This is a genomic window from Streptomyces viridochromogenes, assembly GCF_001270495.1.
In the GTDB taxonomy this organism is placed as follows: domain Bacteria; phylum Actinomycetota; class Actinomycetes; order Streptomycetales; family Streptomycetaceae; genus Streptomyces; species Streptomyces viridochromogenes_A.
In genome coordinates, this window is record NZ_LGUR01000215.1 from 1 (window position 1) to 56,423 (window position 56,423).

The following is a 56,423-nucleotide window of genomic DNA, read 5'->3' on the forward strand; positions in this document are numbered from 1 at the left end:
CCACTGCCCCGCGGTCTGGCCGGCCGGACCCTCCGCCCAGCGGCAGTCGCCGAGCGGCGGTCTCGTCAACCCGCTGCCCGAACTACTGGGCACGGGGACCTACCGGTGACCGCGTGACGCGCCCTCCTCGGGCCGGGTCCTGAACGACGGGGCGCGGTCCCGGCCGGTGCCGGTCGGGACCGCGCATCACCTTCGTCGTACGGGAACCGGGAGCGGGCGGGCGCCGCGAGGCCGTCGACGGCCCGGCGCCGCCGAGCGCAGGAGGCGGAGCAGGCGGATGTGGCGCGGAACGCGGTGCCGGACGGTCTTCTCGACCGCCTCGCACTGCGACCACGCGGCGTCGGCGGCCGCGCTGTCAGGTGTGCGGCCCGCGTACTCGACCTCGTTGACCAGGGTGGCCAGGGCCGGCAGGCGCCCGCCCACGGGGCCGCCCACGTGCTGCGCGCCGAAGGCGGCGATCTCCTGTGCCGTGTGCGCTCCCGTGGCGGGCAGGCCGATCTCCGTGAGGCGTTCGACGATCTGCTGCCAGGCCCCGAGGACCCTGCGCCGCACGTCCGGGTCGTTGCGGCGTCTGCCGCGCCGGTGGTGCGGCAGCCACAGCGCGTACAGCACATAGGCCGTGGCGAGCAGGAGCAGCGCGAGCGGAACGGTGAGCCACGGGGGTGGCAGCACGGAGCCGGTCGCGCCCCCGGCGGCGGGGGCCGTCTCGTCCGGCGTACGCGGCGGCGTCGGCGGCCGCGCCGGTTCGGCGGACTCCCCCTGCGCCCGCTGACGTTCCCCGGGCCTCTCCACGGCCACGGCGGAGGAGCCGCCCGGCTCGGCCTCGCCGGGTGTCGGGTGGAACGGCACCCAGCCGACATCGGTGAACCTCACCTCCGGCCAGGCCAGCACGTCCCGTCCCCGTACCTGCCAGGTGCCGGGGCCGGTCCGCGTGCCCGGGCGGAACCCGACGGCCACCCGGGTGGGCAGGCCCAGGGTGCGCGCCAGTACCGCGAACGAGGCGGCGAACTGCTCGGACGTGCCGCGTCCGCCGTCCGCCAGGAAGAACTCCAGACTCCGGTAGGTGTGTCCGGGCAGCGCCCCGGCGTCGAGCCGGTAGGTCGCGCGCAGCCAGTCCGCCAGCCGCACGGCCCGCTGGTACGGGTGGGTGGCGCCCCGGGTCACCCGTTCGGCGATCTTCGCGAAGGACCGTACGGAGGCAATCGGCTGCCCGGCCGCGTCGAGGTCCGGGAGGTCCACCCGTGCGGGGTCGTGGGCGGCGGTCGCGAACCGCAGCCGCTCGGCGTCGTACACGGGGAGGTGGGAGGTCGCGGTGTAGGTGAAGCCGCGGGGGACCGCTTCTCCGGTGGAGAGCACCCCGCTGTCCGGGTCGACCGAGAGGGAGGTGCCTTCGGGCGCGCTCACAGCCGAGGGGCGGTCGGCGGCGGGCAGCCAGATGCCGGGCAACGACCTTACGGTGAACCGCTGTTCGAGCCTCTTGGTGCCGTCCGGGGCGGCGTCCTTCTCCGCCGGGACGCGGCCACCGGTGCGGGTCAGCCCGGCGCCGCTGGTCCAGGTCGTCCCGTCGTACCGGTCGAGGACCGCGAGCCGGTAGTTCCTGGGGGCCGCGCCCGAGGTCCGTACGGTGAAGACCTCCTCGTCGCCGTTGCGCATCCAGGCCGCGACCTGGTCCAGCGGGCTCGTCGACTCCGGCCGTACGGTCGGCGGGGTGACCGTCTTCCGCAGGTCGTAGGGGGTGCCCAGACCGGGAAGGTGCGGGCCGAGCAACGCCGCGACGAGGCCGAGCGCGACCACGGCCGGCAGCCGAAGCGCCATGGCGCGCAACGGAAGCCGGGCCCGGGAACGGACCAGCGCCAACAGCGCGGCGGCCCCGGCCAGCGCGCCCGCGGCCGGGTACGAGGATCCCGGGCCGTCCACGCCGAGCACCAGCGGGAAGCCGAAGGCGAGGACCGCGGGGAGGGCCGGGAGCAGCGGGGCGCGGGTGCGCAGGGCGAGTTCGGCGCAGACGGCGGTGGTCGTCCAGACCACGGCGTGCGGCAGCACCAGCAGCTCGGGCTCGCCGGGCGCGGGCGGGATGGTGGACAGCAGCGCGTGCGGGGCGTCGAGCAGCGCGGACCACGCGGCGCGCAGCGCGGGCCCGCCGGGCAGCCCGTCGCTCACCTCGTGGAAGAGCGTCGCGCTGACGACGACGGCCCAGGCGACGGCGGTCAGCAGCGCGGACGGCCACAGTGGCAGGGTGGGGTGGCCCTCGCGGCCCTGCCGGGCGGGGTGGCGGCCGAGCAGCCCCGACAGCACCGCGGACAGGACGACCGGGGTGAGGAGGGCCACCGCCAGCACCGGAAGCAGGTCGGACGGACGGAAGACCGGGGCGAATCCGTACCCGACGGCGGCGGACAGCGCGGCCACCGGCAGCAGCGACCACAGCCGTCGGGCCCGGTCCGGATCCGGTACGTGGCCTTGGCCGGACGGAGAGGCAGCGGGGGCGGTGCGGACGGGGGCGGTGACGCTCAACGCACGGCCTCCCAGCGCCAGCCGGCGAGCAGTTCGTCCAGCGACGCGACGCGCGTCTGCGGTACGTCGGCACCGGGGCCGGACATCTCGTGCGCGGCTGCTGCTTGGGCTGCGGCCGTGCCCGTGGCCCGGGCGCCGACGCGCAGCATGGTCACGCGGTCGAAGTGGCGCCGTACCCGGTCGACGGCGCTCAGCCCCCGGGTGTCGCCGGTGCCGGTGACGACGACCAGCGTCCCGCCCCCGCGGTGGGCCTCCAGGCCGTCGAAGGCGGCGGCCACGGACGCCAGGTCCGAGCGGCGCACGACGGCCAAGGCGTCCAGCAGCGCCTCGCCGTCGCCGCCCGAGCCGTCGGTGTGCAGGAGCGGTCCCGCCTCGCCGGCCAGGTGCACGGGGAAGTGGGAGCGGGCGGCCGCGTACGCGACGGAGGCCGCGCAGTCCACGGCCAGCTCGAAGTCGTCCTCCGAGGCGTAGGCACGCCGCCGGGTGTCGAGCACGAGCGTGGTGTGCGGGAGCGACACATCGACCATCTGGCGGACCATCAGCGTGCCGGTGCGGGCCGTCGACCGCCAATGGACCCGTCGCAGGTCGTCGCCGAGCACGTACTCGCGCAGCGCGTGGAAGGTCAGCGAACCGTCGTCCGCGGCGTCGGAGGCCGGCCCCTCAACATGGTGCGCCTGCCCGGACGGCAGCACGGGCAGCGGACAGATCCGGGGCCGTACGAGCAGCGTGTCCGAAGCGCCGTACGGGCGCATGCGCCGGGCGAGCCCGAGCGGATCGGTGCGTTCCAGCCGCAGTGGTCCCACCGGCACGCGGCCGCGGTGTGCGGTGGGCAGCGCGTACCGCAGTTCGTGCGCGTCGCCCGGCCGCAACGCCGGTACGTCGACGGGGATGTCCCGGTCGCCGCACCGGTCCACGGCACGCAGGCCCCGCCGGGTGCGTCCCCCGGTGTTGGTCAGGGTGACCACGCCCTCGGCGGGATCACCCCGGCTCACCCTGCTCGGCGCGATCCGCCGCTGGGCGCCCAGTACGGGGGCGGGCAGCGCCCACAGGACGGCGACCGCGACGGCGAGCAGACAGGTCACGCCGAGCGCCGCCGCCTCGCCGTAGCCGAGCGTGTAGCCGACGGTGGTCAGTGCGGCGCCCCCGGCCAGCGTGCCCCACCCGGTGGCCGACAACATCAGAGGCGTGCCCCGTTGTTCAGCTCCACCGTGGCCAGCACTTCGTCGATCACGTCCGTGCCCGTACGGCCGCTCAGCTCGGCCTCCGGGGTGAGGATCAGCCGGTGCGCGAGCACGGGCCCGGCCAGCGCCTTGACGTCCTCGGGGAACGCGTACGGCCGGGACTGCGAGGCCGCCCGCACCCGGACCGCGCGCAGCAGGGCGACGGAGCCGCGCGGCGAGGCACCGAGGCGTACGTCGGGAAGCGCACGGGTCGCCGCCACCACCCGCACCAGGTAGTCGTACAACGCGTCGGCCACCTGCACCTCGGCGGCGGCCTTCACGAACTCGGCGATCTCCCGGGCGGTGGCGACGGGGGTCAGCGACTCGGGGGTGGTGTCGGTGCCCGACCCGGCTCCGGTGAGGACCGCGACCTCGGAGGCGTGATCGGGGTAGCCGACGGTGATGCGCATCAGGAAACGGTCGAGCTGCGCCTCGGGCAGCGGGTAAGTGCCGCCCATGTCCACCGAGTTCTGGGTGGCGAGCACCATGAACGGGCGGGGCACCGGGTGAGTGGTGCCGTCGGCGGTGACCCGGCGCTCCTCCATCACCTCCAGCAGCGCGGACTGCGTCTTGGGCGAGGCACGGTTGATCTCGTCGCCGAGCACGATGTTGGCGAAGACCGGGCCGGGGAGGAACTCGAAGGCGCCGGTGTTCTGCCGGTAGACGGTGACGCCGGTGATGTCGGAGGGCAGCAGGTCCGGGGTGAACTGCACCCGCGCGAAGTCGGCCTCGATGGAGGAGGCCAGACAGCGCGCGAGGGTGGTCTTGCCGGTGCCGGGCACGTCCTCGATGAGTAGATGGCCTTCGGCGAACAGGCAGGTCAGGGCCAGTTCGATGGTGTCGCGCTTGCCTTTGACGATGCGCTCGACGTTGTCGGCGAGGGCGTGGAAGCACTGGGCCAGGCGCGCCGTGCCGTCGGTGGGGGGTGAGGTCATTCGCAGTCCCAGACGTCGAGGTTGGAGCGGGAGTTCACGAAGAGGTCGGAGGTGTATCCGGTGATGTCCCTGTCGATGTCAGGGTGATGGAAGGTGTGGTAGGCCCAGATATCGGTCTTCTCACCGGTGGGCTCGTACGTCTTTTCCTGGCCCTTCACCTTGCAGTGGACGGTGGTGACCTGGGTGAGATGACCGCCTGGGTTACCGGGGATCTCGCCTGGCCGGCCGCCCACATCGGTGGTGGGTAGCGCCCGGATACCGACGGGGGTGTCGTTGGCGGTGTTGTTCACGATCTTCATCTGCTGGGAGGGCGGGGTCAGGTCCATCTGCCCGGACGCCGACGCGCCCGATCCTGCGGCGTTGCTCGCCATCACCGCCACCGCGTACTTGAAGCTGTTCCGCAGACGCGTGTACGTGTGACTGGGCTCGGTGGTCTCCGCCGTTCCGCCGGGCCCGTTGATCGTGTACTTCACCGAGCCGCTCACACCCTGCGGCGGCTGCCATTTCACCGTGCCGCCGTGGCCGCCCGGGGTCGGGGTGAAGGTGAGATCCCGCGGTGCCCCCGGCGCGACGCAAGGGCGTGCGAACGCCGACGGCGCCGACTCCTTGTCCGGCTTCCCCCCGCCGTACTCCGCGACCACGGTGAAGCTGTACTGCTCCTCGCACGAGCCGCCCTCGACCTCGAAGGCGAACGGGCCGTCAGGCCCGATCCCGCCCGGGGTGACGGTCTGGTCCGGCGCCGCGCCCTTGAGGACATAGCGCTTCGGGGTCGCCCCCAACGCCTTGGCGAAGGTGATGCGGATGGCGCCCGACCGCGACTCCGCCTGCGGTGATCCAGGGGCCCCGGGCTCGGGCTCGGGTTTCGGATCCGGTTTGGGATCCGGGTCCGGCTGCGTCGACGGGGGCCCGGCCGTCTCTCGGGGAGCACCCCCGGAGGGGACGCCCGGGGCGGGGGAGCCCGGTACCGGAACCGTCCCGCCCGTCGGGACGCCGTCCTCGACCGGCTCGTCCCCCGGCTTCCGCGCGGACGGCGCGTCCGTGCCGTACTTACCGATGTGCCTGACCTCGCCGTCGGCGTCGATCACCGCCGCGGCGGCGCCGTCCGGGTCGTTCACCCACAACAGCCCGTCGCGTACGAAGAGTTCGAGCTCGCCCGCCCCGTCGGTGACCCGCACCGGTGGGGTGAACGCGGAGAGGGAGGTGTCGTAAGCCAGCAGCCTGCCGGTGGACTCGTCGGGTATGTAGACCCGCTTGCCGAGCAGTTGGGGTGCGGCCGGCTTGTGCCCTGCCGTCGGCACCCGGACGCGCAGGGTGTGACCGCTGCGGACGTTCACCACCACCAGATCCCCGCTGCCGGTGGCCAGCACCGGCACCGCGGAGCCGTCGGTGCCCGCCGGCACCAGGACGCCGGCCGGGTCCGCCCCGGCGATCGCGTCACCGAGGTCGAACGTGCTCTGCACGCCCGTGGCCGTCAGCACCTTCATCGCGGCGCCGGTCCGGTCGGTCACCACGGGGCGGCCGGCGGCCACGGTCAGCGTCAGATCGTGGCCCGCCTCGGCCACCTTGACCGCCGTACCCCTCCGGCCCGCGACGAACGGCACCACGGTGCCGCTGCCGGGCAGCGGCACCCACAGCGTGCCGTCCCCGTCCACCACGGCGGCCCCCGGCTGTCCGCCCAGTTCCACGGGCGGGCTCTTGGGCGTCGTCAGCGCGGGGTCGATCCGCTGGACGGTGCCCCTCGCGGGGTCGACGACATACGCGTACGCGCCGCCGGAGACCAGTTGCAGCCCGGCCGCGCCGTAGTCCGCGGACTGTGCGGCGGTCAGCTGGGCGGCGTCGATCCGGACGACCCGGCCGGTCCGCTCGTCCAGCACGAGAGTGGTGTCGCCGTCCTGCGCGACCGAGACCGGGTGGCCCGCCGTCCCGCCCGGCAGTACGGCCCTGCCGTCCACGGCACCGGTGAGGCCGTGCGCGTGCACGACCTCGCCCTTCTCTCCGGCGGCCAGCCAGGCGCCGATGTCGGCGAGCCGGGGCCGGGCGGCGGACGCGCCGGCTCCGACGGCGAGCGAGGTACCGACGAGTGCGCCGGCCGCGCAGACCGCGACGTACGCGGTGACGCGGTTGCCGGTCGGCCGCAGTGTCGTCCTGGCAGCCGTGAGCAGTGCCGCCGCGTAACGCCGTCGGAAGTCCGACATCACTCGCCCCCCTTGAGACGCACAACTGCTCCGAGGTTCAGGTTAGTTGGCGACCACAAGGGTGTCAGCGAGGAGGCGGGGCCGACCAGGCGGCTCGCCGGAGCGCCTGCTGCCTGAGCTGCCACACTCCCTCCAGCCGCGACAGCGTCGTTTCGGGCTGCTGCCGCAGGAAGGCCGCCCGCCTCGCCGCGAGCGTGGCGCGCAGCCCGCTCTCGCCGTCGCAGCGCCGGTCCGCCGTGGCGGCCGCGCGCTGCTCGCGGTCGAGGGAGGCGGCGTCCGTTCCCCGGTCGGCCTGGTGCTGGAGCGACTGGATCAGGGCCGTAGGGCTCTGCGCCCGGTGCCCCTGCCCGGCCATGCAGCGCTGCCATCGGCCGAGCGCCGCCTTGTAGTGCCGGTCGTGGGCCAGGTAGCCGGCGAAGAGCAGGTTCACGTCCTGTGGCACGAGGATGTCCTCGAACGCGGCGCGCACACTGCCGTAGAGCCGTTCCTGTGTCCGGGCCGAGCAGCCGCCGGTGGCGTGGGCCCCTTTGTCGCCACTGGGCAGCGTCAGGGCGGCCTGTTGATCGGGCCGTCCGCTGAGGGCGGTGACGTAGCGGGCCCGTTCGGCGGGGGGAAGGGACTGCACGTACCGGTCCTGCGCGGGTGCGTCCTGTGGTCCCTCGCCCGCCGTCGGGAGCACCCCGTAGCCCGCTGGTGATCCGGTTCCGAGCACGTCGGCCGTGGTGATCCCGGCCGACGGCTCAGGGCCGGCGCGCGTGATCAGGTAGCGCAGGCCCAGCTTGCGCATGCACCGCTGGTCCAGCGCCTGTTGGGCGTTGAAGAGCCGCCAACGCCGGCGCAGCGCGGTGGCATCGCTGGTGAGGACGGCCGCCGCGCGCTGAAGTGTCCGCGCCGAGGGCGCCGGGGGTGCCGAGGGCACCGCGGGGCCCGGCGGGGAAGCCGGGCCCGCGGCGCATCCGGCGACGCAGATCAGGACTGCGGCCCACGCGAACACGGAGAGAGCAATTGCCGTCCTACGGGCGGTCATCGGTCGCGAAGGGTGGTTCATGATCAGCCTGCCAGTCGTCCGATCGCCGGGTGGGGAGGGTCAGGTGCAGGCCATCCACTTGTTGCTGCTGACCTTGTCGTTGATGTTCGTCGAGGTGCCGTCCCAGTACACGCGGGTGAAGGTGCTGCCCTTCCAGCCCTTCGGGAGGCACTTCGAACCGCCCTTGTGGTTCACGTCCTCGTAGACGCGGACGCCCAGGCCGCTCGTGCCGTTGTTGTAGCCCGAGGAGGCGCAGTCGCTCCAGTTGCCCGTCTTCGTGCACTTGGGCTGGGAGTAGGGCGTCCAACTGTTGTTGCTGTGCTCGAACGTGCCCATGGGGCCGCCGTAGTCCGCGTCGACCCAGACGCAGAGGTGGGCGCCCGGGCAGTCGTTCACGCCCATCGGCGACACAGCGGCCGAGTCGCCCTGGGCGGCGGCCCGCGGCGCGGAGTACCACTCGGGGTTCGCCTGCGCGGTGCCGGTCAGGCCGGTCAGGCTCAGGGCTGTGAGCCCCACGGTCGCCAGCGCGGTGGCGATCTTGCTCCTCATGAATGTTTCCCCTTGGTCGTGTTGACGTGCTGGTCGTGGCTGCGGGCGGTGGCGAGGGAGGCCCACGGCTGTCTGCCTGGAGCCCCTGGCCCGTTGCCCGAGCCAGGCCGACGCTGGCAGCGCGCTCCGGCGCCTGGCAACGCATCGCGGCCCGGTGGGATGCTGGGACGCCGAAGCGCGTGGTGACCTCGCATTTCGGTGGGCCCGCTGGGACACCGATGGGACAGAGGGACGGCGCGGTACGACGGTGGGCGCCGACAGGGAAGGCCGCATGGGATCGCAGCCCGTGGAGTTCGAGGAGTTCGCGGCCTGTCTGCGGGCGCTCAAGGAACGGGCGGACCTCAGTTACGGGGCGCTGGCCCGGAAGACCCGGATCAGCAGCTCCAGCCTGCACCGGTACTGCTCCGGCTCGTACGTCCCCCAGGACTACGGATCGGCACACCGCTTCGCCACGGCCTGCGGGGCGTCGCCGGAGGAACTGCGCCGATTACACCGGCTCTGGGCGTTGGCGGACGCGGCCCGGGAGCCCGAGCGGAGCGGGGATGACGCGGGCTCGGGGGAGGACCCAGCTCCGGGTAAGGACCCGGCTCCGGGGGAGGACCAGGCCCAGGGAGAGGCCCCGGCCCCGGACCCGGAGGCTGGACCCGACCCCCGTCCGCCATGGCACCGCAGGGGGAAGTCCACGGCTCTCGTCGTGATCGCGCTCGTACTGGCGCTGGCGGCCACGGCATGGGGAATCGCGGCAGTGACCGGGACCGGAACCGGAACCGGCACAGGCGGCGACGAAGAGGGCCTGCTGTTCTCGGCGGAGTGTGACGAGCCGGTGAGTCTGGGGCAGCGCGGCGCGTGCGTACGGGAGGTGCAGCGGCTCCTGGCCCGGACCGGGGCCGAGCTGGACGTCGACGGCGATTTCGGCCCGCAGACGCTGCGCCGGGTGACCGCCTTCCAGGTGCTGTCGCGCATCGACGCCGACGGAGTGGTCGGCGAGGAGACGAAGAAGGCGCTCTACGCGACGAGGATCCAGCTGGACACCTGGTCGCCCGGGAAGGTGCGGGAACGGGTCCGCGAGGTGTTCCGCGAAGTGCCCGACCGCGCGGTCGCCTTCGCCGACTGCCAGTCGTTCCTCGATCCGTTCCACATCGTGCCGAACCCCGACGGCACACGGAAGTGGGGCGTTTTCCAGATCTCCGACGCCACGCTGCGCGAACTCGGCGGCACACCCCGCGACGCGATGGACCCGGAGTGGAACATTCAGGCCGCCCACCGCTTGTGGAGCCGCACGAAGAACTTCGACGCCTGGCCGCGCTGCGACCGCTCGTCCTCCCCCGACGCCGTCGACCCGGCCCTGGTGGAGCCGGTCGACGACCGGCCGGCGAAACCGGCACAGGACGCCCCCACGTCCCCGCCGTCCGCGACCACCGTCTGCCCGGCGCCGGGACAGCGGTTCAAGACGCCCTACGACGACCGCGTGTACCTGGTCGGCCCCGGCAGCCGTCTCTACTACGTCCCCGACGCGACCATCTACTTCAACCTCTGGGACGACTGGACCGGCGTCGCCGTCGTCAGCGGCAGCGTCTTCGCGGACTGCGCCTGGGACGAGGCCCGCGAGCTGGCCAACGCCTTCCTGGCCAGGACGAGCGACAGCTCGCGGGCCTACCTCTGGGACGCCTGGTACGGCTACCGCCCGATCACGAACCGGGCCGTCTTCGACAAGTACGGCTTCTCCGAGACGAAGATCCAGACCCGGCCCTCCCTGTCCCCCGTCAGCGACGGCACACGGTGGCAGTGAGGGAAGCCCCGGTTCCTGCCGCGCTCAGCCGGGAATGTTGGGCTCGTACTCGTTCCGCCCCCACTCGGACGAGCCCAGCGGATACTCGTACGTGGGCCGTCCCACGTTCCCGCTGGTCCGGAAGGGCTGGCCGCGGTCGTCGAGGCGTACGGTGCCGTGCTGGTCACCGCTGGACCACTCCAGCTCCAGGTACCAGCTCACGTTGTGCGCCCGCGCGTCCGCGAAGACGTAGAAGACCTCGGGATCGGACTCGCTCACCTTGTACGGGAAGTCGCGCTGACCGGCCTTGGGGGAGAGCGCGGGTCGCCCGGCGTCGAGGTCCACCTTGAATGCCGTGGTGTCCACGCCGCCACCGCATCCGACGCCCATCGCGAAGTCGTTCCAGGCGAGCGGAGCGCTCTTCTCCACGACCCGCACATGCAGTTCCTCCAGGACGACCGTGGCCTTCCCGGTGCCCTGCACGGTCAGCGCGAGCATCTGCTGCCCGGCGGCGACCCCGCCGAGCGCGGTGGCCCATCCGCGCGCGTCCTGCTCACTCGGCGGCGGAGGCATCCGCTCGGGATCCCGGTTGACCAGGTAGTGCTGGCTGCACGGGCCTTCCCACTTGTACGGGTTCACGGCGACGTTGGGCGCACTGGCCCCGTTCTGGGATCCGCCGCCCTGGGCCGCCCCGGCCCCACTGCTCCGGGAGGCGGAGGCGGGAGCCGTGGGAGTGCCGCTGCGTGAGGCGGACGGCGAGGCCGACTTGCCCTTCGCGTCGGGCGACTTGGAGGAGCCGGGGCTCGCGTCGGCGGAGCCGGCGGACCGGGAGGCAGCCCCCACGGACTCCTTCCCGCCCTGGTCGTCGTCCCCCTCGCCGGGCGCGAGATTCACCACGAGCGCGGCCGACACGAGGACGGCGGCCACCGCGGCCCCGGCGAGAACGGCGGTACGCCGCCGAGCCCAGGGAACCCCCGCCAAGGTCCGCCGCCCACTGTCGGAACCGGCCTGGCCCGCTGTTCCCTCGCCCGCTGCTGTTTCGTTCCCCGCCGCCTCGGCCGCCACCTCATCCGCCGCCGCGGCCCCGCCCGCCTTCTGCCTGCGCCGGTCATCCGCGAGCACCCACCGCCGGTGCAGTTCCACCAGTTCCTCGGGCGTCGCCTTGCACACCCGGGCGAACCGTTCCACGGGCGCGTAGTCCGTCGGTACGGCGTCCCCGTTGACGTACCGGTGAAGCGTGGACGCACTCGTGTGCAGCCGCTTCCCGAGCACCCCGTAACTGAGCCCGGACCGCTCCTTCAACTGCCCCAGCAGCTCCGCGAACTCGTCCCCCGCCACCGTTCCTCCCTCTCCCCGCGTCCCGGACCCCCGTTCCAGGGGTAACGCATTCCCCCAGGTCAGAGCTATCGCAGGCGTTCCAGCGTCCCGGATGCCCCGGCAGTCGTGGCGGTCGGGACGGAGCACCGCACAAGCTTGAGCCATCCAAGCACGCCGCTCCCGGCACGCCGCTTCCGGCACCCGGTCGAGCGGCCCATGCCAACACCCGTACCGCACAAGGGGGATCACATGTCCGCTCACACCCACCGCACCCGCATGCTCTTCGCTACCGCCCTCACGGCCGCCACGCTGATGTTGACGGCATGCAACAACGGAGAGGGCGTCAAGGACGAGGGGGCAGCGGCGGGATCGGAGTCCACGGCCTCCACCTCGCCCTCGCCCAGGGCGAGTGGAGGAACCTCCACCGGGAAGGGCGGAACCGACTCGGCGGGCTCGGGCGCCGCAGGCTCGACCGGCGGCACGGCAGGTTCGGACGGCGCAACGGCATCGACGGGCGGGTCGGGTTCCACGGGATCGTCGGGTTCCACGGGCTCCCAGGACCCGGGGCCCACCAGGACCCCTTGCTCCCCCGCCTCCACCAGGACGACCGCCACGGAGGTCTCCCGGCCCCTGAACCACCTTCTCCTCACCGTCACCAACACCGGCTCGAAGAACTGCAACCTCGTCGGCTATCCGGCGGTCCGGTTCGGCGAGGCCCAGTCCGTCCCGCCGGCCTTCGAGGACTCCAAGCCGCAGGCGGTCGTCACGCTGGCCCCCGGTGAGTCGGGCTATGCGAGCGTCCTTCTCTCGGCCGCCGACGGCAGCGGCTCCAACGGCTACACGGCCAAGTCCCTTGAGGTCTACCTCGACCAGAGTGCGAGCGCCGCCGCCCGCCCGTCCCTCCCCGCGAAGGGCGTGTACGTCGACGACTCGATCCAGGTCTCCTACTGGCAGTCGACCATGGCCGACGCCCTGGCCTGGTGAGCCGGTAGGCGGTAAGACACCGGCAGCATCCTGCCGACAGCAAGCAGGCCCAGGTCTCCGACCTGGGCCTTCCTGCGAACTCCCGCGAACGCCGGCGATCTTCCGCGCTCAGCGCAGCGCGCTCTTCTGCTGCCACTCGGTCCACGACAGGTTCCACGCGCCGAAGCCGTTCCCGGGTGCGACCACGCCCTTGGTGTCCTTGCCGGTGATCTCGAACGGGTCGCCCGGCCGTACCTGCCCGTAGAACCAGGCCGCGTTCGCGTCGCTCATCCCTATGCATCCGGAACTGTGGTTGGCGTTGCCGAAGTAGCGGGCGTTCCACGGGGCGGCGTGCGCGTACATGCCCGACCAGGTCAGCCGCATCGAGTAGTCGACCATCTTGTCGTAGGCGTCGCCGAGGCCCACCGTCTCGGAGTTCATGTTGATCGTGCCCTCCTTGGCCATGAGGACGGCCGTTCCGCGCCAGGAGCGCTTGTCACCGCCGGGCGTGCCGCCGGAGACCGGTATGCGCCGGACGGTCTCGCCGTCGCGTACGAGGGTGAGTTGGTGGCGGTCGAGGTCGACCTTGGCGATCTGCCGGGCGCCGATGGTGAAGGTGGTCTTGTAGTCGCGTACGAACCAGCCGCCGTCCGCGCCCGAGTCGGTGCCGTTCAGTTCGGCGTTCAGCGTGACCTTGGTTCCGGGCTTCCAGTACGCCTTGGGCCGCCAGTCCACCCGGTCGCGGCCGGACCAGTCGCGTAGCCAGCCCCAGGAGCCCTCGGTGTCGTTCGAGGTGGTGATCTTGAGCTGCTTCTCGACCTCGGCCCGGTTCCTGACCGGATGGTCGAAGACCAGGGAGATCGGCTGGGCGACGCCGACGGTGGCGCCGGCGCCCGGTCGCCAGTCGACCTTGTTGACCTTGTCCGCCTCGGCTGTGGTGAAGGCGGCCTCGGTGCTCTTGGCGGTGCCGCCCTCGGACCGGGTCGCCGCCGTCACCTTGTACGCCGCGCCGGGTACGGCCTTGCGGTCGGAGAGCCACGACCGGCCGTCGGCGGCGACCTCGCCGGCGAGCCGCCGGCCCTCGCTGTCGGTGACGGTCACCGAGGTGAGCCTGCCGCCCGAGGCCGTGACCTTCACGGGCTCGCCCGCCGGGGCCTTCTCTCCGCTGGGCGTGACGGTGACCGTGACCGGGCGGTCGGCGGCGCCCGAAGTGACTTCGCCGTCCGGGGTGTTCGGGGAGCCGTTCGACGAACAGGCGGCGAGCGGTGCCAGCAGGGCGGCCACAACAGCGGCCCGGGCATGGGTGAGAACACGTATGCGTGACAACGGGGCCTCCGCAAGGGGCGTAAAGGTGGTGGATGTCGTGACTGTAGAGCCGGAAAACCCGAGGTCAGCCGCTATAGGGCAAGGTGACGGCGTCTGGTGCGGAACGGTCATGGTCCGGTCACATTCGCCGGACGGAGCGGTCATGGGCCGCTGTGAACCTCCTTTGTGTCCCCGCGACAGGCCCGGGGAGAAGGAGAGGTCCAGACTGTGTCAGCGCTGCTCGTGCCGCCCAGCCGTGTGCCCCGGGCACGGAACGGGGACGTGGTCCTGCGAACCATCCCCGCGGAGACCTACCGCGCCTTCCTCGCGTCCCACGCCGGCGCGGCGCTCGGCGCCGGTTTTCTGCAACTCCCCTCCTGGGCCGACGTCAAGGAGGGCTGGCGCGCTCAACTGCTCGGCTGGGGAGCGGATCCGGAGGCAGGCGAACTGACGGGCGTGGCCCTGGTGCTGCTGCGGCAGTTCCCCGGCACCCGCAGGTACTTCGCCTACCTTCCCGAAGGGCCCGTCGCCGACTGGAGCGACCCGGACGTCGACGGCTGGCTCGGTCCCCTCCTGGAACACCTGCGCCGCGCGGGCGCCTTCGCCGTGCGCATCGGCCCGTCGCCCGCCTACCGGCGCTGGGACGCCGCCCTGCTCAAGCCGCTCACCGGTCCGGGCCGCCGCCTGGGTGACGTCCTCGCCAGCGAGGTCGACCCGCTCGGCGCCGCCGTCGCCGAGCGGCTGCGGGCCCGGGGCTGGCGCCGCTGCGGAGGTGACGGCACCGGCGAGGACGGGGACGCCCAGCCCCGGCACGTCTTCCATGTGCCGCTCGCCGGACGCACCACCGAGGACCTGTGGTCCGGGCTCAACCAGGAGTGGCGGCGCAATGTCCGCCGGGCCCAGAAGGAGGGCGTGGAAGTGGTGGTGGGCAGTGCGGCCGAACTCCCGGATTTCTACCGGCTGTTGGGCATCACCGAGCGCCGTGACGGGTTCCGGCTCGGCCGCTCGCTCGCCTACTACGAGCGTCAGTACGCGGCGCTCAACGCCGAGGATCCGGGCCGGATGAAGCTCTACCTCGCCCGGCACCGAGGAGAGATACTCGCCGCCCACACCATGATCACCGTGGGCCGCCGGGCCTGGTACCAGACCGGCGCCTCGGCCGACCACCGCCGCGAGGTCCGCCCCTCCAACGCCCTCCAGTGGCGGATGCTCCAGGACGCCCACGCCCTCGGCGCCGACGTCTACGACATGCGCGGGGTACCCTCCACTCTCGATCCTGGGGAACGTGCGTACGGACTGCTGCGGTGGAAGCTCGGCACCGGAGGGCAGGTCGTCGAGACGTTGGGGGAATGGGAGAGACCCTTGGGCGGCAGCGCCAACCACACGCTTTACCGCGCCTTCCAGGCGTACCTGAACCGCCGATGAAGCAGACGCAGAAGCAGACGCAGACGACCAAGGCGGCCTCTCCGGCCTCCTCCGCGGCACGCGGCAGCGCCGTCATGGCCGCCGGATCCGTCGTCTCCCGGGCCACCGGTTTCGCCCGCTCCGCCGTGGTCGCGGCGGCGCTGGGCACCATCGGGCCGGTCCCCGACGGCTACGCGGTCGGCAACGCCCTGCCCACCATCGTCTACGTCCTGCTCCTCGGCGGCGCGCTCAACGCCGTCTTCGTGCCCGAGCTGGTCAAGGCCGCCAAGGAGCACGACGACGGCGGTGCCGCGTACACCGACCGGCTCGTCACCGTCTGCGTCGCCGCCCTGCTGGCGATCACCGCGACCGCGGTGTGGGCGGCCCCCGCGATCGTCGACGTGTACACCGACTACACCGGCGACCAGGCGGCCATGACCACCGCGCTCGCCCGCTACTGCCTGCCCCAGATCTTCTTCCTCGGGCTCTTCACGCTGCTCGGGCAGGTGCTCAACGCGAGCGGCCGGTTCGGCGCGATGATGTGGGCGCCGGTCCTCAACAACCTCGTCGTCATGGCCGTGTTCGGCCTGTACCTGGCGCTGGCCATGGGCGGCGGGGACACCCTCACCGCGACCGAGACCGCCGTGCTCGGCTGGGGCACGACCGCCGGTATCGCCGCCCAGGCACTCGCCCTCGTCCCCGCGCTGCGCGCGGCCCGCTTCCGCTGGCGGCCCCGCTTCGACTGGCGCGGCAGCGGACTGACCCGCCCCCTGCGCGCGGCCGGCTGGCTGGTGCTGCTGGTCCTGGCCAACCAGGCCGCCTACTGGGTCACCACCCGGCTCGCCACCACCGCGGGCCTCGACGGCGGCCCCGGATACGGCGCGTACAACAACGCCTATGCCCTGTGGGTCGTACCGCACGGCATCATCACCGTCTCCGTGGTGACCGCGCTGATGCCCCGGATGAGTGCGGCCGCCGCCGACGGGGACACCGCCACCCTGCGGCGCGACGTCTCCCACGCCCTGCGCACCTGCGCGTCCGCCGTCGTCCCCGCCGCCTGCATGCTGCTCGCCCTCGCCCAGCCGGTGATGGCCCTCGTCTTCGGACACGGCAGGACCAGCGCCGCCGACACGGCCGCCATGGCCGGGATCCTGATGGCCTTCGCGCCGGGACTGATCGCCCTGTCGGGCCAGTACGTCCTGTCCCGCGCCTTCTACGCGCTCTCCGACACCCGTACGCCGTTCCTGCTCAACCTCGTGATCGTCGCCCTCAACGCGGGCCTGTCCGTGGCCGCCGCGCAGCTGCTGCCGGCGCGCTGGGCCGTGACGGGCATCGCGGCGGCGTACTCGCTGGCGCTGTGCGTGGGCTGGGCGGTGACCGGGCGGGTGCTGAGCCGCCGGCTCGCCGTCGCACGACCCCTGCGCTCGTCCGCCGTCGGCGCCCACGCACGGCTGCTGCTGGCCGCCGTCCCCGCCACCGCGCTCGGCCACCTCGCGGTCCTGGGAACCGCACCGGCGGGCGCGGTGGTCTCCACCGTTGCCGGCGTGGCCGTCGTCGTCCTCACCTTCGCCCTGCTCGCCCGTCCGCTGCGGCTGGCCGAACTGGACGCGCTGCTCGCCGGTCTGCGCCGGCGCCTGGCCCGGACCCGGACCTGACCACCACCGAGGGAGAACCGCCGATGTCCCGCGTGCTCCTCATCGAGGACGACCCTGCCGTACGCGAGGGGGTCGAACTCGGTCTGCGCCGCCGCGGCCACGAGGTACGGGCGGCCGCGACCGGCGAGGCCGGTCTCGCCGCCATGACCGAGTTCCGCCCCGATCTGCTGCTGCTGGACCTGATGCTGCCCGGCATGAACGGCGTACAGGTCTGCCGCCGGGTCCGCGAGCGCAGCCAGCTGCCGATCATCATGCTCACCGCGCGCGGCGACGACTTCGACGTGGTCATCGGCCTGGAGGCCGGTGCCGACGACTACATCGTCAAGCCCGCCCGCACCGAGGTGATCGAGGCCCGGATCCGTGCCGTACTGCGCCGCCTCGACGACGGCGGCGCGGGCCGGCAGGCCATCGAGGTCTACGGCGAACTCACCGTCGACCGGGTCGGACTGACCGTCACCAAGGCGGGCCGGCCGCTCGCGCTCGCCCCTTCGGAGCTCAAGCTCCTGCTGCACCTCTGCGCCGCCCCTGAGCAGGTGTTCAGCAGGCAGCAACTCCTTGAGCACGTCTGGGATCACAGCTACCACGCCGACGCCCGACTGGTCGACGCCTGCGTCGCACGGCTGCGCGGCAAGATCGAGGACGAGGCCGGCAGCCCCCGCTACGTCCAGACCCTGCGGGGCTTCGGCTACCGCTTCGGGCCGCTGTGACCACCGGCCCCCGGCGGTCGCGGTTCAGGGCGTTCGGGCTGCGGACGCGGCTGCTGCTCGCCTTCCTGCTGGTCGCCGGTGTCAGCGCCGGCACGACGGCCGCGCTGACCTACCGTGAGGCCCGCAACGCGGTGCTGCAGACCGCCCAGGACACGGCGGTCACGTCGTTCCGCGACCAGGTCCAGCAGACGGGCTTCGGGCTGCCCTTGCAGGGAGGGGAGGACCTGGAGTTCGTCCTGCGGGACATCGCCCGCAAGGGCAAGCCGCACCCCTGGGTGGTGTTCGCCGAATACGGTTCGGTGCGCGCCTCCTCGGGCGAGAACCCCGTCTCCACCGTCATCACACCCGAACTGCGCCGCGCCGCGCGGGCCAACCCCCACGGCAGCTTCGAGCGGGTCGTCAAGGACGGCGTGCCCTACCTGACCATCGCCATGCCCATGGTCTTCAAGGCGAGCCCGGACAGCCTGCTGCCCAGCGGACTCGTCCTCTACGCCGTCATGCGGATGACCGACGAGCAGCTCAACGTCGACGCCCTCCTCATGGCCGCCCGGGACGGCGCCCTGCCCGGCCTGGCCGTCGCGCTGATACCGGGCCTGATCGCCGCACGCAGCGTGCTGCGGCCGGTGCGGGAACTGCGCCAAGCCGCGCAGAGCATGGGCAGCGGCCGGCTCGACACCCGGATTCCGGTGCGCGGCAGCGACGAACTGGCGGACCTGGCACGCACCTTCAACGAGTCCGCGGGCCAACTCGAACAGTCCGTACGGGAACTGCGCGAGGCCGAGGCCCGCGCCCGCCGCTTCGCCTCCGACGTCTCCCACGAGCTGCGCACCCCGCTGGCCGGAATGCTCGCCGTCACCGAGGTCCTCGACGAGGACGCCGATCACCTGGACGCCGACACCGCACGGGCGGTCCGGCTGGTCAGCGCCGAGACCGGAAAGCTCGCCGTGCTGGTCGAGGACCTGATGGAGATCTCCCGCTTCGACGCCCGCGCGGCCGAGCTGAACGCCGACGAGGTCGACGTGGCCGAGGCCATCCGCAAGACCCTCCACAACCGGCACTGGAGCGACGACCGGGTCCGCACCGAACTCCCCGACGGCATCCGGGCCCGGCTCGACCCGCGCCGCTTCGACCTGGTGATCGCCAACCTCGTGGGCAACGCCCTGCGGCACGGCAGCGCACCCGTCACGGTGAGCCTGCGCGCCGAGACCCGCTCCGCCTCCCCGCCCGTGCTGATCACCGAGGTCAGGGACAGCGGCCCCGGCATCCGCCCCGAATCGCTCCCGCACATCTTCGACCGCTTCTACAAGGCCGACGCGGCCCGCACCCGCTCGGCGGGCAGCGGCCTGGGACTGGCGATCACCCTGGAGAACGTGAAGCTGCACAACGGAACGATCCGCGCGGGGAACCTGCCCGGGGGCGGCGCCGTCTTCACCGTGGAGATACCGCGTCACGCGGAGGAGGCCGGCGGATGAGGCGTGCGCGGACGCGCCGAGGTGCGGCGGCCGTCGTCGGTGCCGTCGCCTTCGCGGCGGCCGTACCGCTGCTCGGTGGCTGCGGTATCCAGGAGACCGACCCCATCGAGGCGGGCGGTCCCGCCAGCTTCCAGGCCTTCCTCAACCGCGACCACGACATGCTGCTCTTCTTCCGTTCCCCCGACGGAGGGCTGAGCCCCGTGATCCGCACGACCGAGCCCGCGGCCGGGTTCGGTGAGGGATCCGGCGCGTCGGGCTCCGGGGAGCAGGACCTCCCCGAAACGGACGGTCCGGTGCCGACGGAGAAGGTCGTCGCGGCGCTGCTCAACGGTCCGGGCGAGGACGACCGCGCCGCCGGCCTGAGCACCTCCCTGCCCGCCGCCCGCCCCGGCCGGGCCGTAGAGGTCGAGCGCTCCCCGGACGGCACGGTCACGGCCCGCCTGCCCCTCGCCCTGGAGGGACTGGACAGGACGGCTCTGCGCCAGCTGACCTGCACGATCGCCTACAGCCAGGACGCCGACGGCCAGGTCGTCGTGGAACTGACGGGACTGGACGGCACATCGAGGTCCGGCACCTGTGGACTCGCCCTCGGGGAACGATGAGTTTCTGAAGCGTGCCGGGTCTACAGGTGTGACGGTCGGCGAAGCCCATCCGGAGGAGACCGCCAGTCCGTACCGAACCGATCGCCCGCACGCGAGGAGAACGCCATGACCGCCACCTACACCTTCGACGTCTTTTCCAGCCTCGACGGCTACGGCGCCGCCGGTGGCGACTGGACCGGCTACTGGGGCAAGCAGGGCCCCGAGCTGCTCGACCACCGCCTTGCCCTGTACGACGCGGAGCAGCGGATGGTCTTCGGGGCCAACACGTATCGGGCGTTCGCGCGGATGCTCGCGTCGAGCACCGAGGAGTCCGACGTACGTGACCCCTGGGTCACCCGGATGAGGAGCCTGCCGGCGACGGTGGTGTCGACGACCCTGGAAGGCCCCCTCGACTGGCCGGACGCGACCGTCATGAGCGGTGACGCCGTCGACGTCGTCGCCCGGCTCAAGGAGGAGTCCGAGGTGCCGTTGCGCTCGCACGGCAGCCTGTCGATGAACCGGGCGCTGATGGCCGCCGGGCTGGTCGACCGCCTCCAGGTGACGCTCTTCCCCGTCATCACCGGACAGACCGGGCTGGACCCGATCTTCCGGAGTGCGGCCGACTTCGACCTGGAGCTGGTCGAGAGCCGGACACTCGACGGTCGCATCCAGGAGCTCGTCTACCGCCCCACGCTCCATTGACGTGTATCGCGGGCGTATGACGTGTATCGCGGGCGTATCGAAAACCGCTTACGCCGCCGCAACGGTCCTCGGTCTCCCATAGGGGCATGGACAACAGCGCATCCCCGTCAGCACCGCCCCGCCGCACCCGCAGGATCGCGCTCCTCGGCCTGGCGCTTCTCGGCCTGGCGGGCGCCGTGTTCGTCGTGCGGGGGCCGCTCCTGATGGCCGCTCCGATGTGCGTGTCCGGGCAGTGGCAGGGCTGCTTCGGTACGTTCAACGGGGTCGTGCTCATGACGTTGGTCGCGCTGCCGTTGGCCGCGCTGGTGGCGTGGGCTCTGGCGCGCCGTCGGCGTCGTGCCGGCGTCACATCGGCGTGGCGGATGTCGCTGGCCGAGGTGGGCATGGTCCACGGGACGGTGCCGTTCCTGTGGATGACCATGATGCCGGGCGCGGCGCCCGGCACCGCCCCCGCCCGGGTGAGCCTGGTACCGCTGCGGGACCTGGTCACGATGGGGCCGCTCGGCATCGTCGGCAACCTGCTGGTCTTCGCGGCGCTGGGGTTCTTCGCCCCGATGCGGTGCGCGGCGCTGGCGTCCGTGCCGCGGATCCTGGCGCTCGGGGCGGGCTGCTCGGTCCTGGTCGAGACCGCACAGTACGTCCTGCGGCTCGACCGGGTGTCCTCCGTGGACGACGTACTGGTCAACGCCGTGGGCGCCGTGCTGGCCGCGCTGGCGTCGCGCCGCTGGTGGCGCACCACGGCAAAAGCGCCGTCCGACCGGCCGCGCCCCGCGCTGGCCTCGGCGGGCTGAGCGGTGTGTCCGGTGGGCGGGCGCCTTGCAGACGTCGGCGATATGCCGTGCTGCTTAGGCTTCAGGCATGCGCGTACTGATCGTGGAGGACGAGCCCTACCTGGCCGAAGCCGTCCGTGACGGGCTGCGGCTGGAGGCGATCGCCGCCGACATCGCGGGCGACGGCGACTCGGCCCTGGAACTGCTCAGCGTCAACTCCTACGACCTCGCCGTCCTCGACCGCGACATCCCCGGCCCCTCCGGCGACGAGGTCGCCCGGCGCATCGTGGCCTCCGGCAGTGGCATCCCGATCCTCATGCTCACCGCCGCCGACCGGATCGACGACAAGGCGTCCGGGTTCGGGCTCGGCGCCGACGACTACCTCACGAAACCGTTCGAGCTGCGGGAACTCGTCCTGCGGCTGAGGGCGCTCGACCGCAGACGCGCGTACGCCCGGCCCCCGGTGCGTGAGATCGCGGGCCTGCGCCTCGACCCCTTCCGCCGGGAGGTCTTCCGCGACGGACGTTATGTCGCGCTCACCCGCAAACAGTTCGCCGTGCTCGAAGTCCTGGTCGCCGCCGAAGGCGGGGTCGTCAGCACCGAGGAACTGCTGGAACGGGCCTGGGACGAGAACGCCGACCCCTTCACCAACGCCGTCCGCATCACCGTCTCCGCGTTGCGCAAACGGCTCGGCGAACCATGGGTCATCGCCACGGTGCCGGGCGTCGGCTACCGCATCGACAACGGCCCCGACGCCACCCGCCCCGGCCGTACGCATGCGTAGACGCCCAGGGCTCAGCGCCCGACTGAAACTCACCCTCAGCTACGCCGGGTTCCTCGCTGTCGCGGGTGCGCTGCTGCTGGCGGTGGTGTGGGTGTTCCTGCTGCGTTACGTACCCGACAACTCCCAGGGCCTGCTCGGCATCTCACCCAACCGCTACCTCCTGGTACGCACCTTCGCCCCGGCCGCGGCCCTGGCGATGGCCTTCCTGCTCGTGTTCGGCCTCGTCGGGGGATGGATCCTCGCCGGACGGATGCTCGCACCGCTCACCCGGATCACCGCCGCGGCACGGCTGGCCGGGAACGGATCGCTGTCCCACCGGATCCGCATGGAAGGCCGCCGGGACGAATTCCGTGAACTCGCCGACGCGTTCGACACCATGCTCGAAGAGCTCGACTCGCACGTCGCCGAGCAGCGGAGGTTCGCCGCGAACGCCTCCCACGAACTGCGCACCCCGCTGGCCATCTCGCAGACGCTGCTCGACGTCGCCCGCAGGGACCCCACACGGAACCGAGACGAACTCCTCGAACGCCTCCAGGCCGTCAACGCGCGCGCGATCGACCTCACCGAGGCCCTTCTGCTGCTCAGCCGCAGCGAGCGCGGGAACTTCACCCGCGAGAGCGTCGACCTCTCCCTCGTCGCCGAGGAGGCCGCCGAAACCCTGCTCCCCCTCGCCGAGCAGCGCGGGATCACGCTCGACGTCACCGGTGGGGCGACACCGACCAGCGGCTCCGCGGGACTCCTGCTGCGGATGGTGACGAACCTCGTCCAGAACGCCATCGTCCACAACCTTCCCGCAGGCGGCACCGTGACCGTCCGCACCGAAGCGCGGGGCGACGTGACCGTGGTGCGGGTCGAGAACACGGGCCATCCGCTCCCGCCGGAACTGGTGCCGACCCTCACCGAACCCTTCCAGCGCGGAACGGAACGCGTACGCACCGACGAGCACGCCGGCGTCGGTCTCGGCCTCGCCATCGTGCACAGCATCGTCCGCGCCCACGACGGAACCCTCGACCTCGCCCCCTGCCCCACCGGCGGCCTCCTCGCCACGGTCCGGCTTCCCTGCACGCCCTAGGTGTGCTGTCCGGGGATCAGCGCACCGGGAAGCCGAAGGAGTAGCCCTGATCCTTGAGCCGGGGCAGGAGCAGGCGCAGGGCTTCGACGGTCTGGGAGCGGTCGCCTCCCGCGTCGTGGAAGAGGAGCGTCGGCCCGTTCGGCAGTTCCCGCTCGACGGTGGCGACGATGGCGTTCGTGCCCGGCCGCTCGAAGTCCTTGGTGTCCACGTTCCAGCCCAGCGGGCGCATGCCCCGGGAGGCGGCGAGCGTGCGACTGTAGGGGGTGAACGCCCCGCCGGGCGCCCGGTAGTACATCGGCCGTACGCCCCCGGACGCCTTGGTGATCATCCGCTCGGCGTCGAGGATCTGCTGGGACTGGTAGGCCCGGGACTGCTTGTCCATGGTGGTGTCGTGCGACACCGAGTGGTCGCACAGCCGGTGCCCGGCCGCGACCACCTTCTTCACGAGGTCCGGGTGGGCCTGGGCCTGCGTCCCCACCATGCAGAACGTGGCCTTCACCCCGTACTCCCGCAGTACGTCCAGCACTTGCGGGGTCCACACGGGGTCGGGCCCGTCGTCGATGGTGATGTTGACGCCGCGCGCCCCCGTGTCCGACGCGTGCACGATGCTCACCTCGACCGGCTTGACGGCACCGCCCGGTGTGGCCGACGCGGTCGCCTTCGGTGCCGAGCCGCCCACGGCACCGGCCTGCGCGGTCCACATCGCGGCACCCGCGGCGAGCACCGTCACCCCGAGCGCCGCCCCGACCACCTTGCCGTACCAGCCCCGACCGCCGCCGTGCCGTGCCATGTCCGCCCCGCCTTCGCGCAGTTCCGCACCGATCCCCGGTCGCCTCGCGACCACCTGGCAGGACGAGGGACGGCGGTCACCGGATGCGTCCGTTACCGATCACGGACAATCCCGGGGGAGTTCGCGGACAACTCGGCGAGCATCGGCCGGGTCCTAAACCAGTTCGGGTCGCGCTTCCGGCTGCCGCGCCGGTGCGCCCTTAGGTTCCCAGAGTTTGGTGACGCGTACATAGCCGTAGATCACTGAGGTCATCGCCAGAACGAGAAGTGGTCCGAAAACCCGCGGATGTGCGGCCATTTCCATCGGCGCATAGCGATAACTCACCAAAAGCGAGGCGAAGACGAATGTGCCGTAGGCGACCAGCTGGATTCCTGTCCGATCCCAGCCGCGTTCGTGCGAGCGCAGTGCTGCCTCGATCGTGAGCGCGAAGACGACGCCGGCCAGGAGATCCACGCCGTAGTGGTAGCCGAATCCGAGTGTCGCGGCGAGCGTGGCGATCAGCCAGAACGTGCCCGCGTATCGCAGAAGCCGTGGGCCCTTGCGGGTGTGGATGAAGATCGCGGTGGCCCACGCCGTGTGCAGGCTGGGCATGCAGTTGCGGGGGGTGATCCCGTCGTACGGCATCGGGTGCGGGGTACTGATCGGCGGTGGTGTGTGAGGCCACAGGTCGGCCAGCGCCCACTGCACGCCGCCGGTTCCGGAGGCGCCCGGGCCGTAGGCGAAGACCGGGCCGACCACCGGGAAGATCATGTAGAAGGCCGGTCCGAGGAGGCCGATGACCAGGAAGGTGTGCACCAGGTGTTGGCGCGGGAAGCGGCGCTCGGCCGCCACGTTGCGCAGCTGGTACACCGCGACGACGACCGCCGCCACCGCGAGCTGAGCGTAGACGTAGCCGATGACATGGGTGCCGATCGGGCCGGTGGCCGTGAGGATCCGGCCTGCCAGCCATGACGGGTTGCCCAGTGCCTGGTCGGCGGTTGCCACGTAGGGGTCGAGCACCGTCGGGCGGGTCTTCGAGGTGATGAGCAGCCAGGTGTCGCCGATCCTACGGCCGGCCACGAGGAGCAGGCCCAGCCCGACGCCCTTCAGCAGCAGGACACGCTCGCGGCCGGTGCGGCGCGTGACAGCGATGACCGCGCACCCCAGCATCACCCACAACGCGCCGCTGCCGAGGAAGTAGCCGTCGGGCACCTTGGCGTCGACCGCCCACCGTCCCAGTGCGAAGACGCTGTCGATGCCGATCGCGACACCGACCGCGATGAACCGTTGCCGCCAGGTGAGCACCACCATCATCAACGCCATACCGGCGTACAACGGTCCCGGCTTGGGGGCGAACACCAGGTCTTTCGCCTGTGTGGTCAACGGCCCCGGTGCGCCGCAGCGACGCGCGACGATCTCCAGCGTGATGAGGAAGCCGAGTGCCACCACGCCCGCCGTGGCCCACAGCATCGCCTGTGGTTGACGCCATCCGGCGGGCGCCGTTCCTTCGTCTCTTCGCGCGAACAACCGCGACGGTTTAGGTATCAATTGCCTGGCCGATTTGCTATTTGGTCAACCAGGCCACTTTTCACGCTGGACGGCATGGTCTTCTGGTGTAGGGCGGAGGGTGGTCGTCGAGAGCGTCGTGGTCGTTGTGGTCATCGTTAGGTCGAACATGTTATCGGATCTAACCCCGGGGGCGGCTGATCCAGGTGACGAATGTGACCTTGGCCGTACCGCACGTGGCGGTAGAGGTGTGGTCCCTGTACACGAACGGGCCTTCGGCCACCCACGTCCGGCCGTCGCTCGCCCGGCAGTTCACCATGGCCTTATGGCGCATCACCGCCGACGTCCCTCCGGTGCAGCGCACCTTCCCGTAGTGCTTCCCGCCGGATGAATGGGTGGATTTGGTGCATGTGTAGGGCCGGGCATCCGCCGCGTGAGACGCCTGGGCGGCGCCGAGTGCGGCGACGACGGCCATCGCCAAAGAGGCTCCCGCGGTGACGTATTTCTTCATTTCCCCTCCAGTAAGAAATCCAGGGCCTTCAGAATTCAAGAACCCCCGCGCCTGGACATCAACATGCGTTGGTGACGCGATAATTGGCGATCCCATTCCGCAGCAGTCGCTCTCGGCGGGCCGGCCGTACTCTCCCCGTTCGGAGCGAAAGGCCGGTGGTCAGTGCGGCCCGCGCTCTCAACCATCATTGATCATGGTTGTGACCGTGTCAGCCGGAAGACGCGTAAAGAAACCTTTACCGACCTTGAGGCAACCAGGAGGCAATCCAGGGTTTCTGACGTCTCGCGTTCCCCGAACGATTGGAGACACGAGATGAACCCTCATGCAGCGGTGTCGGTCCGACAGTCCCGCTGGGTTCCGGCTGCCGCCCTCCTCCTGGCCATGACGACCTCCTGCACCGGTTCCGCGTCGGGGAACGGCGCTGCCGCGGCCTTCAAGCCCGGCGCGGCCGGGGTGGGTGACCGGCTGTTTCCCGCACTCGGCAACGGCGGCTACGACGTGGCGCATTACGGACTGACCCTGGATTACGTGCCCGAGACCAACCGGCTGAAGGGCACAGCCGTCATCACGGCGCGCGCCACCCAGGACCTGAGCCGCTTCAACCTCGACCTGTCAGGGCTGCGCGTACGCCGGGCCACCGTGCAGGGCGCGACGGCCCGATACACGCGGGAGAAGGACGAGTTGCAGGTGACACCGGCGAAACCGGTCGAGGAAGGCGACACGTTCCGGACAGTCGTCACCTACGACGGCACCCCCCGCACGATCGAGGACGACGACGGAAGCCTGGAGGGCTGGATCGAGACCGACGACGGCTCGACCGCCCTCGGCCAGCCCGCCGGTTCCATGACCTGGTTCCCGGGCAACCACCACCCCTCGGACAAGGCCACGTACGACATCACGGTCACCGTGCCCAAGGACGCGGACGGCGACCCGTACGACGTGGTCAGCAACGGCGAGCTGACCACCGAAGAGGACAACGGGGAGACAGTGACCCGGCACTGGCGCACCGAAGAGCCCATGGCCGGCTACCTCGCCCAACTCGCCGTCGGCTACTTCGAGGTCCACAAGGGCCGGACCGACGACGACCTGCCCGTCTACGTCGCCGTCGACCCAGACGAGTCCGAGAACGCCGCGGACGTGAAGGAGCTGGTCCCCGAGATCGTCGGCTGGGCGAGCGACCGCTTCGGCCCCTACCCCTTCTCCTCCACAGGCGCCGTCGTCGACCACGTGCCCGAGCTCGGCTACGCCCTGGAGACCCAGACCAAGCCCTACTTCGATGAGGCACCGGACGAGACGCTGCTCGTGCACGAACTGGCCCACCAGTGGTTCGGCAATTCCGTCACCCCGCGCCAGTGGAAGGACATCTGGCTCAGCGAGGGCATGGCCACCTACGCGGAGTGGCTCTGGGAGGAGGAGCGGGGCGGCAGGAAAACCGACGAGATCTTCGAGGACTTCTACGACGGCAAGGATTCCGAGAGCGAGGGCATCTGGGCCTTCCCGCCGGCCGATCCTCCCAGCGCGGCACGCGTCTCCGACCCGCCCGTCTACGGACGCGGCGCCATGGTCGTGCACAAGGTGCGTGAGGCCGTCGGCGACGGGACCTTCTTCGACATCCTCCGCACCTGGACCCGGCAGCACCGGCACGGCAACGCCGACACCGGACAGTTCATCGCGCTGTGCGAGGGCAAGTCCGGGAAGGACCTGACGAACCTCTTCGACGTCTGGCTCTTCGACAAGAAGAAGCCGTAGGCCGTAGAAGGGCTCTTCCGCCGAGGGAAGAGCCCTTCTCCTGTCCGCTCCTGTCCTGCCCGGTCCTGTCCGGATGAAGGACGGCCCTACGCGGGCGGGTACACCAGCGTGATCTCGCGGTTCAGGCCGGTCTCGTCGGCGTCCGGGTACATGGAGACCTCACCGTCGGACCACCGCACCAGGAAGTCGTCGGGGTGGCGGTTCTCCGTGTAGTCGCCGGCGCCCAGGATGGTGGCGTGGGTCCAGAGCCGGTTGGGCTTCTTGACCTGGATCTCGCCGTGGAAGCCGTTCTGGTCGAGGTCCTTGTAGAGGGTCAGTTCGCCGTCCGTCCAGCGCACCATGAGGTCGTGCTGGTCGTTGCCGGTGAAGTCGCCCGACGTGAGCGTCGCGGCGTGCTTCCAGGTGCCGTTGGGCGCGGCGAGCTTCTTCTCGCCGTGGAAGCCGTCGCGGTTGACGTCGGTGTACAGGGTGACTTCACCGTCGCTCCAGCGGACCAGGAGGTCGTCGGTCCACTTGTTGTTGCTCGTGTAGCGGCCACCGGTGATGGAAACGGCGTGCTTCCACAGGGCGTTGGGCTTCTGCAACTGGACCTCGCCGTGAAAGCCCCTCTCGTCGACGTCGGGATAGAGCGTCAGCTCGCCGTCGGTCCAGCGGACGATCAGGTCGTCCGTGTCGGCACCGGAGAAGTCGCCCGCCGCGATGGTCTCGGCGTGCTTCCAGGTGCCGTTGGGCCCGGTGAGACGAAACTCCTTGTCGAAGTTGTCGCCGTCCTCACCGGCTCCGCGGTACAGGGTCACCTCGCCGTCGGACCAGCGCACGATCAGGTCGGAGTAGTCCCACGATCCGGGATTGCCGTCGGTGAAGTAGCCCCCGGCCATGACCTCGGCGTGCTTCCAGGTCTCGGCCTTGCCCAGGACGCCACGGCCGGCCGGCTGACGGTTGTTGACCGCGTCGTCGTAGAGCGCCTTGGCGTCGGCGTCGAGATAGGAGCTGTAGGAGATGTCGTCCTTGTCACCGCCGGTCTTCCAGCCGCCGATGACTCCGATGAGGCCCCAGCCGCCGCCTCGCTTGACGAGGAACGGCCCGCCGGACGCGCCGCCGGAGTACTTGTCGCACGCGATACGCAGGAAACTGCCCGGGATCTTCGGGTCGGTGCTGTTGTAGCGGACGGTCTTGTCCGTGCAGTCCAGCGGGCGCTTCTGGTTGGCCGGGTAGCCGATGAGGCGGACCGGGTCGTGGGCGTACCCGGCATTGATCATCAACTCGGCCCCGCCGACGACGTCCTCGACGTTCTTGCCGCCGCGCGGCTCGATCTGCAGGAAGTTGAAGTCGAGGTCGGCCGCTGCGTCCGGGCCCTTGGCCAGGTACCGCTTGTCGACGTAGATCCGCCCGGGCTTGACGGTGAAGGCGCCGTGCGGCTTCCTGCCGTCGTCGTACTGCGGGACGAACGTGAGGTTCTTGCGCGCGTCCTGGTCGTCGAAGCAGTGACCGGCGCTCATCACGATGTTCTTGCCGGGGCTCTTGACGACCGTGCCACCACAGAAGCGGCCGGTGTCGGTGCCGTCGTTCCAGAAGAAGGTGCCGACGACGGGCAGCCCTTCGAACGGCTTGCTGGGGGAGCGGGGCGTCCTGGCCGGAGAGGGAAACCGCTTGGCCTCCTGCTCCTGGACGGGCTTCGCGGCCCGCATACGCTCCGGAGTCCAGTAGCTGTCGGCGTCGGCCGGTGTGAATCCGCGAGCATCGTCGTCCCCGCCCGCCGGCACGGGGGCCGACGGAAGGGAAGGCTGTTCCGCCGGGGAGCCCGGGGTGGCATTCGTCGGGCTGGCGGTACCCGGGGTGGCGGTACCTGGGGTGGCGGTGCTTGGGCTGGCGGTGCCCGGGATGGCATTCGTCGGGCTGGCGGTGCCCGGGCTGGCATTGCCCGGAGTGGCGGCCCCCAGGGTGGGATTCCCCGAGGGAGATGGAGCGCTCGGGTCTGCGTACGCCGGAAAGCCCGGCAGCAGAACGAGTGCCGCGGCCCCCGCCGCAGCACTCAGCGCTCTGCGCAACTTCATGGTCAATCCCCCAGATTTATTGAGACGCGCGTCACGCCGCCTGGCGTGAGTGCGTCAAGGTCGGCCATGATCGTATGACCACTTCATGCGGGGGACAGCGCATATGATCCAGTTCACACGCTCGTCCGCGTACAGCGGGCTTGCCGCAATTGCCGTGCCGCTGCTCCTGCTTGGGCACGCCGGGGCGGCTTACGCCGCTCCACTCCCGTTCCCTGGACGGGGATACGTCTCCGTCAGCGGTCCGGCAGAACCCGGCGAGGCGGTGGAACTCACGGTCAAGGAACGCCCTGGCAATCCCCACCCCACGGCGGTGGAGGTCTCCAGCCCGGCGCTGACCGACGACACCACCCTGGGCGACACCAAGAGCGCCTGGGTGGGCGCGGGCCGGATCAGAGAGAACGTGAAGCCCGGCACGTATCCCGTGACGTTCACGCTGCGCCACAAGGACGCCGACTGCGTGACGGAAGAGGACCGCGACTATCTCTGCGACTACCCCGCGATCGTCCTACACGGAAAGGTAAAGGTCTCGGCCCCGGACAAGCCCCCGGCCTCAAACGACGGCCCGCGCTTCGGCGGCGGCTTGGCACTCGGCATCGCGTCGGGTGCCGCGGCGACCCTGACAGCGGGCGGGGTACTGCTGCGCCTGCGGCGCCGGAGGGCTCTGGATGAGGCGTCGCGAAGCCAGTGAGTCGCGGACGGCATCTTCCTCGAACCAGCTCGGCGATGCGCTGGCGGACGAGCATCGCCAAGAGTCTCGCCCTGGCCCTGGTCTTCAGCCGGTGACAGAGAATCAGCCGGCCGCGCACAGTCCCGCCTGGGGCAGGCTGATGCCGGCCGACGAAGTCGACCGACGAGTGGGTCTTTCGTGGCTCTCCGGACTCGGCTTCAACCGTGCGGCACCAGTTGAACTGCTCTTCAAGCTCCTGGACGTCGGTGTTACTGACTTCCTCTACCGCGAAGACCTGCCGAACGGCGTCATGGACGCCGCGGCCGTCCACCGAATACGGAATGTCCGCGCCCATGTTGCGGAAATCGGCCGCCTCTCTCCGGCCCAATGGGGGCGGCTTCTTGCCGCCTCGCCCGAGCCGGACCTGCGTGAGCAACTGACGGAGCGCGCCGAGGAACTTCTGGCAGCCCAGCGGCTTTCACGCGGCGGCCGTGGCGTCGGGCCTGCACCCCGCCCCGACGCCGCGCCGCCCGCGACACCCGTCGAGATCGCCGCGATGGCCTCTGAGGTCCCCGACATCGACCCGCGCGGCTCGACGACGGCACTGTGGTGGATCGGCGCACTGCACGCGAACGCCGCGGCCATGCGTCAACTCGCGAGTTCCCCCAAGCTGCTGGTCCGCCGCAGCGTTGCGAGGGCACCGAGGCTGCCCTCGGACGTCGTGGAACTCCTCGCCCGCGACGAGGACCGCGTCGTGCGCCTCTTCCTGGCCGAGTCCTGCGACGACGCCCCGCCCGAGATGCTCCTTGAGGTCGCGGGATGGTGGGACGCGAGCTACTCGTTCCCCGGCCGGCCGCGCAACCATCCCAACTTCCCCCGTGAGGGCCTGCTGCGGTTCGCGGCAGACCCGAACCCCCGCCTGCGTGCTCTCGCACTCGACGACCCGGCCTCCACCGCCGCACACGTCGAGCGGGCCAGCCACGATCCCCACGAGATCGTCCGCAGGTCCGCGGCCCAGGACCCTCGGCTCGCACCCGAGGCCGCGGTCCGATTGGCCACCGACCCCGACAACGGCGTGCGCTGGCGTGCGGTACCGCACCCTGCCGTCCCGCCGGCCGAGTTGGTGACACTCCTGCTCGACCTGCGCAGCGCGGAGATCGCCGTCCGCAATCCCACCATCCCCGTCCCCGTCATGCACCGCATGGCCGAGGTCGCCGCCCCATGGCTCGCTGCTCCACGCCGCTCACCACGGGGGCAGAGTTAGGGCGGATCGAAAGCATGAGAACGGCCGTTGGGCGGCCGCATGGCTGCTGACGTGCGTGGACATGGTGAGTTGGCGCCGATGCGCGGGTCTGGTTGCACCGCCCGGTGGTGATGAGTCCGGTGGCCGCTGCCGCCCCATCCATCCGCTCGGCGTCGCCGCGCACCAGGCGGCTGGAGAGCCAGCGCTCGGCGCCGGCTCTCCAGACGTCGTGGCGGGCAGTGTGCAGAAGCTGCGCGGGCTGCTGGAGGACGTACTGGAAGTGGCCCGCCCGGACTCTCATGCGGCGGCGGTGTCCCGGCCGGCGTCACGCACATCGGCGGACCGGCTCAGCTCGGCTTCCGCTCCTGTGAGCCGTCCGCGCCGTACAGCTGTGCCGAGGCGTCCACATGGGCCAGCCTCCGCAGCGCGCTGAACACCGCCTCACCCAGTACGGTCCCGATCACCACGGTCTCCGTCATGCTCTCGACCGCCACCCGCCGGTCCACGTAACGGAGGTCGGCGCGGGCGACCTGCTCGGCTGCGTCGGCGTAGTCGTCGAGCACCTCGACGAACGCCCCGTGGCCCAGTCGGCCCATGGCGGCCAGGGCCTTGGACAGGTCGATGGCGGCGGGGTTCGACTCGTGCGTCCGCCAGCCGCGCCGGGAGACGAGGTCGGCGACGACGGCCCGGGCGGTCGCCGACTCGGCGTCGTCGTGCTCGACGTCATCCCTGCCGAGGCGGTCCGCGGCCGCGCCGAGCACTTTGTGCAGCGGGCGTTCCGGGTCGTCGACGGCCGCCAGTACGTCCGCGATTTCGGCGACCTTCATGCCGCCCACATCGAGCAGGGCTCGGATGAGCCGCAGCCGACGCTCGTGCGCCTCGCCGTAGGTCGCCTGGTTCGGGCTGGTCAGCTCGCCCGGAGGCAGCAGGCCCTCACGGACGTAGTACTTGATCGTCGGCACCGGCACTCCGGTGTTGCGGCTCAACTCTCCAATGCGCACTGCCGGTTCACTCCGCTCCTTGGCCTTCGTCCTCAGGCCGGGCCGGCCCTTGCCGACCCGGCCTCCATCATAGATAGTGGCGCTATCGGATAGCGGATAGTGCCGCTATCTGTTTCTAGGGGGTACCCATGTCTTCTTCACGTCCGTCTTCCTGGCCCGCCTCGTTATGGTCGCCGTCGGCGCCATGGCGGTCGTCGGGATCATGGCGGTCATGGCACCGGCCGCTGGTGCTGTTCGCGGCGGCGATGGTGCTGATGGCGGTCGTGTCCGCGGTGGGACTCGCCGTCGACGACCGTGTCCTGACGGGGGCGCCGATCTGGTTCAAGCCGTTCAAGTTCGCGGTCTCGTTCGTGGCGTACTGCCTCTCCCTTGCCTGGATGCTGTCGCTCCTCCCGGGCCGACGACGCGTGGGCTGGTGGGCGGGGACGGTCGTCGCGCTGGCGAGCCTCGTCGAGATGGTGATCATCACAGGGCAGGTGGTGCGCGGGAAACGCAGCCACTTCAACCACGAGACGCCCTTCGACGAGGCGCTGTTCAACGCCATGGCCGTCACGGTCGTCATCCTGTGGCTCGGCACGCTCGCCGTCGCCGTGCTGCTGCTCCGCGCCCGAATCGCCGACCGCGCGTCCGCCTGGGCGATGCGCTCCGGCATCGTCCTGGCGCTGGCCGGGGCCGGCGTCGGCTTCCTGATGACCCAACCCGCGCCGGGGCAGCGGCGTGGCGTCTCCAAGGTGGTCGGCGCGCACAGCGTGGGCGTGCCGGACGGCGGTGCGTCGATGCCGCTGACCGGCTGGTCGACGACGGGCGGCGATCTACGGATCCCGCACTTCGTCGGTATGCACGCGCTGCAACTCCTGCCGCTGCTGGTCATGGTGCTGACCGCCCTCGGGCCGCGCTTCGCCCGCCTTGCCGACGCCCGGATACGGCTGCGTCTGGTGCTGCTCGCCTCGGGAACGTACGCCGCCGCCTTCACCCTGCTTCTCTGGCAGGCGCTGCGGGGTCAGCCGCTGATCCACCCGGACGGCGCGACGCTGGGGGCGGCCGGACTGATCCTGGCGGCCGGTGCTCTCGGGGCGTGCGGCTCCCTGAGGGCTCCGACTCCCGCTGAGGCGGAGGGCGCGGAGGGCGCGCAGGACGCGGAAGGCGCCCCCGCTGCGAAGGACCTCGTGGCATGACCGGACTCCTCTTCGAGCTCTCCTTCTGGCTCGCCGCACCCGTGTGGCTGCTCATGATCTTCGCGCCGGGGTGGGGTCCGACCGCCCGCATCGCCGGGTCGCCGTGGACCGTGGTGCCTGTCCTGCTCGTCTATCTCGCACTGGCGGTCCCGGTGTTCCCCGAGCTCTGGAGCGCGGTCCGCAGCCCGGATCTCGACACCTTCCGCGATCTGACGGCCCTCGCGGACGGCGCGGGGGCCGTCTGGGCACAGGTCATCGCCTGGGATCTGCTGATCGGGCAGTGGATGTACCGGGAGGCCAGGCGCCTGCGGATCTCCGCCCTGCTGATGGGGCCGCTGCTGGTCCTCACGATCCTGCTGTCACCGTTCGCACTGCTGGTGTTCCTGGGGCTGCGCGCTGCCGTGTCATGGCGTGCGAACCGCGCAGACCTCGCGACTACCGGGGTCGGCGGCGGCACGTAATCGGTGCCATGTAGTCGGCGCTCGGGATCCGTGGGCGCCGGCTCAGGCCCAGGTCGCCCCTACCGGGTGACCATCAGAACACCCGTACGGTGAACTGAAGCCTCCAGATGGCTCATTCGTTCGAGTTGAAACCCTCGAACGAGGTACGCGCAGTCAATTCTGCGATGCGTGATCAAGAACCTCAGGCGAGTCGCGTTCGCGGCCGCCCTCCTTCTCGCGCCCCTCGTGACACCCACCCCGGCCCACGCCCATCACCGGCCGGCCGAGACGTACACGCTGCCGATGGCGGCCTCGGTCCACCTCCTCCCGCTCGCCGCAGAGGTGCGGGACGGCTACCAGCGCACGAGCTTCAAGCACTGGAACGCCGGCCAGAACCCCACCGACGGCTGCAACACCCGAGCGGAGGTGCTGCTCGCCGAAGCGGTCGAACGGCCTCAGGTCCTCCCCGGTTGCAAGCTCTCCGGCGGGCGCTGGTGGTCGTACTACGACGCCCGGTGGCTCACCGCGGCCTCCGCCCTGGACGTGGACCACATGGTGCCGCTCGCTGAGGCATGGGACTCCGGAGCATCGCAATGGAGTGCCGAGCGGCGTGAGGCGTACGCCAACGACCTGGCTGTCACCCCGTCCCTCGTCGCCGTCTCGGCGGCCTCGAACCGCAGCAAGGCCGACCAGGATCCCGCAGAATGGCTCCCGCCGGCCGTCGAGGTCACGTGCCGGTACACCGCGGAGTGGATCGCCACCAAGCTCCGCTGGGGCCTGACCGCCGACGCCGCCGAAATCGCATCACTCACCCAACACGCGGAAGCGTGCCCCGGCACGACCGTGACCTACGAACCCGCGCCGTAGAACTGTGGTGCCGCACCGGCAACGGGGCGGCACCACCAACTGGGCCTCACCCAGGGAGGCTCGAGTTCTGAGCTGGTGGAGTTCCGGCATGCCGGGCGCGTCGGCGGTATCGGACCAGAGCCAGGCCCCGGGCGGTGATGACCGCGGTGGAGGCGAGGCCCCCGGCTGCCGCGCATACGACGAGGGCCGGCCGGGCGTACGTGGTCTGAGCCAGGGTTCCGGAGCGGTTCATCAACAGGCCGAGCAGCGAGGAGAGTTGGGTAGTCCCGATGCCGCGGTGCCGAGGAACGCGGGGCGTTGGATCAGCGCGGTGCGGCACCGTATGGCCCAGGCTGGGGAGCATCGCGGCGCCTCGGCGGTGGACCTCGTCATCGCCGCCACCGCCGCCCACCACGGCCTGGCTGTCCTCCACGGCGATGCCGACTACCGTGCCATCGCGCGGCACGCATCCGACCCGCTTGGGCGCAGCGTCCACGACATCGCCTGACGTGCGTTCCCCACCCCGTCCACAGGTTGTGGACGGGAAGTCGCGAACGCGGGGGAGGCGTCCTGGTCTCTCCTCTCCCTCCGACGGCCGACCGCCCGCACGCTCACGTGCGGGCCGACGGGTCAGTTCGGCTGCCGTGGGGCGTGGTAGCGCTCGGCGAGCCGGGCCAGGGCGACGGCGCCGAGCAGGAGCCCGAAGTCGCGCAGGGCGATGTCGTAGTGACCGGGGATGGTCAGCAGGTTGACGATGATGCCGGCGAGCCAGCCGGCTACGAGCCAGCCCCCGAACCGCGGGGCCACGGCAACGGTGATGCCGGCGACGATCTCGATGGCGCCGACGGCGTACATGGCGGCCTGGGCGCTGCCCGGAACCACGTCGTTGATCCACGGCGCGAGGTAGGTCGGCCAGTCCACGAGCAGATTGGCGAACTTGTCCAGGCCGAACAGGATCGGGGCGACGGTGAACCCCGTCCGCAGGATCCAGAACGCCTGGTAGGCCGGGTCGGCAGCCAGGCCGCGCCGGGGTGTGACCGGCGCGCTGGTGGTGGACGACATGGCACCCTCCTTCTATCGACAACTTTCACTATCGATAGAAGCGCACCCTGGCTCTTTAGTCAATGGCCGTTGGTTTTACACTGGTGTCCGTGGACCCCTCGAAGGAAGCACCCGGCGGTGACGTCTCCGCTGTCGCGGCTCTGGACGAGCCGACGCGTCGGCGGCTGTACGAGCACGTGGTGCGCCAGTGCGATCCGGTCGGCCGGGACGACGCGGCCGAGGCCCTCGGGCTGGCGCGGCAGACGGCTGCCTTCCACTTGGACCGGCTGGCCGATCAGGGGCTGCTGGACGTGGTGTACGAGCGGCGCAGCGGACGCAGCGGCCCGGGCGCGGGCCGGCCCGCGAAGCTGTACCGGCGCTCAGGCAGGGAGGTCAGTGTCAGCCTGCCCGAGCGGCGCTACGAACTGGCGGGGCGGCTGCTGGCGCAGGCGGTGGAGGAGTCCGATGCGACAGGCGAACCGGTCCGCACCGTGCTGCACCGCAAGGCGGAGGAACTGGGCGAGCAGCTGGGCGAGCGGGCAGCCGCCGGTGTGACCGACCTGCTGGAGCGGCACGGCTTCGAGCCGCGTCGCGAAGGCGACGCGATCGTGCTGGGCAACTGCCCCTTCCATGTGCTGGCGCGAGAGCACACTGAGACGGTGTGCGGGATGAACCTGCATCTGCTGCGCGGGGTGCTCAAGGCGCTGGACGAAGGCGGATTCGAGGCGTGCCTGGCGCCGGCACCAGGCCGGTGCTGCGTCCGTCTGCGGCCGGCTGCCTGACCGGCGCCCGGGGAGGGCGTGCCCGCCTGCGGATCGGCTCGCGGTGAGTGAGCCTGTCGTCCGCGGCGGCGCCTCCGGCAGCAAGGTGATCAAGGACGTCAGGTCGGGTTCGGGATGGCCGGTGCCGCGGGCGAGGCCCAGCGGTTGGCCGTGCTGCGGCGGGCGAATCTGGTCAAGGCCCGTCCCTCGTTGAGCCGTGCGCCGCGGCCGGCAGGTCAACTCCAGTGACGGCGGCGGCGGTTCCGTTGGCCCCTCAGGCCCCCGAGGTCTACTCCACGTACAAACGTCTTGATCACGGTCGTCGGTGAGATGTAGCTAGACAGGGCCGCCCGGCAGCGGAACCCGCAGATCGAAGCAATCGTATTCGTGTCAGATTATTGACGCCCGTCTTTCGAGTGGCACATACTCCCCGGCATCGGTGACCTACCGGACAAGAGCCGTACAGGATGGTGGTGGCGATGACGCCAGGAGACGTCCGTTCCAGTAAGTCCAGGGCATCCAGAAGCCGCAGTGAGCTCACGGTCTTGGGGCTGTGCTTCGCGGTGATCATGTTCGACGGATATGACCTGATCGTTTACGGGGCCACGGTGCCGGCCCTGATCAAGTACGAGCCCTGGGGTCTGACGCCGACCGAGGCCGGGGTGATCGGCAGTTACGCCCTCGTCGGGATGCTGATCGGCGCGCTGGTCGCGGGCGTGGCGACCGACGCCGTCGGCAGGCGCAAGGTGCTGCTGATCAGCGTGAGCTGGTTCTCGCTGGCCATGGCGGCCTGCGCGATGGCGCCGAGCGCCGAACTCTTCGGGCTGTTCCGCCTGCTCGGCGGGCTCGGCCTCGGCGGTGTGATGCCCACCGCGATCGCCCTGACCGCCGAGTACTCGGCGGCCCACCGGCGGAGCCTGAACAACGCGTTGATGTTCGCGGGCTACCCGGTCGGCGGCATCCTCGCCGCCACGCTGGCGCTGGCGCTCATGCCGGAGTTCGGGTTCCGGATCATGTACTGGATCGGCGCCGTCCCGCTCGTGGTCGTCGTCCCCCTGCTCTGGCGCCACCTGCCGGAATCGCTGAGCTACCTCGTCGCCAAGGGGCGCGGGGAGGAAGCCGCGCGACTGGCCGCGGGGCTGGACACGCCCCTGCCGGAGGCACAGCCCTCCGTGACCGGGCAGGTCGCGAAGAGCCCGGTCACCGTCCTGCTCGGCCGGCGCCACATCGGGCCCGCCATGCTCTTCGCGATCACCAGCTTCTTCGGTCTGCTGCTGGTCTACGGACTCAACACCTGGCTGCCCCAGATCATGAAGTCGGCGGGCTATCCGCTGTCGAGCTCGCTGCTGTTCCTGGTGATGATGAACGTCGGCGCCGCGGTCGGGTCCATCCTGGTGGCGCCGGTCGGCGACAGGCTGGGCATGAAGCCGGTGACCGCGGTCACGTTCGTCGCGGCCGCCCTGTCGATCTACCTGTTGAGCTCGCCCACGGCCTCTTGGGTGATGTACGCGCTGGTGGCCGTCGCCGGGTTCGGCACCATCGGCACGCAGATCATGGTCAACGCGTACGTCGCCATGCACTTCCCGCCCGAGGTCCGCGCGACCGCGCTGGGCTGGACCCTGGGTATCGGACGGCTCGGCGCGGTCGTCGGACCGACCTTCGGCGGCTTTCTGCTCGCCTCCGACCTGGCCATGGAGTGGAACTTCTACGCCTTCGCCATCCCGGCGGCCGTCGGGGCGCTCATGGTCCTCCTGCTCCCCAAGGGCGTCGGCGCCGCCTCCCCCTCGCCGGACGCGGTGGCCGTCCGAGCCTGAGCGGCCGGGAGCGCGGTGGCCCACCCACCGGACCTGTGTGAACGCGCGAACCGCCCCGGCTGCGTCCGACGCGGCCGGGGCGGTCCGTGTGTGCAGAGGTTCGGTGGCGCGTCGCTCACACCTTGAGCAGCGCGGTGGTCAGTTCGTCGGGCCGGGTGAACATGGCCTCGTGGGTGCCGGCGTACTCGATGACGGGTGTGCCGGGACCGAGGCGCTGCGGGAAGCGGGGTGTCCAGCCGTACTCGCCGGGCGGGAGGGCGAGGTCCTCGCTGCCCACGACGTAGGAGGCGGGGACGCCGAGCGCGGCCGGGTCGACGGGGGTGACGGTCTCGGTGAAGTAGCGCAGGGGCTGCGGCACCAGCAGGCCGTGGACCAGGCGCTGGACGCTCTCGTCGGCGTCCTGCATGAAGGCCGCCGTGAAGACCTCGTAGGGGAAGACGATGCTGTCGTTGCCGGAGGCGGCGGCGAGCTGCCGGAACATCTCCGCGTAGTGCGGCGGGACCTCGTCCATCAGGGACCGCCCCTCCGCCGGGACGAACGCGCTCCAGTAGACGAGCCTCCGCAGCCGGGGCGCCAGCCGCGGTGCCGCGGCGGTGAGCGGGTAGCCGCCCCAGCTGTGCCCCACCAGGGTGACGTCCCGCAGATCGTGCCGTTCCACGAGGTCGACCACGAAGTCGCCGACGTCCGCCAGGCTGTGCTGCCGGGGGTCGTCGCCGTCGGCGAGGCCGGGCAGGTCCGGAGCCAGGACCCGGTGACCGGCGGCGCGCAGCCGCTCGGCCACCAGACGCCAGGTCCAGCCGCTGTGACAGGCACCGGATATGAGGACGAAAGTCTCGGCCATGCCGTCTCCTTCGACGCGAGGTGCGACGTGAAATGTGCCGTCACTGGGACGGCCGTCGGGTGTGTGAAATATCGGTCGCCCGTGAGACGATCGTCAAGTGGTTGACACGTATTGGTGTACAGGGGCGGGGGCCCGGCGGGGCCCCGGGAGGTGTTCGTGAAACCGAGGTCACTTGTCTTCGACCTGTTCGGCGACTATCTGCGCTACCGGGGCGGCGAGGCCCGGCTGCGCGGCCTGGTCGCGCTGATGGACTGCTTCGCCGTCCCCGAGAGCACGGTGCGGGTGGTCGCCGCCCGGATGCGCAAGGAGGGCTGGCTCGATGCCCGCCGAGAGGGCAGGGAGACCGTCTACGCCCTCACCGACGCCTCCTGGCGGCTCCTCGACGAGGGCCGGGAGCGGATCTTCGCGCGGGCGCCCGGGCCGTGGGACGGGCAGTGGCACATGGTCATCTACTCGGTCCCCGAGGCCGACCGGGCGCTGCGCGAGCAGCTGCGCAAGAGGCTGTCCTGGCTGGGCTTCGGCATGCTGTCGGCGTCGGTGTGGATCAGTCCGCACGACCGGATCGCCGAGGTCAGGGCGAGCTTCGAGGATCAGCCCGCGGTGCGGATCGACGCGCTGCACGCCCGGTCCGAGGGTGCCGCGGCCGACCGGGACATGGCGGCCCGGTCCTGGGACCTGGTGGGCCTGAACAAGGAGTACGGCGAACTGCTCGACCGCTACCGGCCCCGCCTCGCCGACTATCGGGCCGGGGTGCCGTGCGGCCGGGACGCGCTGGTCGAGCGCATGCGCCTGATCCACGACTACCGCCTGCTGCCGTTCAGGGACCCCGACCTGCCGCCCGAGCTGCTTCCCGGGGACTGGGCCGGCCGCCGCCTCCATGAGGTGTTCCTGGAGGCCCACGGATTGCTGCGGGCGGAGGCGGAGGGCTACGTCGACGAGGTGATCGGCGCGGCCGGCGGCTGACCCGGCGTCCTCGGCGAAGAAATGCGTTTCAAAATCTAGACGCTCGTTGTTTCAGTGTCGTACGTTGGGCTCAGGTCATCCCGAAGGAGTGAGTCCGCCCGTGACGATCACCGAAGAGCGCGCCGCGCTGGAGAGGCTCTACGCCGACTTCGAGGCCGCGCACCTGACGCCCCTGTGGACCCAGCGCGAGGGTCTGATGACGCAAGCGCCGCGGCCGGACGCCGTGCCGGCCCTGTGGCGCTGGTCGGTGCTCCACCCGCTCGCCGAGCGCAGCGGCGACCTGGTCCCGGTCGGCCGGGGCGGCGAGCGCCGCGCCATCGCGCTCGCCAACCCGGGCCTGCCCGGCACCGCGTACGCCACCCCCACCCTGTGGGCCGCGATCCAGTACCTCGGCCCCGGTGAGGAGGCCCCGGCCCACCGGCACACCCAGACCGCGTTCCGCTTCGTGGTGGAGGGCGAGGGTGTGTGGACCAACGTGGAGGGCGACCCGGTGGCGATGCGCCGGGGCGATCTGCTGCTCACCCCCGGCATGCACTTCCACGAGCACCACAACACCACCGACCGGCCGATGGCCTGGATCGACGGCCTGGACATCCCGCTGGTACGCCAACTGGACGCCGGATTCTTCGAGTTCGGCCCGGATCGGCTGGCCACCCGCGCCACCCCGGCCGCCTCCCGCAACGAACGCCTGTGGGGCCACCCGGGCCTGCGCCCCGTCGGCGCCCCCGCCACCCCTTCCTCCCCGCTGATGGCGTACCGCTGGGAGCACACCGACGCGGCCCTCACCGCCCAGCTGGAGCTGGAGGACGAGGGCTACCCGGGCGTGGTGGAGCCCGGCCACGCGGTCGTACGGTTCACCGACCCGGCCACCGCCCGGGACGCGCTGTCCACCATCCGTACCGAGATGCACCGGCTGCGCCCCGGCACCAGTACCGCGACCACCCGCGTGGTCGGCTCCGCCGTCTGGCAGGTGTTCGACGGCACCGGCACGGTCCAGGTCGGCGACGAGCGGTACGACGTCGCCAAGGGGGACCTGTTCGCGGTGCCGTCCTGGGCCCCGCTCACTCTCAGCTCCGAAGACGGCCTGGACGCCTTCCGCTTCTCCGACGACCCCGTCTACGAGGCGATCGGCCTGGCCCGCACCCACCGAGAGGAGCCCTCCGCATGAGGCTCGCCACCATCCGTACGCCCGAGGGCACCCGCGCCGTCCGTATCGAGGGCGACGCCGCCGTGGAGCTCGGCCACCCGGATGTGGGTGCGCTGCTGAGCCGCCCCGGGTGGCGGGCCGAGGCCGCGACCGCCGACGGCCGTCACCACGACCTGACCGGTCTCGACTACGCGCCGCCCGTCCCCTCCCCCGAGAAGATCGTGTGCGTCGGGCTCAACTACCGCAACCACATCCTGGAGATGGGCCGCGAACTGCCCGAACACCCCACGCTCTTCGCCAAGTTCGCCCGCGCCCAGGTCGGCGCCTACGACCCGGTGGTCCTGCCCGCCGGATCCGACGCGGTGGACTGGGAGGCCGAACTCGGCGTGTACGTCGGCGCCGAGGTCCGGCACGCCACGCCCGAGCAGGCCCGCGCCGCGATCGCCGGCTACACGGTGGTCAACGACGTCACCGGCCGCGACTTCCAGTACCGCTCACCGCAGTGGCTCCAGGGCAAGACCTTCGAGGCGAGCACACCGGTCGGCCCCTGGCTGGTGGTCGCCGAGCCGGACGACGCCCCCCTGTCGGCCGAGCTGACCTGCACCGTCGACGGCCAGCTGATGCAGAAGGCCGACACCGGGGACCTGGTGTTCGACCCGGCGGCCCTGGTCGCGTACATCTCGCGGATCATCACCCTCGTCCCCGGCGACCTGATCGCCACCGGCACTCCCGGCGGCGTCGGCCACGCCCGCAAGCCCCCGCGCTACCTGACCGAGGGCAGCGAGCTGGTGACCGCCGTCGAGGGCGTCGGCGAGTGCCGCAACACCCTGGTGAGGGGCTGACCATGCGCATCGCTGTCGTAGGCGGAGGCCCCGGCGGGCTCTTCTTCGCCGCCCTGTTCCGGCAGGCCGCCCCGGCTGCCGAGGTGACGGTCTTCGAACGCAACCGGGCCGACGACGCGTTCGGCTTCGGCGTGGTGTTCTCCGACCGCACGCTCGCCGGCATCCACGAGGCCGACCCCGTGCTCCGTGAGGCGCTCGACGCGCACGGCCGTCACTGGGACGACATCGAGGTCCGGCTGAAGGGCGAGCGCATCCGCTGCGGCGGCAACGGCATGGCCGCGATCGCCCGCCGTACGTTGCTGGCCCTGCTCCAGGAGCGGGCCCGCGACCTGGGCGCGGACCTCCGCTTCGAGACCGAGGCGGGACTGGACGACCTGGCCGGCTACGACCTCGTGGTCGCCGCCGACGGCACGTCGTCGCGGATCCGCGACGCCCTGGCGGAGCGCCTGGAGCCGACGGTCGAGACGGCGACGGCCAAGTTCATCTGGTTCGGCACGGATTACATGTTCGACGGGCTCACCTTCGTCCACGAACGCGGCCCGCACGGCGTCTTCGCCGTGCACGGCTACCCGATCAGCGCGGACGTGAGCACGTTCATCGTCGAGACCGACGAGGCGTCCTGGCGGGCGGCGGGCCTCGACGCGTTCGACACGACCCGGCCGCCCGGCCCCAGCGACCTGGCGACGAAGGCGTACCTGGAGGAGCTTTTCGCCGACCAGATCGACGGCCACCGGCTCCTCGTCAACAACTCCCGCTGGGGCAACTTCCGCACCCGGCGCACCCGCCGCTGGTACGTCACCGAGCCCCGCCCGGTCGCCCTGCTCGGCGACGCCGCGCACACCGCGCACTTCTCCGTGGGCTCCGGCACGAAGATGGCCATGGAGGACGCCATCGCGCTGTCCGCCGCCCTCGCCAAGCACACCACCGACCTTCCGGCCGCCCTCGCCGCCTACGAATCCGCCGCCCGCCCCTCGGTCGAGGCGATCCAGAACGCGGCCCGGCCCAGCCTGGGCTGGTGGGAGCACTTCGGCGAATACCACGACGCCTTCGAGCCCTGGCAGTTCGCCTACCACTTCCTGTCCCGCAGCATCACGGACGGCCGGCTGGCACGGCGGGCCCCGGACTTCGTGCGCGCCAGTCACGACCGGTGGCAGGCACGCCACGGCGGTGCCGAACCCCTGGACACCCCGTTCGACCTCGGCACATGGCGGCTGCCCGGCCGGGTCATGCTGGTCGATCCCGACGGCACCACCGCGGTGGGCGGCACCGGAGACCCGCTGCCCCTGCGGGCGTCCGCGCCCGACACGCCGGGGCCCTGGGGCGCCCGGATCACCGCCCCGGACGACGAGCCCGGACTCGCCGCCGGGTACGCGCGGCTCGCCGCCCTCGCCGCCGCCGGACCACTGCTGGTCGCCGTGCACGGCGGTACGGCCCACACCCGCGCGCTGCTCACCGAGCGGGCCCGCCTGCACCACGGACTGCCCGCACTCCTCGTGGACGACACGCCGGACCGCGACCGCGCGGTCACCGCCGTACTGTCCGGCCGGACCGATCTGGTCGGCGCGAGCGCAGACACCGTCGCGGCCTGGGAGATGTCCTCATGACGGGCGGCGTGCTGGAGGCGCTGTTCGCTCCACGCGGCATCGCCGTCGTCGGAGCCTCCACCGACCCGGCGAAGCTGGGCGCCGCGCTGGCCCGCTCGGTGGCCGGGTTCCCCGGACACCTGGGGCTGGTCAACGCCCGCCGCCCGGACCCCTCCGCCGGGGTGTACGCCTCGGTCGCCGAGGCCGCCGAGCACGGACCCGTCGACCTGGCGCTGGTCTGCGTCCCCGCCGCGGGGTGCGCGGACGCCGTCGCCGAGGCCGCCAAGGCCGGGGCGCGGGCCGCCGTGGTCTACGGGGGCGGATTCGCCGAGGCCGGACCGGACGGCGAGCGCTACCAGCGCGAACTCGCCGACGTGGCCGAGCGCACCGGCATCCGGCTGCTCGGCCCGAACACCTCCGGCTTCCTCGCGCCCGGCCAGGGCCTCACCGCCAGCTTCGTCCCCGGCGCCGCCGACGTGCCGGCCGGCCGGATCGCCGTCGTGGCCGCCAGCGGCGGTGTCAACCACGCCCTGGCGTTCCTGCTCAGCGAGGCCGGCCACGGCGTGAGTCTCGCGGTGGGGCTGGGCAACGGCGTCGACGTCACGGCCGCCGACGTCCTGGAGCACCTGGCCGGCGACCCGCACACCACCGCCGTAGCCCTGCACATCGAGTCCGTCGCGGACGGACGCCGACTGACCGACGCGGTCGCACGGCTCGCCGCCACCCGCCCCGTCGTCGCACTCGTCGTCGGCCGCCACGACGTCGGCGCCTTCGCCGCCTCCCACACCGGCGCCCTCGCCACCTCCTGGCGCACCACCCGCGCGGCCCTCGCCCAGGCCGGAGCCGTACTGGTAGACGACGAACGCGAACTGGTCGACGCGGTGGGCGCGTTGTCGCTGGTACGGCTTCCCGCGGCCGCCGACCCGGGGGTGGGCGTGGTGACGGCACAGGCCGGTCCCGGCCTGCTCCTCCTGGACGACCTGCGCGGCCGCCGGGCCGCCGTGCCCGAGCTGACCGCGGACACCCGGCGGGCGCTGGCCGAGGTCCTGCCGCCGCTGACGTACCAGGCCAACCCGGTCGACACCGGTCGCCCCGGCCCCGGCTTCGCCACCGTCCTGGAAGCGGTGGCGGCCGACCCGGCCGTGGACGTGATCGCCGGCTACGCGCTCCACGAACCGGCCGCCTTCGACCTGGTCGGGGCAGTGGACACGGCCAGGCACGGGGTGCCGCTGGTTCTCGGGGTCGGCGGCGCGGGCGACGACGTACGGCGGGTGCGCCGCGCCCTGCTGGAGCGGGGCGTGCCGGTGGCCGGTGACCCGCGGGGGCTCGCCGCCATGACCGGCGCGCTGCTGGCCGACGCCCGCGCCCGCAGCCGTACGACGGCGGCCCCCGCAGCGCCGGCGCGCGTGGACGTCGGCGCCGGCCCCTGGGACGAGGACCAGGCCAAGACGCTCCTCGGCGCGCTCGGTGTGCCGACCATGCCCCGCCGGGCCTGCGCCGACCGCGCCGAGGCCCACCGGGCGCTGGCCGAACTGCCCGGCCCGGTGGCGGTCAAGCTGCTGGACGCGGCCGTGCTGCACAAGACCGAGATCGGCGGCGTCCGGCTCGGGGTGCGCACCCCGGACGAGCTGGACGCGGCCCTCGACGCGATCGAGGCGGCCGGAGCCTCTCCCACGCGGCGGCGACCGCATGTTCCACGCAGCCTGGTCGAGTCGATGGCCCCGGCCGGCGTGGACCTCGTCGTCGGTGCCCGTCGCGACCCCGTGTTCGGCCCGGTCGTCCTGGTCGGCCTCGGCGGCACCACCGCCGAAGCGCTGGCGGACGTCAGCATCCGGCTCGCCCCGCTGAGCGTGTCCGAGGCCGCCGCCATGCCCGCCGAGCTGGCCGCCCGTGCCCTCCTCGACGGCTGGCGCGGCGGGCCCGTACTGGACCCCGCCGCCCTCGGCGAGGTGACGGCGGCCCTCGGCGACCTGCTCGCCGCCCACCCCGAACTCGCCGAGATCGAAATCAACCCCCTGCGGATCACCGCTCAGGGCCTCGTGGCGCTGGATGCTGTGTGCACAGCCGCAGAAGCTGCTGCTCCCGGAGGTGGTGACTGATGGCCGCACCCATCAGTGAGGGCACGGTCCCCTGGCCGAAGCCCGATGCCGACCGCTACACGGCGGCCGGATACTGGACCGGCCGACCGCTGGGCGACCTGCTGCGCGAGACGGCCGACCGCACGCCCGACACGACCGCACTCGTCGACGGCGACCTGCGCCTGACCTATGCCGAACTCGCCGACCGCGCGGACGCGTTGGCGGTACGGCTGCTCGACCTCGGGCTCGGCCCCGGCGACCGGATGGTGGTCCAGCTGCCCAACGGCTGGGAGTTCACCGTCCTGACCTGGGCCTGCCTGCGCGCCGGGATCGTGCCGGTGATGGCGCTGCCCGCGCACCGCCGCCTGGAGCTGGCCTACCTGGCCGCGCACGCCGAGGCCGCCGCCATCGCCGTACCCGACCGGCTGCGCGACTTCGACCACCAGGCGCTCGCCCACGAACTCGGCAAGGAGCTACCGGGTCCCTGGCACGTCCTGGTCGCCGGGGACGACATCGACCCCGCGGGCCTGGACCTGCGCACCCTGTGCGCCCCCGGCGAGGACCCGGCGGCCGACCGGGCACGCCTGGACGCCGCCGCCCCCGGCAGCCGTGACGTCGCGGTTTTCCTGCTCTCCGGCGGCACCACCGGCCTGCCCAAGCTGATCGCCCGTACCCACGACGACTACGCCTACAACGCCCGCGCGAGTGCCGAGGTCAGCGGCGTCGACGCCACCGCCGTCTACCTGGTGAGCCTGCCCGCCGGGCACAACTTCCCGCTGGCCTGCCCCGGCATCCTGGGCACCCTGCTGGCCGGCGGCCGGGTGGTGATGCTGCCCAGCCCGGAACCGGCCCGCGTCTTCGCCACCGTCGCCGCCGAGGAGGTCACCCACACCGCTGTCGTGCCCGCGGTCGCCGGACGCTGGCTGGAACACGCCGAACAGCACGGGGCAGGGCAGATGGGCAGCCTGCGCGTGCTCCAGGTCGGCGGATCCCGGCTCGCCGACGAACTGGCCCGCCGGGTGCGCCCGGTGCTCGGTACGACGCTCCAGCAGGTGTTCGGCATGGCCGAGGGCCTGCTCAACTACACCCTCCTGGACGACCCCGAGGACGTCATCTGCACCACCCAGGGCCGCCCCATGTGCCCCGACGACGAGGTACGGCTGGTCGACGAACTCGACCGGGACGTCCCCGACGGCGAGCCCGGCTCCCTGCTCACCCGCGGCCCCTACACCCCGCGCGGCTACTACCGGGCGCCCGAGCACAACAAGCGGGCGTTCACCGAGGACGGCTGGTACCGCAGCGGCGACATCTGCCGCCGTACGCCCGAGGGCAACCTCGTCGTCGAGGGCCGGGACAAGGACATGATCAACCGCGGTGGGGAGAAGGTCTCCGCGGAGGAGGTCGAGAACCTCGTCTACGAGCTGGCCGACGTCAGCCAGGTGGCGGCCGTCGCCATGCCCGACCCGGCGCTGGGCGAGCGCGTCTGCCTCTACGTCGTAGCCGCACCGGGGCACCCCGCTCCGACCCTGGACGCGATCCGCGCCGCCATGGAGGAGGCCGGGGTGGCCCGCTTCAAGCTGCCCGAACACCTGGTGTGCGTCCAGGAGTTGGCCGCCACCAAGGTCGGCAAGATCGACAAGAAGGCGCTGCGCGCCGACATCGCGGAGCGTATCGGGAGCGGCACTTCATGACCGACCGACATGACCTGACCGCCACCCTGCCCTGGATGCGCGAGGGCACAGCCCTGCTGCTGGGCGTGGCCGACCGCCTCACCGAAACCGACCTGCGCGCCCCCAGCGACCTCCCCGGCTGGACCCGCGCGCATGTCATCGGCCACGTCGCCCGCAACGCCGAGGCCCTCGTCCGCCTGGCCACCTGGGCACGCACCGGCGTCGCCACCCCGATGTACGCCGACCGCGAGCAGCGCGCCACCGAGATCGAGTCCTCGGCGGCCCTCCCGCCCGACGTACTACGGGAGCAGCTGAAGTCCACGGCGGCGGAGCTGGACGACGCCCTGGCCGCCCTCGGCTCCGCCACCTGGCGGACCGAGGTCAAGAGCGCCCTGGGGCGCACCATTCCCGCAGCCGAGATCCCCTGGATGCGAGTGCGCGAGGTATGGCTGCACGCGGTCGACCTGGCAGCGGGAACCACCTTCTCCGACCTCCCCGCCCTCCTGATCGACACCCTCCTCGACGACGTCACCACCACCCTCTCCACCCGCCCCGGCTGCCCACCGGTCCGCCTCACCCCGACCGACCGGGCCCGCACCTGGCAGTTCGGTCCGCCCACGGCACAGGCCCCGGACGTGATCCGGGCACCGGCCACGGAACTGCTGGCCTGGACGACCGGCCGCGCGACCCGCACCGAGCCGGTGACCCTGCCGGCCTGGCTGTGACGGGCCCGTCACCCGAAGGGTCCGGAACCGAACTCGGGCGCGCCCCCCGTCCGCCGAGGGGCGGGCGTAGCCTCGAAGGCGCCGAGGGCTTCCCGTGTGCCGGCTCATGTGCCGAGTGCCGTTCTCGGCGAACGACGATGCCGGGCCGGACCGCGTCCGGGCCCGGGGCAGGGTTCGCCTCATGACCGCGCACATGCCGGACCGCCCGGCGACCGCCCGCCCCGGGACGCCTCCCGGGATACCGTGCCCGTCGCGGCGCCGGCAGGGGCCGTCGCCCGAGCGGGGCGAGTTCGTCCGGCCGCTGACCCGGCGCCAGGTCGACGACCGGATGTGGGAACTCGGTGAGCTGTACGCCCACACCTGGTCGAGCGAGCCCGGCGAGCCGGGGATCTCGGACCGGTCGGACCGGGCCGGGTCCGCCGCCTTCCGGCGGCGGCTCGCGGGTCACATGCGCCGGCCGGGGTTCGAACTGCTCGTCGCGGAGGCCGTCCGCCCCTCGGGCGCCACCGACCTCACGGCCTGTGCATACGGCTTCCCCGTGCGTGGCATCGGCCCGTGGTGGCAGGGCCTCGACGGGTATCTCCCGGAGAACCTGGTCCGCGTCGCCGCCTCGGGAAAGCTCTTCGCGGTCGCCGACGTCGTCGTGGAGAGCCGGGTACGCACCCATGACCTGACCCGCGAGTGGAACCTCGCCCGGCGCCTGCAGAGGCGGCTGCTCGGCGACCACGTCGGCGCGCTCGGCATCACCCTGGTCGACCGCTGTGACGTGGACACGTACCGGGCACTGCTGGCCTGGGGCTGGCGCTGCCTCCCGGCCGAGGACCGCGGGACGTTCCGCTTCGCTCCGCGCCGCCTGCTGGTGCTCCGCTGAAGACGCGCCCGTATCCGGTGCGGGCCTCCGCCAGGCGTGGCACCTTGTGGCCTGATGAGCGGCTCCCCCGGCACGTGGGCTGAACCGGAGAAGCCTGGGCTGGGTCAGTCCCCAGGGGAACGCTGCTGAACCGGTCCTGCACACCAAGTCCCCTGCCTGGCCGAGCGCACACGTCAGGGGCGCGGTTCTGTCAGAACTTTCTGCCGCCGGACGCCCCCGGGTCGGTGGAGTGGGCCTGGCCCGTGTGGGTGTCGACCAGGATCTGCACGGCCTGCTTGGGGTTGTCGGCGCGCACGGCTTCGGCCATCGCGGCCCGCGCCGCCTCGGGAGGCGTGTCCGGCGGTACCACGAGCAGGGAGAAGTAGTCCTGGTCTCCCCGGGTCACGAGCGCGGTGCCGTCCCCCGTGGAGAAGGCGTCGATGTGCACGACACGGTCGTCGACGGTCATCCGCGTCGGCATCTCGTCCCAGGCCCCGGAGTCCAGGCCGATCCGGGTGACCGGCCCGAGGCGCTCGGTCAGTGCGCTGATCAGGCCGGGCAGTTCGGTGGCGAGCTGCCTCGAACGGGGCCACCACGCACCGTCGAGTATGCCCTGGCGGTCGTGGGTGGTGGTGAGCCGCAGGAGAGCCGTTCCGGGGCGCACCGACTCGTGTATGCCGTCCGCCAGGAGCCCTTCGGGATGCGGGGTAGGGGAGTCCGGCATCGCGCTCACCTGCCTTTCCTGGTGGGGCGGCCCGTCGGCTTGCCGGTGCCCGGCGGTGGCCGAGCGGCTGCCCCGAGGAGAGCGTCCTGCGTCCTCGCTCTCCTCGTGTCCAAGCTACTCCTGCCGCTCTCGGGAGAGGTCGTCCCCCGCCGCGGTCATGACCGGCCCGGCCTCCTCGGCGGTGGTGTGGGGCGGCACGACCGGCAGGTCCCAGCGGCCGACGCCGTAGGAGTAGAGCCGGATCGTGTGCGGGTCGAACCCGGACGCGAACCACGCGGCCGTCACCGTGTGACCGGCGGCGGGCAGCTCGCACGGCGCCTCCGGCCAGGTGCCGCGGCGCACGGCGAAACCGGGCGACTGCCCGCGCAGCGCGTCGAACGCGTCGGTGAGTACGGGCAGTTCGGTCATCAGATCGTGGGAACGGGGCCACCGGGCACCGCACACGGGGCCGGGCGGAGAGGTCGGCGGGCGCAGGGCGAGCCGGGCGGGCAAGGGCGGGGAGGAGTGTTCCTGCTCGGGGGCCGCACGTTCATCGGCGCGCGATGCCATGTCGCGGTCCTGTCCCCGGGCCGCCGTGCGACGGACCGGTGCCGTGGTGCGCCAGGAACGACGCCAACGGGGCGCGGGCGTACGGGGAACTCCCGGTGTCCGCCACGCCACTCCGCCCCGGTGTTCCCGGACCGGTCCACGGACGGGCGTCCGCGGCACGGCGGAAAGCGGGCCCATGCTGACGATGCGCCGCCGCAGGACAGTTGGGCCCTGGCTCCCCTCGCCCTCCGGGTCAGCCCGGCTCGTCCGTGTGGGCTCGTTGCGCCTGGGAACGACTGCTGGTCAGCCAGGACGATGCCGATGCCGATGGCGGCGCGACGGAAGGGTGCGCGGTGTCGACCGTCAGGTGGAGCAGGGTGCCGCGGCCGTCCGCGCCCGCGGGATAGCTGCGCGGTTCGTCGCAGCGGAAGCCCTGGCGCAGGAGCTGTGCCACCCGCTGGGCGATGTCGGGGTTCGCCGCGATGATGCGGACCTCGGCGAACTCGCCCACGGGTGGGTCCTCGTCCGCGTACGGGGAGGCGGCCGGTACTTCGGGTGCGTCCCGGCTCTCGGCGTCGTGGACGGGTGGGTGCATCGAGCGCATGGAGCCACCTCCGTGGTCTCGGCGAGGCCGCGCCGTAGCGGTGGTCGCGTGGAAGACGGCGGGAGTCGCCCACGGTTCTCCGTCCGAAGGGCGGACCGACGGGAGGAAACCTCCGAGCCCGGCGTGACCTGCTCCGGGTACGTCCACCCTACGCCGCTGCCCCCCCGGCTCCCTTCGGGCCGCGAGTGAATGCGCTCGGTCACCGGGCCGGCAGACGCACGGCGAGCAGAGCCACGTCGTCGGTGCTGCCGGGCGGCATACGGGCGAGCAGTTGCTCGCACAGCGTGTCCAGCGGTGCCTGGGCGAGCGTGAGGGCGTGGCGGCGCAGCCGGTCCAGGCCGGTGTCCAGGTCGCTGCCGGGGATCTCGATCAGGCCGTCGGTGTAGAGCAGCAGGGTCGAACCCGGCGGCAGGGACTGCGCGGCGTTCGGCCGGCGTGTGCCGGTGCCCTGGGGGGCGCCGAGGAGCAGTCCCTGTCCGGCTTCGAGATAGCGCGCGTGTCCGCCGGGGGTCAGAAGGAGGGGCGGCGGATGTCCGGCGCTGGTCCACCGCAGGGTCCACGGTCCGGTGTGCGGGTGGCCTTCGACCCGGGCGAGGACGAGGGTGGCCATGGGCACGGTGGTGATGGCGGGCATGGCGTCGTCGAGGCGGTCGACGACGGCGCCGGGCGGTCCGGGGTCGTCCCAGGCCAGTGCGCGCAGAATGCCGTGCAACTGGGCCATGCCGGCCGCCGCGGTCAGGTCGTGGCCCACGACGTCACCGATGACCAGGGCGAGCGTGCCGTCCTTCAGTTCGAACGCGTCGTACCAGTCGCCGCCCACCTGGGAGCCGGCCGGGGCGGGCTGGTAGCGGGCGGCCAGCCGCATGCGGCCGGGCTGGGGCAGGGGAGCCAGCAGGTTGCGCTGCATGGCTTCGGCGACGGCACGCTGGCGGCCGAATCGCCGTGCGTTGTCGATGACCAGACCGACCCTGCGGCCGATGTCGCTCACCACCCCCAGGTCCTCGGCGTCGAAGGGGTGTGTCGGGTCGGTGCGCGCCAGCGTCAGGGCGCCGGTGAGCTGCTGCTTGGCGCCCAGCGGCACCGTGATGGCGGACGTCGCGCCGACCGTCCGCAGGAAGTCGCTGTGGACGGCGGCCACGGGAGAGCCGGGTGGGGCGGCCGTCTCCGCCTCGGTCCTACCGTTCTGCAGTACGGGATCGCCTCCGTTCAGCACCTGGACCAGAGGTGAGGGATCTTCCTCTCCGGTCTCGGGGAGACGCTCGCGCCCGCCCTCCAGCCCGGCGGCCCGGCCCGCGGGACCGGTCACCGCCACCCGGTGGACCTGCCCGGAACCGGTCCTGAGGTCCACCGCAGCCCAGTCGGCCAGGCGAGGAACCAGCAGGCGGCCCAGCAGGGCAAGGGCCTCGTCGGTGTCCAGGGTCTGCCCCAGTACGTCGGTGATCTCCGCCACCAGCGTCAGCCGCTCGGTGAGGTCCTCCAGAGCACTCGTGTAGGCCGCACGTTCCCGTCGGGCGCCGCGGTCGTCCGTGATGTCGGTGAACAGCACCGCCATGCCCTTGAAGGTGTCGCCGTCCGTCAGGGGAGAAGCGGACCAGGAGATCGTGACCAGGCTCCCGGCACCGTGCAGATAACTGTCGCCCTCCCCGTGCGCCGCGGCCCTCTCGGCCAGGGCATGGAGCAGCGGGCACCGCTCCCGCGGGAGCGCGCCGCCGTTCGTGTCCCGGTGCATCAGCTCGTGCGCGTCCTTCCCGCGCATGGCGGCGGCGGCTCGGCCCAGCAGCCGTTCGGCGGCCGGATTGACGGCGAGGATCCGTCCGGCCGGGTCCACCACCATCAGGGCCGTGCTCAACTGCTCGACGACCTGCCGCCAGAAACCCGCCTCGGCCGTCGGCCGCGACCGCTCCTCACCTCCGGCGCCGGACACCGCATCCTCCACCATGTCGCCCTCCAGTCATGGCGGCCTCCCACCGATGGTCCCCTGAGCGGAACCGGCTCGCATGGCCGGCAGCACGGCCTCCGATCCGGTCGCCGGGGACTTCCGTCCCTGAACGGATCACGCCGTGCTCCTGTCCGTCAGGGAGGCCGCTGCCTTCCATGCCCTCGTACAGGGTCTTCACGATCGGTTCGCGGTAGGTCTTCCGCTCGTGCGGTGCCGCCATGGTCGCCGCCACTCGTGCCGGGCCACGACCCCGTCGCCCCAGGCAAGGAGCAGGCCGCAGGTCACCGACAGGATCCCGATGTCCGTCGGGCCACTCCCCTCCTCACATCCACACACTCGCGGCGGCCAGAAGCCGCGACGAACCGACTTTCACCACACGGCCGTTGACGAAACCCGCCGAAGGAGCCGAGCGTCCGATCCGTTGGGCCTTTCCGAGGAGTACGCTGGAATTACCGAGGATATTTCGCGCACCGGCTCCAGGCTCGTGTCGTTTTCGGCGATTGAATACGCCGGGCCGGTTGCGGCCGGTCCGGGGCAGGGTTCGCGTCATGACTGCGACCGTTTCCCTCCCACCGGCAGCCGAAGCCGATGACCGCTCGTTCGACCGTTCGGTCTCCTCGACCTCTCTCCGTCTGTCGCGGGCTCCCGCCGGTCCCGCACCGGTCCTGCTGGACGGAGCATGGTGGCCCCGCTCCCGCGATCTCGCGGCCGAACTCCCCTCCCTGGCCGCCGTACTGGATCCGTTGTGGGGGCGGATCACCCGGGTCACGGTGAACCCCACTCACTGGCCCGTCGTACCCCGCAAGGTGCCCGTCGCCGGGCACACGGTGAAGGTCGGCGCCGGGCGGACGGTGGACTGCCGGGGTCCCGGCGCCGGCACCGGCGCCCGGTCCGTGGCCCGGTCGCCGGACGGCGTGCAGCAGCTCACTGGGCCCCCATGACGCGCCGGTGCAGTCCGCCGTCGAACTCGGACGGCTCGGCGCTCCGGTTGCTCCGGTCGTCCAGATCGATGCGGACCGTGTGCAGGATCCCGGTGAACTCGTTGTCGAGGACCGGGTAGTCGTCGGTCACCGGTGTACTCAGGTCCACGCCTACGTCGAGCGTCTCGTCGAAGGAGAAGTAGTACGGAATGGTCCGCTCGACCCGTCCGGTCGCGTGCCTCTCACCGTCCACCAGGAGCACGGCGGTCCCGCCCTTGCCGAGCCCTCCGCCGTCGTAGTCGAAGTCGAGCCGGACCTCGTGCCGTCCCGGTGCCAGGGGCTCGTCGCCGCGCACGGTGTACAGGCTCATGCCGAAGTAGTTGTAGGCGTAGGCCGGCCTGCCCCCGGTGAAGTACAGGGTCCAGCCGCCGAACCGGCCGCCCTGCGCGATGATCACGCCCTCGGCGGCTTCCTCCGGCAGGTCGACGTCCGCGGTGATGCTGTGCGAGCGGTTCTTGACGTTGAGGGTGCACTCCTCGGTGAACCGCCGCATGCCCGCGCGGTAGGTGATGGAGTTCCGGTCGCCGAGCAGATCGATACGGCCGGCCATGACCGGGTTCTCCCGCTCGGTGACCCGGTCGTCCAGGGGGAAGACCTGGTACTTCGCCGCCTCGATCAGGAACAGGTCCTGCAACTGGCGCAACCTCTCGGGGTGTTGGGCGGCGAGGTCGCGGGCCTGGCTCCAGTCGTGGTCGATGTCGTAGAGCTCCCAGACGTCGTCAGCGAACCTCCGGTCCCCCTCCGGCACCATCTCCCAGGGGATGCCGTGCCGGGTGACCGCCATCCAGCCGCCGTGGTAGATGCCCCGGTTGCCGCACATCTCGAAGTACTGGGTACGGCGATGCTCGGGCGCCTGGGCGTCGGCGAGCGTCCGCCGCATGCTCGCCCCCTCGATGGGCTGCTGTGGCACCCCGTCCACGCTGAACGGCGCCGGTACTCCCACGCAGTCCAGGATCGTCGGCAGTACGTCGATCACGTGCGAGAACTGGTGACGCAGCCCGCCGCGCTCGGAAACCCCCCGCGGCCAGTGCAGGATCATGCCGTCCCGGGTGCCGCCGAAGTGCGAGGCCACCTGCTTGGTCCACTGGTAGGGAGTGTTCAGCGCCAGCGCCCAGCCCGCCGGGGCGATGGGGTAGCTGAGCGGGCCGCCGATCTCGTCGAGGTGGTCGATCATCTCGTCCGGGTCGTCCACGATGCCGTGCCCGAGCCGGTGCTCGACGATCGTCCCCTCGATGCCGCCCTCGCCCGAGGCTCCGTTGTCACCGAGGATGTAGAGGAAGAGCGTGTTGTCCAGCTCGCCGAGTTCCTCCAACGTCGTCCACCGCGGCCCGGGTCTCGGTGCCCGGCGGTGTCACGATCAGGTCCAGTGCGACCAGTTCACGCGACGTGATGGTGTCGCCCGCCGGGTGCGGGTGGTCCGCGGGCAGCACGACGTGCATCTCCTGCTCCGGCAGGTCGATACCGCGCAGGTCCGCCGTGGTCACCGAGGCGTCCACCAGACCGAGTTCGCACTGCCCGGCCGCGACCATCTGCGCCACGGCAGGTCCCTGCTCCGGGTCGACCACACGCACGGAGACCTTCGGATGAGCGCGATGGAAGCGCCCCAGCATGCCGGCCAAGGGGTCGACCGAAAGGGTCGTCTGCGAAACGATGTCGAGTCGGCCGACGCTGAGCCCGAGGACTTCCCGGACCAGGGAACTGGCCGTGGACAGGTCGCGCAGGACCTGCTGGGCCGGCCGGACCAGCGCCTCACCGGCCGCGGTGAGGGCGAGGCCGTGCGGGAGCCGGTGAAACAGCCTTCCGCCGAATTCGCGCTCCAGGGACCGGATCGCATGCGACAGCGAGGGCTGGGCGACATGGAGCGCAAGGGCCGCGGCGGTGAATCCGCCGTGCTCGACGACGGCTATGAAGTATTCCAGCTGACGTCGTTCCATCGGGTCTCCGCGCATCCCAGGGACACCGCACGCCCGGTCGGGCGAGTGGCAGGAACAGTGTCCACCGGCCCAGCCGCGTCGGTGAGCCTTGCCCGCCATCACCCCGTGGCTGTCCGAGGTCGATCATCCGTACCGCTTGTCCGGTGTGGATGCCGTCCGGCATGGGGCATCAGGTGCAGTGGGCGTCAAGACCGCCGTCGACCGCGGAGGCGCCGCCGCCCGCCGCCGGGAGGCTGACCCGCGGGGCGCGACGTGTCAGCTGGCACCGGGAAGGGAGTCGCCGGGTGTTTCGCGCTCGGCACGGCGCCGGTACTCGGCGTTGATGCGCTGAGCTTCCTCGAGCTGGTCCTCAAGGATGACGATGCGGCAGGCAGCCTCGATCGGGGTCCCCCGGTCGACGAGCTCGCGGGCGCGCGCCGCGATCCGCAGCTGGTAGCGGGAGTACCGGCGGTGTCCGCCCTCCGAACGGAGCGGAGTGATCAGACGAGCCTCACCGATGGC

Annotated in this window: 50 protein-coding genes and 1 pseudogene (1 of these 51 running past the window's edge); 30 read left to right on the forward strand and 21 right to left on the reverse strand. The window is 71.9% G+C overall.

Annotated elements, in window-relative coordinates:
• Positions 1-186 precede the first annotated feature (186 nt).
• The 6 genes from ADK36_RS28495 to ADK36_RS49065 form a co-directional block, all read right to left on the reverse strand.
• Entirely contained in the window at positions 187-2,511 is a 2,325-nt protein-coding gene (locus tag ADK36_RS28495; RefSeq protein ID WP_053199543.1) for a DUF3488 and transglutaminase-like domain-containing protein, read from the reverse strand.
• Positions 2,508-3,689, reverse strand: coding sequence for a DUF58 domain-containing protein (locus ADK36_RS28500; protein WP_048585061.1), 1,182 nt, complete (start codon positions 3,687-3,689; stop codon positions 2,508-2,510). Before ADK36_RS28500 ends, ADK36_RS28495 begins: the two co-directional genes overlap by 4 nt.
• Positions 3,689-4,666: an AAA family ATPase gene (locus ADK36_RS28505; RefSeq protein WP_078916555.1), complete on the reverse strand. Its 978-nt coding sequence runs from the start codon at positions 4,664-4,666 to the stop codon at positions 3,689-3,691. Before ADK36_RS28505 ends, ADK36_RS28500 begins: the two co-directional genes overlap by 1 nt.
• Complete coding sequence (locus tag ADK36_RS28510; protein ID WP_048585060.1) at positions 4,663-6,861, reverse strand: hypothetical protein; 2,199 nt, start codon at positions 6,859-6,861, stop codon at positions 4,663-4,665. Before ADK36_RS28510 ends, ADK36_RS28505 begins: the two co-directional genes overlap by 4 nt.
• Positions 6,862-6,925: 64 nt before the next feature.
• Positions 6,926-7,888: a hypothetical protein gene (locus ADK36_RS48250; RefSeq protein ID WP_159029278.1), complete on the reverse strand. Its 963-nt coding sequence runs from the start codon at positions 7,886-7,888 to the stop codon at positions 6,926-6,928.
• Positions 7,889-7,948: 60 nt separating this feature from the next.
• Positions 7,949-8,437 (reverse strand): peptidase inhibitor family I36 protein, encoded by a 489-nt coding sequence (locus ADK36_RS49065; RefSeq protein WP_048585058.1) that lies wholly within the window; start codon positions 8,435-8,437, stop codon positions 7,949-7,951.
• A 271-nt stretch (positions 8,438-8,708) separates the two neighbouring features.
• Here ADK36_RS49065 and ADK36_RS28525 point away from each other — a divergent pair, with 271 nt between their 5' ends.
• On the forward strand, positions 8,709-10,226 hold the full coding sequence (locus tag ADK36_RS28525) for a helix-turn-helix domain-containing protein (RefSeq protein WP_063776933.1): 1,518 nt from the start codon (positions 8,709-8,711) through the stop codon (positions 10,224-10,226).
• A gap of 24 nt (positions 10,227-10,250) precedes the next feature.
• Here ADK36_RS28525 and ADK36_RS28530 read toward each other — a convergent pair whose 3' ends face one another.
• Entirely contained in the window at positions 10,251-11,543 is a 1,293-nt protein-coding gene (locus tag ADK36_RS28530) for a transcriptional regulator (RefSeq protein WP_053199545.1), read from the reverse strand.
• A gap of 228 nt (positions 11,544-11,771) precedes the next feature.
• Here ADK36_RS28530 and ADK36_RS28535 point away from each other — a divergent pair, with 228 nt between their 5' ends.
• On the forward strand, positions 11,772-12,506 hold the full coding sequence (locus ADK36_RS28535) for a DUF4232 domain-containing protein (protein WP_048585056.1): 735 nt from the start codon (positions 11,772-11,774) through the stop codon (positions 12,504-12,506).
• Positions 12,507-12,614: 108 nt separating this feature from the next.
• Here the strand turns inward: ADK36_RS28535 and ADK36_RS28540 are convergent, their stop codons facing one another.
• Entirely contained in the window at positions 12,615-13,811 is a 1,197-nt protein-coding gene (locus tag ADK36_RS28540) for a L,D-transpeptidase (RefSeq protein WP_048585055.1), read from the reverse strand.
• A 207-nt stretch (positions 13,812-14,018) separates the two neighbouring features.
• Here ADK36_RS28540 and ADK36_RS28545 point away from each other — a divergent pair, with 207 nt between their 5' ends.
• The 9 genes from ADK36_RS28545 (at position 14,019) to ADK36_RS28585 (ending at position 22,937) form a co-directional block, all read left to right on the forward strand.
• Entirely contained in the window at positions 14,019-15,215 is a 1,197-nt protein-coding gene (locus ADK36_RS28545) for a lipid II:glycine glycyltransferase FemX (RefSeq protein WP_048585054.1), read from the forward strand.
• Positions 15,212-16,849, forward strand: a complete 1,638-nt coding sequence (gene murJ / locus ADK36_RS28550; protein WP_048585053.1) for a murein biosynthesis integral membrane protein MurJ — start codon at positions 15,212-15,214, stop codon at positions 16,847-16,849. Before ADK36_RS28545 ends, murJ begins: the two co-directional genes overlap by 4 nt.
• A 23-nt stretch (positions 16,850-16,872) precedes the next feature.
• On the forward strand, positions 16,873-17,556 hold the full coding sequence (locus ADK36_RS28555; protein WP_048585052.1) for a response regulator transcription factor: 684 nt from the start codon (positions 16,873-16,875) through the stop codon (positions 17,554-17,556).
• Positions 17,553-19,028, forward strand: coding sequence for a sensor histidine kinase (locus ADK36_RS28560; RefSeq protein WP_199830265.1), 1,476 nt, complete (start codon positions 17,553-17,555; stop codon positions 19,026-19,028). Before ADK36_RS28555 ends, ADK36_RS28560 begins: the two co-directional genes overlap by 4 nt.
• Positions 19,025-19,630: a hypothetical protein gene (locus ADK36_RS28565; RefSeq protein WP_048585050.1), complete on the forward strand. Its 606-nt coding sequence runs from the start codon at positions 19,025-19,027 to the stop codon at positions 19,628-19,630. Before ADK36_RS28560 ends, ADK36_RS28565 begins: the two co-directional genes overlap by 4 nt.
• Before the next feature lie 105 nt (positions 19,631-19,735).
• Positions 19,736-20,311 carry a dihydrofolate reductase family protein gene (locus tag ADK36_RS28570; protein ID WP_048585049.1) on the forward strand — a complete coding sequence of 192 codons (576 nt, stop codon included), beginning with the start codon at positions 19,736-19,738 and terminating at the stop codon, positions 20,309-20,311.
• 86 nt (positions 20,312-20,397) lie between these two features.
• On the forward strand, positions 20,398-21,102 hold the full coding sequence (locus ADK36_RS28575) for a VanZ family protein (RefSeq protein WP_048585048.1): 705 nt from the start codon (positions 20,398-20,400) through the stop codon (positions 21,100-21,102).
• Between the two features lie 67 nt (positions 21,103-21,169).
• Complete coding sequence (locus ADK36_RS28580; RefSeq protein WP_048585047.1) at positions 21,170-21,865, forward strand: response regulator transcription factor; 696 nt, start codon at positions 21,170-21,172, stop codon at positions 21,863-21,865.
• On the forward strand, positions 21,858-22,937 hold the full coding sequence (locus ADK36_RS28585) for a sensor histidine kinase (protein ID WP_048585046.1): 1,080 nt from the start codon (positions 21,858-21,860) through the stop codon (positions 22,935-22,937). Before ADK36_RS28580 ends, ADK36_RS28585 begins: the two co-directional genes overlap by 8 nt.
• Before the next feature lie 16 nt (positions 22,938-22,953).
• Here ADK36_RS28585 and ADK36_RS28590 read toward each other — a convergent pair whose 3' ends face one another.
• Together ADK36_RS28590 and ADK36_RS28595 are read right to left on the reverse strand one after the other, a co-directional pair.
• Positions 22,954-23,727, reverse strand: a complete 774-nt coding sequence (locus ADK36_RS28590; protein ID WP_048585075.1) for a polysaccharide deacetylase family protein — start codon at positions 23,725-23,727, stop codon at positions 22,954-22,956.
• Positions 23,728-23,880: 153 nt separating this feature from the next.
• Positions 23,881-25,176 (reverse strand): phosphatase PAP2 family protein, encoded by a 1,296-nt coding sequence (locus ADK36_RS28595; protein WP_048585045.1) that lies wholly within the window; start codon positions 25,174-25,176, stop codon positions 23,881-23,883.
• Positions 25,177-25,427: 251 nt separating this feature from the next.
• Here ADK36_RS28595 and ADK36_RS49070 point away from each other — a divergent pair, with 251 nt between their 5' ends.
• Entirely contained in the window at positions 25,428-25,586 is a 159-nt protein-coding gene (locus ADK36_RS49070; RefSeq protein WP_159029277.1) for a hypothetical protein, read from the forward strand.
• Positions 25,587-26,035: 449 nt separating this feature from the next.
• Positions 26,036-27,472, forward strand: coding sequence for a M1 family metallopeptidase (locus ADK36_RS28605; protein ID WP_048585043.1), 1,437 nt, complete (start codon positions 26,036-26,038; stop codon positions 27,470-27,472).
• Between the two features lie 86 nt (positions 27,473-27,558).
• On the opposite strand, the gene ADK36_RS28610 is transcribed toward ADK36_RS28605, so the two are convergent.
• The gene (locus ADK36_RS28610) at positions 27,559-29,235 is read right to left on the reverse strand and encodes a trypsin-like serine peptidase (protein ID WP_053084746.1); all 1,677 of its coding nucleotides are present in this window, start codon (positions 29,233-29,235) and stop codon (positions 27,559-27,561) included.
• Between the two features lie 553 nt (positions 29,236-29,788).
• Here ADK36_RS28610 and ADK36_RS28615 point away from each other — a divergent pair.
• On the forward strand, positions 29,789-30,214 hold the full coding sequence (locus ADK36_RS28615; protein WP_159391212.1) for a hypothetical protein: 426 nt from the start codon (positions 29,789-29,791) through the stop codon (positions 30,212-30,214).
• Between the two features lie 91 nt (positions 30,215-30,305).
• Positions 30,306-31,457 (forward strand): hypothetical protein, encoded by a 1,152-nt coding sequence (locus ADK36_RS28620; RefSeq protein WP_159029275.1) that lies wholly within the window; start codon positions 30,306-30,308, stop codon positions 31,455-31,457.
• 326 nt (positions 31,458-31,783) lie between these two features.
• Here ADK36_RS28620 and ADK36_RS28625 read toward each other — a convergent pair whose 3' ends face one another.
• Positions 31,784-32,437 carry a MerR family transcriptional regulator gene (locus ADK36_RS28625; protein ID WP_048585041.1) on the reverse strand — a complete coding sequence of 218 codons (654 nt, stop codon included), beginning with the start codon at positions 32,435-32,437 and terminating at the stop codon, positions 31,784-31,786.
• Between the two features lie 245 nt (positions 32,438-32,682).
• On the opposite strand from ADK36_RS28625, the gene ADK36_RS28630 reads away from it, so the two are divergent.
• The 4 genes from ADK36_RS28630 (at position 32,683) to ADK36_RS28645 (ending at position 35,406) form a co-directional block, all read left to right on the forward strand.
• Complete coding sequence (locus tag ADK36_RS28630; RefSeq protein WP_053199559.1) at positions 32,683-33,612, forward strand: hypothetical protein; 930 nt, start codon at positions 32,683-32,685, stop codon at positions 33,610-33,612.
• Entirely contained in the window at positions 33,609-34,073 is a 465-nt protein-coding gene (locus ADK36_RS28635; protein ID WP_048585040.1) for an ABA4-like family protein, read from the forward strand. The genes ADK36_RS28630 and ADK36_RS28635 overlap by 4 nt, the downstream gene beginning before the upstream one ends.
• A gap of 168 nt (positions 34,074-34,241) precedes the next feature.
• Positions 34,242-34,919 carry an HNH endonuclease family protein gene (locus tag ADK36_RS28640; protein WP_048585039.1) on the forward strand — a complete coding sequence of 226 codons (678 nt, stop codon included), beginning with the start codon at positions 34,242-34,244 and terminating at the stop codon, positions 34,917-34,919.
• Between the two features lie 256 nt (positions 34,920-35,175).
• Complete coding sequence (locus tag ADK36_RS28645; protein ID WP_234329906.1) at positions 35,176-35,406, forward strand: PIN domain-containing protein; 231 nt, start codon at positions 35,176-35,178, stop codon at positions 35,404-35,406.
• A 122-nt stretch (positions 35,407-35,528) separates the two neighbouring features.
• Here the strand turns inward: ADK36_RS28645 and ADK36_RS28650 are convergent, their stop codons facing one another.
• On the reverse strand, positions 35,529-35,960 hold the full coding sequence (locus tag ADK36_RS28650; RefSeq protein ID WP_048585038.1) for a hypothetical protein: 432 nt from the start codon (positions 35,958-35,960) through the stop codon (positions 35,529-35,531).
• Positions 35,961-36,022: 62 nt separating this feature from the next.
• Between ADK36_RS28650 and ADK36_RS28655 the strand changes: the two genes are divergently transcribed.
• Both ADK36_RS28655 and ADK36_RS28660 read left to right on the forward strand, forming a co-directional pair.
• Entirely contained in the window at positions 36,023-36,721 is a 699-nt protein-coding gene (locus ADK36_RS28655) for a helix-turn-helix transcriptional regulator (protein ID WP_107086925.1), read from the forward strand.
• A gap of 548 nt (positions 36,722-37,269) precedes the next feature.
• Positions 37,270-38,514 (forward strand): MFS transporter, encoded by a 1,245-nt coding sequence (locus ADK36_RS28660; protein ID WP_199830266.1) that lies wholly within the window; start codon positions 37,270-37,272, stop codon positions 38,512-38,514.
• 115 nt (positions 38,515-38,629) lie between these two features.
• Here ADK36_RS28660 and ADK36_RS28665 read toward each other — a convergent pair whose 3' ends face one another.
• A complete protein-coding gene (locus tag ADK36_RS28665; protein WP_053199551.1) occupies positions 38,630-39,355 on the reverse strand; it encodes an alpha/beta fold hydrolase in 726 nt (241 codons plus the stop codon).
• 156 nt (positions 39,356-39,511) lie between these two features.
• Between ADK36_RS28665 and ADK36_RS28670 the strand changes: the two genes are divergently transcribed.
• The 8 genes from ADK36_RS28670 to ADK36_RS28705 all read left to right on the forward strand — a co-directional run bounded on the left by ADK36_RS28670 (position 39,512) and on the right by ADK36_RS28705 (position 49,234).
• The gene (locus ADK36_RS28670; RefSeq protein WP_048585070.1) at positions 39,512-40,318 is read left to right on the forward strand and encodes a PaaX family transcriptional regulator; all 807 of its coding nucleotides are present in this window, start codon (positions 39,512-39,514) and stop codon (positions 40,316-40,318) included.
• Positions 40,319-40,418: 100 nt separating this feature from the next.
• Positions 40,419-41,486: a cupin domain-containing protein gene (locus ADK36_RS28675; protein ID WP_234329907.1), complete on the forward strand. Its 1,068-nt coding sequence runs from the start codon at positions 40,419-40,421 to the stop codon at positions 41,484-41,486.
• A complete protein-coding gene (locus ADK36_RS28680; protein ID WP_048585033.1) occupies positions 41,483-42,307 on the forward strand; it encodes a fumarylacetoacetate hydrolase family protein in 825 nt (274 codons plus the stop codon). The genes ADK36_RS28675 and ADK36_RS28680 overlap by 4 nt, the downstream gene beginning before the upstream one ends.
• 2 nt (positions 42,308-42,309) lie before the next feature.
• Positions 42,310-43,911 carry an FAD-dependent monooxygenase gene (locus ADK36_RS28685; RefSeq protein WP_053199553.1) on the forward strand — a complete coding sequence of 534 codons (1,602 nt, stop codon included), beginning with the start codon at positions 42,310-42,312 and terminating at the stop codon, positions 43,909-43,911.
• Positions 43,908-45,989 carry an acetate--CoA ligase family protein gene (locus ADK36_RS28690; protein ID WP_048585031.1) on the forward strand — a complete coding sequence of 694 codons (2,082 nt, stop codon included), beginning with the start codon at positions 43,908-43,910 and terminating at the stop codon, positions 45,987-45,989. The genes ADK36_RS28685 and ADK36_RS28690 overlap by 4 nt, the downstream gene beginning before the upstream one ends.
• The gene (locus ADK36_RS28695) at positions 45,989-47,659 is read left to right on the forward strand and encodes a (2,3-dihydroxybenzoyl)adenylate synthase (RefSeq protein ID WP_048585030.1); all 1,671 of its coding nucleotides are present in this window, start codon (positions 45,989-45,991) and stop codon (positions 47,657-47,659) included. Before ADK36_RS28690 ends, ADK36_RS28695 begins: the two co-directional genes overlap by 1 nt.
• The gene (locus tag ADK36_RS28700; RefSeq protein ID WP_048585029.1) at positions 47,656-48,363 is read left to right on the forward strand and encodes a maleylpyruvate isomerase family mycothiol-dependent enzyme; all 708 of its coding nucleotides are present in this window, start codon (positions 47,656-47,658) and stop codon (positions 48,361-48,363) included. The genes ADK36_RS28695 and ADK36_RS28700 overlap by 4 nt, the downstream gene beginning before the upstream one ends.
• A gap of 181 nt (positions 48,364-48,544) precedes the next feature.
• On the forward strand, positions 48,545-49,234 hold the full coding sequence (locus ADK36_RS28705; RefSeq protein ID WP_048585069.1) for a hypothetical protein: 690 nt from the start codon (positions 48,545-48,547) through the stop codon (positions 49,232-49,234).
• Between the two features lie 190 nt (positions 49,235-49,424).
• Here ADK36_RS28705 and ADK36_RS28710 read toward each other — a convergent pair whose 3' ends face one another.
• The 4 genes from ADK36_RS28710 to ADK36_RS28725 form a co-directional block, all read right to left on the reverse strand.
• Positions 49,425-49,937 (reverse strand): DUF5994 family protein, encoded by a 513-nt coding sequence (locus ADK36_RS28710; protein ID WP_053199561.1) that lies wholly within the window; start codon positions 49,935-49,937, stop codon positions 49,425-49,427.
• Between the two features lie 114 nt (positions 49,938-50,051).
• Complete coding sequence (locus tag ADK36_RS28715; protein WP_053199555.1) at positions 50,052-50,486, reverse strand: DUF5994 family protein; 435 nt, start codon at positions 50,484-50,486, stop codon at positions 50,052-50,054.
• Positions 50,487-50,718: 232 nt separating this feature from the next.
• Positions 50,719-51,069 carry a hypothetical protein gene (locus ADK36_RS28720; protein ID WP_338060798.1) on the reverse strand — a complete coding sequence of 117 codons (351 nt, stop codon included), beginning with the start codon at positions 51,067-51,069 and terminating at the stop codon, positions 50,719-50,721.
• 199 nt (positions 51,070-51,268) lie between these two features.
• Positions 51,269-53,008, reverse strand: coding sequence for a SpoIIE family protein phosphatase (locus ADK36_RS28725; protein WP_107083878.1), 1,740 nt, complete (start codon positions 53,006-53,008; stop codon positions 51,269-51,271).
• A 548-nt stretch (positions 53,009-53,556) separates the two neighbouring features.
• Between ADK36_RS28725 and ADK36_RS28730 the strand changes: the two are divergent.
• Positions 53,557-53,847, forward strand: a pseudogene (locus tag ADK36_RS28730) (DUF5994 family protein); the annotation flags it as partial.
• An 85-nt stretch (positions 53,848-53,932) separates the two neighbouring features.
• Here ADK36_RS28730 and ADK36_RS28735 read toward each other — a convergent pair.
• The 3 genes from ADK36_RS28735 to ADK36_RS28745 all read right to left on the reverse strand — a co-directional run.
• A complete protein-coding gene (locus ADK36_RS28735) occupies positions 53,933-55,300 on the reverse strand; it encodes a sulfatase-like hydrolase/transferase (RefSeq protein WP_234329908.1) in 1,368 nt (455 codons plus the stop codon).
• Complete coding sequence (locus ADK36_RS51030) at positions 55,248-55,922, reverse strand: LysR family transcriptional regulator (RefSeq protein WP_267887423.1); 675 nt, start codon at positions 55,920-55,922, stop codon at positions 55,248-55,250. Before ADK36_RS51030 ends, ADK36_RS28735 begins: the two co-directional genes overlap by 53 nt.
• Before the next feature lie 255 nt (positions 55,923-56,177).
• Positions 56,178-56,423, reverse strand: partial view of a MerR family transcriptional regulator gene (locus tag ADK36_RS28745; RefSeq protein ID WP_048585026.1) — the 3' portion only. The gene runs 108 nt beyond the window's last position; the window shows 246 of its 354 coding nt (coding positions 109-354); the start codon falls outside the window, past its right edge; it ends in the stop codon at positions 56,178-56,180.

Bases quoted from the DNA above. Each gene is read 5' to 3' on its own strand.
- ADK36_RS28555 (WP_048585052.1), top strand. From the start codon at position 16,873: ATGTCCCGCGTGCTCCTCATCGAGGACGACCCTGCCGTACGCGAGGGG.
- ADK36_RS28720 (WP_338060798.1), bottom strand. From the start codon at position 51,069: ATGCGCTCGATGCACCCACCCGTCCACGACGCCGAGAGCCGGGACGCA.
- ADK36_RS28655 (WP_107086925.1), top strand. From the start codon at position 36,023: ATGGCCGTTGGTTTTACACTGGTGTCCGTGGACCCCTCGAAGGAAGCA.
- ADK36_RS28695 (WP_048585030.1), top strand. From the start codon at position 45,989: ATGGCCGCACCCATCAGTGAGGGCACGGTCCCCTGGCCGAAGCCCGAT.
- ADK36_RS28595 (WP_048585045.1), bottom strand. From the start codon at position 25,176: ATGCTGTGGGCCACGGCGGGCGTGGTGGCACTCGGCTTCCTCATCACG.
- ADK36_RS28650 (WP_048585038.1), bottom strand. From the start codon at position 35,960: ATGTCGTCCACCACCAGCGCGCCGGTCACACCCCGGCGCGGCCTGGCT.
- ADK36_RS28605 (WP_048585043.1), top strand. From the start codon at position 26,036: ATGAACCCTCATGCAGCGGTGTCGGTCCGACAGTCCCGCTGGGTTCCG.
- ADK36_RS28660 (WP_199830266.1), top strand. From the start codon at position 37,270: ATGTTCGACGGATATGACCTGATCGTTTACGGGGCCACGGTGCCGGCC.
- ADK36_RS28500 (WP_048585061.1), bottom strand. From the start codon at position 3,689: ATGTTGTCGGCCACCGGGTGGGGCACGCTGGCCGGGGGCGCCGCACTG.
- ADK36_RS28590 (WP_048585075.1), bottom strand. From the start codon at position 23,727: ATGGCACGGCACGGCGGCGGTCGGGGCTGGTACGGCAAGGTGGTCGGG.
- ADK36_RS28725 (WP_107083878.1), bottom strand. From the start codon at position 53,008: ATGGTGGAGGATGCGGTGTCCGGCGCCGGAGGTGAGGAGCGGTCGCGG.
- ADK36_RS28630 (WP_053199559.1), top strand. From the start codon at position 32,683: ATGGTGCTGATGGCGGTCGTGTCCGCGGTGGGACTCGCCGTCGACGAC.
- ADK36_RS28575 (WP_048585048.1), top strand. From the start codon at position 20,398: ATGGACAACAGCGCATCCCCGTCAGCACCGCCCCGCCGCACCCGCAGG.
- ADK36_RS28525 (WP_063776933.1), top strand. From the start codon at position 8,709: ATGGGATCGCAGCCCGTGGAGTTCGAGGAGTTCGCGGCCTGTCTGCGG.
- ADK36_RS28680 (WP_048585033.1), top strand. From the start codon at position 41,483: ATGAGGCTCGCCACCATCCGTACGCCCGAGGGCACCCGCGCCGTCCGT.
- ADK36_RS49065 (WP_048585058.1), bottom strand. From the start codon at position 8,437: ATGAGGAGCAAGATCGCCACCGCGCTGGCGACCGTGGGGCTCACAGCC.
- ADK36_RS28580 (WP_048585047.1), top strand. From the start codon at position 21,170: ATGCGCGTACTGATCGTGGAGGACGAGCCCTACCTGGCCGAAGCCGTC.
- ADK36_RS28690 (WP_048585031.1), top strand. From the start codon at position 43,908: ATGACGGGCGGCGTGCTGGAGGCGCTGTTCGCTCCACGCGGCATCGCC.
- ADK36_RS28505 (WP_078916555.1), bottom strand. From the start codon at position 4,666: ATGACCTCACCCCCCACCGACGGCACGGCGCGCCTGGCCCAGTGCTTC.
- ADK36_RS28585 (WP_048585046.1), top strand. From the start codon at position 21,858: ATGCGTAGACGCCCAGGGCTCAGCGCCCGACTGAAACTCACCCTCAGC.
- ADK36_RS51030 (WP_267887423.1), bottom strand. From the start codon at position 55,922: ATGGAACGACGTCAGCTGGAATACTTCATAGCCGTCGTCGAGCACGGC.
- ADK36_RS28710 (WP_053199561.1), bottom strand. From the start codon at position 49,937: ATGCCGGACTCCCCTACCCCGCATCCCGAAGGGCTCCTGGCGGACGGC.
- ADK36_RS28510 (WP_048585060.1), bottom strand. From the start codon at position 6,861: ATGTCGGACTTCCGACGGCGTTACGCGGCGGCACTGCTCACGGCTGCC.
- ADK36_RS48250 (WP_159029278.1), bottom strand. From the start codon at position 7,888: ATGACCGCCCGTAGGACGGCAATTGCTCTCTCCGTGTTCGCGTGGGCC.
- ADK36_RS28665 (WP_053199551.1), bottom strand. From the start codon at position 39,355: ATGGCCGAGACTTTCGTCCTCATATCCGGTGCCTGTCACAGCGGCTGG.
- ADK36_RS28685 (WP_053199553.1), top strand. From the start codon at position 42,310: ATGCGCATCGCTGTCGTAGGCGGAGGCCCCGGCGGGCTCTTCTTCGCC.
- ADK36_RS28715 (WP_053199555.1), bottom strand. From the start codon at position 50,486: ATGGCATCGCGCGCCGATGAACGTGCGGCCCCCGAGCAGGAACACTCC.
- ADK36_RS28570 (WP_048585049.1), top strand. From the start codon at position 19,736: ATGACCGCCACCTACACCTTCGACGTCTTTTCCAGCCTCGACGGCTAC.
- ADK36_RS28635 (WP_048585040.1), top strand. From the start codon at position 33,609: ATGACCGGACTCCTCTTCGAGCTCTCCTTCTGGCTCGCCGCACCCGTG.
- ADK36_RS28535 (WP_048585056.1), top strand. From the start codon at position 11,772: ATGTCCGCTCACACCCACCGCACCCGCATGCTCTTCGCTACCGCCCTC.
- ADK36_RS28705 (WP_048585069.1), top strand. From the start codon at position 48,545: ATGACCGCGCACATGCCGGACCGCCCGGCGACCGCCCGCCCCGGGACG.
- ADK36_RS28565 (WP_048585050.1), top strand. From the start codon at position 19,025: ATGAGGCGTGCGCGGACGCGCCGAGGTGCGGCGGCCGTCGTCGGTGCC.
- ADK36_RS28700 (WP_048585029.1), top strand. From the start codon at position 47,656: ATGACCGACCGACATGACCTGACCGCCACCCTGCCCTGGATGCGCGAG.
- murJ (WP_048585053.1), top strand. From the start codon at position 15,212: ATGAAGCAGACGCAGAAGCAGACGCAGACGACCAAGGCGGCCTCTCCG.